The sequence below is a fragment of the Sphingobacterium sp. xlx-130 genome, from assembly GCF_011007405.1.
GTDB classification, from domain to species: domain Bacteria; phylum Bacteroidota; class Bacteroidia; order Sphingobacteriales; family Sphingobacteriaceae; genus Sphingobacterium; species Sphingobacterium luzhongxinii.
Window position 1 is genome coordinate 57,672 of record NZ_WFKN01000013.1, and the last position, 57,671, is coordinate 115,342.

General features: G+C 39.3%; 46 protein-coding genes and 2 tRNA genes (1 of these 48 only partly in view). 23 read left to right on the top strand and 25 right to left on the bottom strand.

Annotated features, from left to right (window positions below):
• The 3 genes from G7B18_RS18210 to G7B18_RS18220 all read left to right on the top strand — a co-directional run.
• Positions 1-2,062 carry the 3' portion of a TonB-dependent receptor gene (locus G7B18_RS18210; RefSeq protein WP_205600365.1) on the top strand. The gene continues 788 nt to the left of window position 1, outside the view, so only the last 2,062 of its 2,850 coding nucleotides appear in the window; its start codon lies off the left edge, out of view; the stop codon is at positions 2,060-2,062.
• Between the two features lie 111 nt (positions 2,063-2,173).
• Entirely contained in the window at positions 2,174-3,340 is a 1,167-nt protein-coding gene (locus tag G7B18_RS18215) for a hypothetical protein (RefSeq protein ID WP_164123688.1), read from the top strand.
• 83 nt (positions 3,341-3,423) lie between these two features.
• Positions 3,424-4,119, top strand: a complete 696-nt coding sequence (locus G7B18_RS18220; protein ID WP_164112930.1) for a hypothetical protein — start codon at positions 3,424-3,426, stop codon at positions 4,117-4,119.
• An 80-nt stretch (positions 4,120-4,199) separates the two neighbouring features.
• Here G7B18_RS18220 and G7B18_RS18225 read toward each other — a convergent pair whose 3' ends face one another.
• Both G7B18_RS18225 and G7B18_RS18230 read right to left on the bottom strand, forming a co-directional pair.
• On the bottom strand, positions 4,200-5,870 hold the full coding sequence (locus G7B18_RS18225) for a S8 family serine peptidase (protein WP_164123690.1): 1,671 nt from the start codon (positions 5,868-5,870) through the stop codon (positions 4,200-4,202).
• A gap of 583 nt (positions 5,871-6,453) precedes the next feature.
• Positions 6,454-7,704, bottom strand: coding sequence for a hypothetical protein (locus G7B18_RS18230; protein ID WP_164123693.1), 1,251 nt, complete (start codon positions 7,702-7,704; stop codon positions 6,454-6,456).
• 977 nt (positions 7,705-8,681) lie between these two features.
• On the opposite strand from G7B18_RS18230, the gene G7B18_RS18235 reads away from it, so the two are divergent.
• Positions 8,682-9,317 (top strand): hypothetical protein, encoded by a 636-nt coding sequence (locus G7B18_RS18235; RefSeq protein ID WP_164112935.1) that lies wholly within the window; start codon positions 8,682-8,684, stop codon positions 9,315-9,317.
• Positions 9,318-9,345: 28 nt separating this feature from the next.
• Here G7B18_RS18235 and G7B18_RS18240 read toward each other — a convergent pair whose 3' ends face one another.
• Positions 9,346-10,539, bottom strand: a complete 1,194-nt coding sequence (locus tag G7B18_RS18240; RefSeq protein WP_164112936.1) for a hypothetical protein — start codon at positions 10,537-10,539, stop codon at positions 9,346-9,348.
• Between the two features lie 166 nt (positions 10,540-10,705).
• On the opposite strand from G7B18_RS18240, the gene G7B18_RS18245 reads away from it, so the two are divergent.
• The 4 genes from G7B18_RS18245 to G7B18_RS18260 all read left to right on the top strand — a co-directional run bounded on the left by G7B18_RS18245 (position 10,706) and on the right by G7B18_RS18260 (position 14,666).
• The gene (locus G7B18_RS18245) at positions 10,706-11,263 is read left to right on the top strand and encodes a hypothetical protein (protein WP_164112937.1); all 558 of its coding nucleotides are present in this window, start codon (positions 10,706-10,708) and stop codon (positions 11,261-11,263) included.
• Between the two features lie 32 nt (positions 11,264-11,295).
• Positions 11,296-13,077: a DNA polymerase III subunit gamma/tau gene (locus tag G7B18_RS18250; RefSeq protein WP_164112938.1), complete on the top strand. Its 1,782-nt coding sequence runs from the start codon at positions 11,296-11,298 to the stop codon at positions 13,075-13,077.
• Between the two features lie 96 nt (positions 13,078-13,173).
• Positions 13,174-13,962 carry a 23S rRNA (guanosine(2251)-2'-O)-methyltransferase RlmB gene (rlmB, locus tag G7B18_RS18255; RefSeq protein WP_164112939.1) on the top strand — a complete coding sequence of 263 codons (789 nt, stop codon included), beginning with the start codon at positions 13,174-13,176 and terminating at the stop codon, positions 13,960-13,962.
• Positions 13,963-14,063: 101 nt separating this feature from the next.
• Entirely contained in the window at positions 14,064-14,666 is a 603-nt protein-coding gene (locus G7B18_RS18260) for an HPP family protein (protein ID WP_164112940.1), read from the top strand.
• A gap of 57 nt (positions 14,667-14,723) precedes the next feature.
• On the opposite strand, the gene G7B18_RS18265 is transcribed toward G7B18_RS18260, so the two are convergent.
• The gene (locus tag G7B18_RS18265; protein ID WP_164123695.1) at positions 14,724-16,589 is read right to left on the bottom strand and encodes a DEAD/DEAH box helicase; all 1,866 of its coding nucleotides are present in this window, start codon (positions 16,587-16,589) and stop codon (positions 14,724-14,726) included.
• Positions 16,590-16,808: 219 nt separating this feature from the next.
• Between G7B18_RS18265 and G7B18_RS18270 the strand changes: the two genes are divergently transcribed.
• A complete protein-coding gene (locus tag G7B18_RS18270; protein WP_164112942.1) occupies positions 16,809-18,317 on the top strand; it encodes an amino acid permease in 1,509 nt (502 codons plus the stop codon).
• A 13-nt stretch (positions 18,318-18,330) separates the two neighbouring features.
• On the opposite strand, the gene G7B18_RS18275 is transcribed toward G7B18_RS18270, so the two are convergent.
• From G7B18_RS18275 to G7B18_RS18285, 3 genes are all read right to left on the bottom strand, one after another.
• A complete protein-coding gene (locus tag G7B18_RS18275) occupies positions 18,331-19,665 on the bottom strand; it encodes an OmpA family protein (protein WP_164112943.1) in 1,335 nt (444 codons plus the stop codon).
• 96 nt (positions 19,666-19,761) lie between these two features.
• Positions 19,762-20,622, bottom strand: coding sequence for a universal stress protein (locus G7B18_RS18280; protein ID WP_164123697.1), 861 nt, complete (start codon positions 20,620-20,622; stop codon positions 19,762-19,764).
• 12 nt (positions 20,623-20,634) lie between these two features.
• On the bottom strand, positions 20,635-21,483 hold the full coding sequence (locus tag G7B18_RS18285) for a universal stress protein (RefSeq protein WP_164112945.1): 849 nt from the start codon (positions 21,481-21,483) through the stop codon (positions 20,635-20,637).
• Positions 21,484-21,845: 362 nt separating this feature from the next.
• Between G7B18_RS18285 and alaS the strand changes: the two genes are divergently transcribed.
• From alaS to G7B18_RS18300, 3 genes are all read left to right on the top strand, one after another.
• Positions 21,846-24,458, top strand: a complete 2,613-nt coding sequence (alaS, locus tag G7B18_RS18290; RefSeq protein WP_164112946.1) for an alanine--tRNA ligase — start codon at positions 21,846-21,848, stop codon at positions 24,456-24,458.
• Between the two features lie 18 nt (positions 24,459-24,476).
• A complete protein-coding gene (locus G7B18_RS18295) occupies positions 24,477-25,580 on the top strand; it encodes a TlpA disulfide reductase family protein (RefSeq protein ID WP_164112947.1) in 1,104 nt (367 codons plus the stop codon).
• 105 nt (positions 25,581-25,685) lie between these two features.
• Positions 25,686-26,375, top strand: a complete 690-nt coding sequence (locus tag G7B18_RS18300; RefSeq protein WP_164112948.1) for a response regulator transcription factor — start codon at positions 25,686-25,688, stop codon at positions 26,373-26,375.
• A gap of 59 nt (positions 26,376-26,434) precedes the next feature.
• Here G7B18_RS18300 and G7B18_RS18305 read toward each other — a convergent pair whose 3' ends face one another.
• Together G7B18_RS18305 and folK are read right to left on the bottom strand one after the other, a co-directional pair.
• Positions 26,435-26,803, bottom strand: a complete 369-nt coding sequence (locus tag G7B18_RS18305; RefSeq protein ID WP_164112949.1) for an Hpt domain-containing protein — start codon at positions 26,801-26,803, stop codon at positions 26,435-26,437.
• 18 nt (positions 26,804-26,821) lie between these two features.
• Complete coding sequence (gene folK, locus G7B18_RS18310; protein WP_164112950.1) at positions 26,822-27,307, bottom strand: 2-amino-4-hydroxy-6-hydroxymethyldihydropteridine diphosphokinase; 486 nt, start codon at positions 27,305-27,307, stop codon at positions 26,822-26,824.
• A 153-nt stretch (positions 27,308-27,460) separates the two neighbouring features.
• Between folK and sppA the strand changes: the two genes are divergently transcribed.
• Both sppA and G7B18_RS18320 read left to right on the top strand, forming a co-directional pair.
• Positions 27,461-29,224, top strand: a complete 1,764-nt coding sequence (sppA, locus tag G7B18_RS18315; protein ID WP_164112951.1) for a signal peptide peptidase SppA — start codon at positions 27,461-27,463, stop codon at positions 29,222-29,224.
• 215 nt (positions 29,225-29,439) lie between these two features.
• Entirely contained in the window at positions 29,440-30,630 is a 1,191-nt protein-coding gene (locus G7B18_RS18320; protein ID WP_164112952.1) for a phosphoglycerate kinase, read from the top strand.
• A gap of 154 nt (positions 30,631-30,784) precedes the next feature.
• Here G7B18_RS18320 and G7B18_RS18325 read toward each other — a convergent pair whose 3' ends face one another.
• Together G7B18_RS18325 and G7B18_RS18330 are read right to left on the bottom strand one after the other, a co-directional pair.
• The gene (locus tag G7B18_RS18325; RefSeq protein WP_164112953.1) at positions 30,785-30,964 is read right to left on the bottom strand and encodes a spore protein; all 180 of its coding nucleotides are present in this window, start codon (positions 30,962-30,964) and stop codon (positions 30,785-30,787) included.
• A gap of 33 nt (positions 30,965-30,997) precedes the next feature.
• A tRNA-Cys gene (locus G7B18_RS18330) sits at positions 30,998-31,068 on the bottom strand.
• 152 nt (positions 31,069-31,220) lie between these two features.
• Here G7B18_RS18330 and G7B18_RS18335 point away from each other — a divergent pair.
• Positions 31,221-31,823: an outer membrane beta-barrel protein gene (locus G7B18_RS18335; RefSeq protein WP_164123699.1), complete on the top strand. Its 603-nt coding sequence runs from the start codon at positions 31,221-31,223 to the stop codon at positions 31,821-31,823.
• A 180-nt stretch (positions 31,824-32,003) separates the two neighbouring features.
• Here the strand turns inward: G7B18_RS18335 and G7B18_RS18340 are convergent, their stop codons facing one another.
• The 3 genes from G7B18_RS18340 to G7B18_RS18350 all read right to left on the bottom strand — a co-directional run bounded on the left by G7B18_RS18340 (position 32,004) and on the right by G7B18_RS18350 (position 34,866).
• A complete protein-coding gene (locus tag G7B18_RS18340; RefSeq protein ID WP_164112955.1) occupies positions 32,004-32,573 on the bottom strand; it encodes a hypothetical protein in 570 nt (189 codons plus the stop codon).
• 56 nt (positions 32,574-32,629) lie between these two features.
• On the bottom strand, positions 32,630-33,199 hold the full coding sequence (locus G7B18_RS18345) for a hypothetical protein (protein ID WP_164112956.1): 570 nt from the start codon (positions 33,197-33,199) through the stop codon (positions 32,630-32,632).
• 203 nt (positions 33,200-33,402) lie between these two features.
• The gene (locus G7B18_RS18350) at positions 33,403-34,866 is read right to left on the bottom strand and encodes a peptidylprolyl isomerase (protein ID WP_164123701.1); all 1,464 of its coding nucleotides are present in this window, start codon (positions 34,864-34,866) and stop codon (positions 33,403-33,405) included.
• 322 nt (positions 34,867-35,188) lie between these two features.
• Between G7B18_RS18350 and lipA the strand changes: the two genes are divergently transcribed.
• The gene (gene lipA, locus G7B18_RS18355; protein WP_164112959.1) at positions 35,189-36,070 is read left to right on the top strand and encodes a lipoyl synthase; all 882 of its coding nucleotides are present in this window, start codon (positions 35,189-35,191) and stop codon (positions 36,068-36,070) included.
• Between the two features lie 43 nt (positions 36,071-36,113).
• Here lipA and G7B18_RS18360 read toward each other — a convergent pair whose 3' ends face one another.
• The 4 genes from G7B18_RS18360 to G7B18_RS18375 all read right to left on the bottom strand — a co-directional run bounded on the left by G7B18_RS18360 (position 36,114) and on the right by G7B18_RS18375 (position 40,406).
• Positions 36,114-37,772: an amidohydrolase gene (locus G7B18_RS18360; protein WP_164112960.1), complete on the bottom strand. Its 1,659-nt coding sequence runs from the start codon at positions 37,770-37,772 to the stop codon at positions 36,114-36,116.
• A gap of 232 nt (positions 37,773-38,004) precedes the next feature.
• A complete protein-coding gene (locus G7B18_RS18365; RefSeq protein WP_164112961.1) occupies positions 38,005-38,559 on the bottom strand; it encodes a NifU family protein in 555 nt (184 codons plus the stop codon).
• Between the two features lie 96 nt (positions 38,560-38,655).
• Positions 38,656-40,005, bottom strand: coding sequence for an adenylosuccinate lyase (gene purB / locus G7B18_RS18370; protein WP_164123703.1), 1,350 nt, complete (start codon positions 40,003-40,005; stop codon positions 38,656-38,658).
• Positions 40,006-40,184: 179 nt separating this feature from the next.
• The gene (locus G7B18_RS18375; RefSeq protein ID WP_164112963.1) at positions 40,185-40,406 is read right to left on the bottom strand and encodes a hypothetical protein; all 222 of its coding nucleotides are present in this window, start codon (positions 40,404-40,406) and stop codon (positions 40,185-40,187) included.
• A gap of 237 nt (positions 40,407-40,643) precedes the next feature.
• On the opposite strand from G7B18_RS18375, the gene G7B18_RS18380 reads away from it, so the two are divergent.
• Complete coding sequence (locus G7B18_RS18380) at positions 40,644-41,993, top strand: acyl-CoA dehydrogenase family protein (protein WP_164112964.1); 1,350 nt, start codon at positions 40,644-40,646, stop codon at positions 41,991-41,993.
• A 51-nt stretch (positions 41,994-42,044) separates the two neighbouring features.
• Here the strand turns inward: G7B18_RS18380 and yidC are convergent, their stop codons facing one another.
• The 5 genes from yidC to rplS form a co-directional block, all read right to left on the bottom strand.
• Positions 42,045-43,847: a membrane protein insertase YidC gene (gene yidC, locus G7B18_RS18385; protein WP_164112965.1), complete on the bottom strand. Its 1,803-nt coding sequence runs from the start codon at positions 43,845-43,847 to the stop codon at positions 42,045-42,047.
• A gap of 64 nt (positions 43,848-43,911) precedes the next feature.
• The gene (locus tag G7B18_RS18390) at positions 43,912-45,528 is read right to left on the bottom strand and encodes a CTP synthase (RefSeq protein ID WP_164112966.1); all 1,617 of its coding nucleotides are present in this window, start codon (positions 45,526-45,528) and stop codon (positions 43,912-43,914) included.
• Between the two features lie 199 nt (positions 45,529-45,727).
• Positions 45,728-46,804: a family 10 glycosylhydrolase gene (locus G7B18_RS18395; RefSeq protein ID WP_164123705.1), complete on the bottom strand. Its 1,077-nt coding sequence runs from the start codon at positions 46,802-46,804 to the stop codon at positions 45,728-45,730.
• Positions 46,805-46,902: 98 nt separating this feature from the next.
• Positions 46,903-48,009, bottom strand: a complete 1,107-nt coding sequence (locus tag G7B18_RS18400; RefSeq protein WP_164123707.1) for a carbohydrate-binding family 9-like protein — start codon at positions 48,007-48,009, stop codon at positions 46,903-46,905.
• A gap of 146 nt (positions 48,010-48,155) precedes the next feature.
• On the bottom strand, positions 48,156-48,509 hold the full coding sequence (gene rplS / locus G7B18_RS18405; RefSeq protein ID WP_164112969.1) for a 50S ribosomal protein L19: 354 nt from the start codon (positions 48,507-48,509) through the stop codon (positions 48,156-48,158).
• 309 nt (positions 48,510-48,818) lie between these two features.
• Here rplS and G7B18_RS18410 point away from each other — a divergent pair.
• The 6 genes from G7B18_RS18410 (at position 48,819) to G7B18_RS18435 (ending at position 56,533) form a co-directional block, all read left to right on the top strand.
• Positions 48,819-48,892 (top strand) — tRNA-Pro (locus G7B18_RS18410).
• Positions 48,893-49,654: 762 nt separating this feature from the next.
• Positions 49,655-51,589, top strand: coding sequence for an amidohydrolase (locus G7B18_RS18415; protein ID WP_164123709.1), 1,935 nt, complete (start codon positions 49,655-49,657; stop codon positions 51,587-51,589).
• A 153-nt stretch (positions 51,590-51,742) separates the two neighbouring features.
• Positions 51,743-52,858 carry a DUF1214 domain-containing protein gene (locus tag G7B18_RS18420; protein ID WP_164123711.1) on the top strand — a complete coding sequence of 372 codons (1,116 nt, stop codon included), beginning with the start codon at positions 51,743-51,745 and terminating at the stop codon, positions 52,856-52,858.
• 31 nt (positions 52,859-52,889) lie between these two features.
• Positions 52,890-53,678, top strand: coding sequence for a hypothetical protein (locus tag G7B18_RS18425; protein WP_164112972.1), 789 nt, complete (start codon positions 52,890-52,892; stop codon positions 53,676-53,678).
• A gap of 96 nt (positions 53,679-53,774) precedes the next feature.
• Positions 53,775-55,463: an amidohydrolase gene (locus tag G7B18_RS18430; RefSeq protein WP_205601728.1), complete on the top strand. Its 1,689-nt coding sequence runs from the start codon at positions 53,775-53,777 to the stop codon at positions 55,461-55,463.
• Positions 55,464-55,651: 188 nt separating this feature from the next.
• Entirely contained in the window at positions 55,652-56,533 is an 882-nt protein-coding gene (locus G7B18_RS18435; protein ID WP_164112974.1) for an alpha/beta fold hydrolase, read from the top strand.
• Positions 56,534-56,750: 217 nt separating this feature from the next.
• Here G7B18_RS18435 and G7B18_RS18440 read toward each other — a convergent pair whose 3' ends face one another.
• Both G7B18_RS18440 and G7B18_RS18445 read right to left on the bottom strand, forming a co-directional pair.
• Positions 56,751-57,119 (bottom strand): ArsC/Spx/MgsR family protein, encoded by a 369-nt coding sequence (locus tag G7B18_RS18440; protein ID WP_164112975.1) that lies wholly within the window; start codon positions 57,117-57,119, stop codon positions 56,751-56,753.
• A 6-nt stretch (positions 57,120-57,125) separates the two neighbouring features.
• A complete protein-coding gene (locus tag G7B18_RS18445; protein WP_164112976.1) occupies positions 57,126-57,584 on the bottom strand; it encodes an Lrp/AsnC family transcriptional regulator in 459 nt (152 codons plus the stop codon).
• Positions 57,585-57,671: the final 87 nt, after the last annotated feature.

Consider the following 57,671-nt stretch of genomic DNA (forward strand, 5'->3'; position numbering starts at 1 on the left):
ATATAACTCAAAAATGACGGGAGATTTTGGAGGGGCTAATGTTGATATAGCTTCTAAAAATTTTCAAGGAGATCGACTGTTCGAACTTTCAATAGGAAGCACGTTAAATACGAATGCGCTTAAGCAATCGGATAATTTCTATTTCGGACAAGGTCCAAATTATTGGGGAATCGCGAATTATGGGGTGCCAAAAGACCCAATCAACAACTTTAACTTTTCTAATGCTATGAACGCAAAGAAAGTTAAAATGATTCCAGCTAATTTCGGTGTTCGTTTTGGAGATTCATATGCTATAGGAACAGAGGGGCGATTAAGTCTTTTTGGAACAGCTAATTTTTCGAATAACTATGAGTTTAGAGAAGGCGAGAACAGGATTGTCGGGGCGCAGGGGTTTGCTAATAAGGACTTATACGAACGGAGATACGATTATAGGACAAATTCGAATGGCATGTTTAATGCAAGCTATATCATAAATAGTAAGCATAAGCTTTCTTATAATTTTCTCTTCACAAATATGTCACAACAATCAAATGAAAATTTTAGAGGCTATTTACAAGATTTGGCTGAAAACGGAGGAGGATTGATCCAAAGGACTACATACGCACAAACTAAAATGTTTGTCAACCAGTTACTGGGAAATCATGACTTGACGGAAAAGTTTGGTGTTAATTGGGGTGTTTCTTATAACACAGTAAAAAGTGAAACACCTGATCGTATACATAATACTTTTAGAGGTATCACAGACGGGTACCAGTTTGTAACAAATACGCCTACTGATAACAACAGATATTTTGATAATTTAAAGGAGAATGAGTTGGCAGCGAATGTCGGCGCAACTTATAAGTTGGATGATGAAGGAAGGGGTAAATTGTCTGTCGGATACAATGGAAGATTTAAAAGACGTGATTTTGAGGCAATTCAGTTTAACTTCACAATAGCTACAGACCAAAGAGGCCTGGCTGTCGACCCTAATAATCTTGATGCATTTTTTAACAAAACTAACTTTAATAACAATTATTTTACTATTGGGGCCTTTGCTGGCGAAATGCCACAGACTTATAGCGGTAAGCAGGATATTCATGCTGCATATGCAAGTTTAGATTATAAGATTACTGATCGACTTACATCGGTAATCGGTATACGTTATGAAAACATTAGACAGTTCATTGATTGGTACACCTCTTTCGGTCGGGATGACAATGAGTTCAAGAAGAATGGTTTATTACCTAATCTGTCTCTGAAATACGAATTGAATAAGAAGCAAAATCTACGTTTGGCTGCTAGTAAAACCTACACATTACCACAATTTAAAGAAAGAGCTTTATTTGTATATGAAGATGTAATGACCAATAAACGAGGAAATCCTTATCTATATCCTTCCGACAATTATAATCTAGATCTGAAATGGGAAATGTTTCCTAAGAGCTCTGAATTATTATCATTTGCAATATTTGGTAAGTATATCAAAAATCCTATCAATGAGATAAATATCGCTTCATCTACTAATGATATATCGTACGTGAACTCGGGAGATTATGGATATGTGTACGGGGCTGAAATAGAGGCAAAGAAAGATGTCTTTGAATGGGGAAACACTAATAAATTATCTGTTGGCTTCAATACCGCTTTAATGAAGACAAATCAAAAGTTTGATGCGGAGAAAGTAAGACTCGAAACCGGCGGGACTTTAAATATAAATACAACCGACCTAGAAGCTGGCTTTACTGGTGCTTCAGACATATTGATTAATGCGGACATAACGTATCATAAGAGTTTCAGAAATGACGCTAATTTAGTGGCGACTGTAGTTTATAATTATTATTCTGACAAATTGTACGCTATAGGTAGTGAGCAAAGAGGTAATCTGGTTGATAATGGAATTAGTGGACTAGACTTTATATTGCGTAGTAAGCTAACCAAACGTATCGGGGTTGATTTGGCAGTTAAAAATATACTGAACCCGAGGTTTGAAAGATGGCAGCATAATATCCCAACTCCTGAACGTGTTCTTTCCTACAAGCGAGGCGTAAATTTTGGTTTGGGATTAAAATACCAGTTTTAACACCATTACTTCTTAACACAAAAATAACCTGGTGTTAATACCAAGGATATATTAAAAAGGAACTTTTGTAATATAAAAAGTGTTTCAGAAAATAAAAAATTATAAAATAAAATGAGAAGCAAGACGAACAAATTTATCGGCATTTCAATGTTAGCTATAGCTTTAGCTTTTACATCATGTTCTGATTCTACACCAGAACCAGATTTAGGGAACAAATTTACTTTAGATAGGAATAACTTAAAGGGGACAGTCGCAAAGGGACAAGAGGTGGTTTTGGAATCTGGTACATATAAATTAACTGGTAAATTAATCGTTGAGGACGGAGCTAAATTAACGGTTAAAGAAGGTGTGAAGATTGAAGCTACAAAATTTTTAGCAGGACAAGAAATTCGTTATATCGCTGTAGCTCAGGGGGGACAGATCTATGTTCAAGGTAGCGCTGCAAAACCTGTTGTGATGACTGCAGAGGTCACTTCACCTCAATCTTGGGGCGGCTTAGTCATCTGTGGTAGAGCTCCTATAAATAAAGGTACTACAGCCACTGCTGAAGTATCAGATTTAACTTATGGAGGTACGGTAGCAAATGATAATTCGGGCTCAGTAAAGTATTTGCGTGTTGAATATTCTGGTTATTCTTATAATAGTGATAAAGAATTTAATGGATTATCAATGTTTGGCGTAGGTAATGGTACTACGATTGAGTATGTTCAGGTACACGAGGGTTCTGATGATGGTTTTGAGTGGTTCGGTGGTACTGTAAATACAAAATATCTTGTGTCTACTTCTAATGAGGATGATTTATTTGACTGGACAGAAGGGTGGAACGGTACAAACGAAAACTGGTACGGTAAGTCGGGTTTAGGTAGAGGTAACAGAGGAATTGAAGCGGATAACAATTCGAATAACCATGTTGCTGGTCCGATCTCTAACCCAACAATCAAGAATTTAACATTAATTGGTTTAGGATCACAAAATGCAGAACCGCAAGCATTGAAATTGCGTGTTGGTACTAAAGGTAAGTTTGATAATTTAGTTTTGTCAAATTGGACCACAGGATTTGATGTAGAAAACGAAGCAACAATCACTTCTGCTCTTGATGGAACATTAAAAGCTACCCGTGTGAAATTTGACAATGTGGGTACTAAAGCTAAAGGGAAGAAAACTGATGGTACTGCAGTTGATGTTTTAGCTGTTTTTACAGAAGATAATACCGCTACAGGTGCTGGTGCCGGAACAGCTACGCCAGAGTGGGCTAAAGGTTGGACTGTTGGTTTGTAATCAATAGTTTCTTAATAAATACAAAAGGTCGATTCATGGAGTCGACCTTTTTGTTTTTATCTTGGCTATAATGAAATCATACCATGAGACATTCATTGAGACTAGTTTTATTGTTTTTGCTTGTTAGTCTACAAGCTGGTAATGCATATGCTCAAGCATTATCTATTTCCAAATACAAAAAGGAACCACTCATCACTGTGCAAAAAGGGTTAGCAATTTTTATGTTGAGTAGTAGGGGGGATCTGCTCTATGTCACCACCAAGGTCGCATCTGATCTTGATTTTTCATACAATTTTGATGGTCATTTATCAAAAGTGGGAGACAAGGATGTCTCTTACAATTTTGATGGACTGTTAGTTCGCTTTGGAGAAATTAGTGTTGACTATAATTTTGAGAGAAAAGTGAGGGAAATCGACGATATACATATCGACTATAATTTAGATGAACAAATAAGAAGTTTTGGAAATGTTGATATAGACTATAATCTAGATAATAAGATACGTCGGATCGGAGAAGTTGAAATAGACTATGACATTCATGATCGCGTTTGGAGATTTGGAAAAGAAGATATAGGGTATAATTTAGATGATAAGGTTCGGCAGTTTGGTGAACAGCATGTGAGTTACGATCTGAATGGACGTATTCGTGAAATCGGAGAGAGTCGTTTTGATTATAATCTTGATGGATCGCTCCGTTCTGTTAAAAAAAGTTCGAGCAACATAGTAGAACAGGATATTATGTGGTATTATAATATGATTCAGCAATTAAATGGGGACTAAGATGAGCGTTGTTTTGGAAATCATTTTGTGTTGATATCATTGATTCTAAAAATTTAGGTAAATCGACTATCTCTTTTTTCTTATTTTTTGTCAACAATCTGTTTTGCTAGGAGCATAGCGTATTGCATATCAGGTATTCCATGCCCATAAGGAAGGATTGGTAAAGAATATCTGTCGGCAGATTTCAGTATCACGTCATACAACTCCCTATTGTTTAATTCTGGGTACGCTTGCCACAAGCAAGCGATCAATCCCGTCATAATTGGAGTACTAAAAGAAGTCCCATAGCGATCGGTAGATATACTTCCATCAGGCTCGACAAGATAAACTGGTGTTCCAAGAGATACCACGTCAGGTTTGATACGCCCGTCTTTTGTCAAACCAAAAGAGGAGAATCCAGCTATTGCGGAGTTATGGCTGACCGCACCCACCGCTAATATAGAGCGTGCATCAGAAGGTGGAGATACCCATCTTGATTTATTTCCGGCCGAGGTGACTATAAATATTCCTTTTTCAAAAGCTATATCTACTGCACGACTAGATATGGCTGTCTTTCCATCCGTATCCTCAAAGGTATATTCCTCGTTAGAACTTTCAAAATAGTCATAACTTAGCGATATATTTACTAGACTGACACCAACGCTATCTGCGTATTCCAATGCATTCACCAAGTAATCCTCTTCCACCCGAAATTCTGTAGCCTTATCATCTGTGCTGAATAGCCAATAATCAGCCTCTGGTGCGGTACCAATATATACAGAAGGCTTGTTAACCGCCATCAAACTTGCTACATTAACACCGTGCTTATCCAATAGGTAGGGATCAGGTTGTTCAAAGATGAATGATTTGACTTCCTTGATCTTGCTGTTTGAAAATAATGGATTTATATCAAGTTTTTCATACCCTCCATCAATAACACCAATGGAGATTTTGTCCCCCTTAAACCCCTTTTGATGTAATACGCCGCCATTATTCAATACAATATTATTCCAGGATGCCATATATTTATCTTGATCAAAAGAATATGATTCCGTATTCTGCTGTATGATAGGTCCCGTAGATGTGTGTACGCTAGTAGGCAAATTCTTCTCGCTATATTGGCTCCAGACCACCTCCACATCCTTCACAAACGTAAGTTTACGGTACCTATCCATCAGGAGGACATCGTTGCAATGGACAACTACGGTGTTCAACCATTTACTTTTCGCTACTACGACACCGCCGATCTGCTCCAGTTGTTTCAAATAGTCTGGCGAAATAGGTAGATCAGTCTCTGTAATTGAAATCCCTTGTCGATCCCTTCGCTCAATCGATCGCTTTGAAAGAAACTCTGTAGGCCGTCCTATATTATAGTTAGATTTTCCTTTGTCTCTGAGCGTTATTCGGAATTTGTAGAGTTTCTTGTCCCATACCGTTACCTTACATCTAGTCTCACCTTTACCATCACGCGATTTGGCTATGACGACCGTTTCTCCTGCCCACAATCCTTTCACCCAACCTTCTTTACTCACGGTAGCGATCCGTTCGTCGACCGAAGACCAATCAAACAACGAGGGGTCGAGGATCTTTCCGTGCTGTGATAGCTGTAACTGTGCTCCCGTAAGATAACTTTGCTGTATACTCAGCTCATTGGGAAGGATTTCTATCGCATCTGGGAGAGGTTCTGATTGTTTTGGAGTATCTTTTTTACAAGATATAGTTAGTGTCAGCAAAATAATATTTGTGACTAGGCCCCATAAAATTCTTTGCATATTTATAATTGAATAACGATAATGTCTAAAGGTATATTTATAAGTATTCGCTTGTAAAAATATTTGATCAATGTGTTGTTATCGTTTTATCAAGGTTATCATATGTTTAAGTTAAACAGTCACTAAAAAAAGAACCTGTCCATCCCGTAATATTGAGGTTTGTCCGATATGAAGATCGCACTTTATATTCGCCGATAGCATTACTTGTCGATATTGATCTGTATTGTTAGTTCACAGTTAGAAATATGCTGACATTTTCCTGTATGACTTCTCTTTTACAACGGTCTTATCCTGTATAGGTATAATATATGTCTTTTAGATATCTTGAGCTACGCTGGATATGGTGACCGCTCAGTTTTCAAGTTTGTATTGGGATAGGGGTAATTTTTAAAAGGAGAATCCGTGTATATGCTTGTTGTTTTTCTTATGGAGATCAACTTTATAGTTTTGGAAAGCTATTAACGAATTACTGTAAATGTAAAGACCGATCAGGTAATTTTATCTGATCGGTCTCTAATTGTTATAACGAATTTTTGTTATCTCAAGGGGTTCCCCCGTTATAATAGGGAGAGATTCCTGATTTCTACATTACAGGGCAGCCTGTTCTTGGAGATGTGTAAAACTGTTTGTAGTCCAGTATAGGTTCAATTACTTTATATATTACGCGCTCTCGTGAGTCTTCTAGTGGATAATTAGGGTCGATGATTTTGTAGTGTATTTCAATAGCAATCTTAGGATAGTTAAATTTTTCATTTTTTATGAACCATGTCTTTGACCAGTCTCCGGCTCCGTAACCGAAATAATAGCTTCCAAATTCAATTCTTACTTCATCATTGTCAAGTGTGTGGAAAAGACTTTTTGGGGTAGTGTGTACGGTATTGAATCCTACTCCGTTGTTTACACTTTCTGGCGTATATTCCAAAAACTTAAATAAATTGTACTTGCGGTATGTATTGTAATCAGGAGCATCACTTACTGTTTGATATCCTTTTTCGGCTATAGTATTATTAACAAGATATGCTTGATAAGTTTGAACCGATATTCTTTGATTTAAGTTGCTGTTGTCATAAATTCCACTAATGAGTTGGTCGTATATAAATTTACTGTTGAAATTAAAAAAGTAAAGCTCTTTTTTATGATGTTGGCTGTTACATTCTGGGTACCAAAAGTCCCAAGCGTTAAGATAAAATTGATCTGTTGCCCCCAATATTCCAATTTTTCCTGAATAAAGTGGTGTATATCTGTTAGCTATTAATGGAGCCTGCGAGTTTTGATGGAATTGTATGCTGTATAGATTATTTGAAATATTTGCAGTCCCGGTCGTATTTACAATTCCGGAGTACTGTATCGTTGTTTGTGTTGCTGTACTTGATTTTTTTCCTCCACTAAAGGATTTGACAAGTCCAATAACGCTTTTTACTACACCAACGGCAGCAGAAACAATTGTTATAACTCCTGAAGCAGCTTTGAATTCTGCTTGAATATTTTGGGAAGGCTGGCTTATTGGGAAGCTATTATTATTTGTCGTAATGCTAGCGGCAGAGCTTGAACTGGTCGTCCCTATTTTATTCTGCAGATTAGAAATAGCGTCTAAAAAACTTTGAGTTGAGCTTGCATACTCATATCCCTTTTGCATCGCTTGAGCAAATCCAGATGTACTACTGCTTGACGCACTTATAGAGGATCTAGCAATGAGAGTTGAAAAATCTGAGCCTAAATTAATTTCAGACTCATTAGTTCCGTACACATTAAGTCGCAGTTCCTTAGGATCGACATCGTGTACCATCGTAAAGTCGAAATTGATCCAACTATCCGACGCATTCTTCTTTGTCATAACAATCTGCTTATTATTAGGGTTGACTCGATCTTTGGTGAATTGGTCAACCGGAGCATAAAATGAGAGTGAAGCATTATAGCTAGAAGTATTGTTAAATCCTAGTTCACCAACGTAGTGTGTTTTGGATGCTTCATTAAGGTTTCTGACCCGATAATTGTAAACAAAAAATCGTATTACTCCAGAATAAATATTATATAATGCGAAAAATGGAGTTTGTGCTGGGCGTTCAGGCGTACCAAAATCTTTGAGATAAAGTACCCAACCTAAATTCGCAGTGTAATCATTATCCTCGTTATTTATAGGGTTTCCAGCAGTGAACCAAGGAAGTAAGGTTTCTGTGCTATTTACAGGTTGGCCATTTATACGTTGTCCAAAGTATATTTTAGCTGTTGTCGTATTGGGATCAGAAAAGTCCCAGTTTGGATCAAGGTTAGGATCATTCGGATCTGTTATAGATAAAACTCCAATGTTATTGGATAATTGATCGTGAGGAGTATTTTTTTTGAGTAAGTTTTTTTGACATGAACTTAGTAAAACAAGGCCTAGAAATAATAGAAATAATACACTTGATATTGCGGGCTCCCATAGTTGAAAGAAAGGAGGGGAAGGATTCTCCTACTGTGTGAAAGTTATTCTTAAAGTGGTGCAAGTTGGCCATGGAGGGTAAACACGATTCGCTTTAAGTAGCCGCTGTATCTGTATGCAGTGAAATTACAAAAATAATCATCGACGCGGCCGTCTTTTGAGACGGCTTTTTTGTTGGTCAATCGAGGGATGTCGTTAAGACCTTGTAGGGATTAGGGTATATATTAAGGTATCAATTAGCTAGTGTTAATATAGGGTTTGCATAGCCTTTACATAGCCAATAGCTATATTAAAACTATATTAACACTAATTAAAAAACATTTTAAGACATAACTTGTTATCAATAGTATACTAACTTGTTTTAAATCTGTAAACAACAAAATGACACTATGGCAATTCTAAATGATGGCCCCAACGGGACTATTCGAGGTAAGTTTGGTAGCGTATTCGCTTATATGTTGAACGGACAAAATGTAGTTCGTGGCGCTCGTAAGCCCCGGAAGACTCCTCCGAGTCAGGCCGAATTACTGAACCAAAAGAAGACTAAGGTCACCAATGATTTTCTGACTTATCTGTTTCCGATCGTGAAGTATGGATATAAGAATTTGCTGAAAGATCACCCCACAAAAAATGCGGCTAACCTAGCGCAATCCCATGTGAGGAGAGATTGCATAGCTATCGATGCCAATAATGAGCCTTATGTGAGAGCGGAATTGTTTAAACCATTCAGAGGGACGCTATTCATGCCCGAGAATGCACAGATGGAGTTGATGGATGATCATCTCCATATCACTTGGACACCAGTAAAAGACCTACAGGATTGGGTCAAATTGAATGTGGTGGTAGTGAATGTGGAAGAGTCGGCCGATATGCGGGGTACAATTGTACCTGCCTGTCTAGGAGAGTATCGCCTACAATCAGAATTACTTAACTGGCGTGGCGAGGGGCTGCATGTCTATATAGGCTTTGAAAATAGCTATACCGGCGAGCTGTCCGATTCGGTATATCTCGGGAAGTTAGATTAAAAGTAAATAGCGTGCTGGTAGAGAAAACTTATCTTGGTTTGTAATGATACACGATCTCGTATTTCTCGTGCTTATACTTATCTGCTACTTCACCAATATTTAGGTTCTGTCCTTGAGGGGTAGGTTCGCAGATGGAAAAATACTGTCCTTCGTATTTGATAGCAGTCCCTATCTTCTGTTCAAACTGTACTGCCATGGTAATGTGGGTAGGATACAGTATGGCGACCATAGGAAGGTTGTATAGCTCTTTTACCAAAAAGAAAAATAGCGCAGCTCTATCGTCACAATCACTGTAGTTGTTCAAGAGTGTCTGTTCTGGAGATAGTCGTTTTTCTTTACCGAAGTTGATATCGTCATTCTCGTACAAAAATGCGTATCGTGTAAAACGCATTAGGTAATCGACCCCGTCTTTCGTATTCATTCCTTTTACATTTTCTTTCAGTACCGGTATCAGCGATTGATAAGTTACTTGGGTGAGGGGAATATTGAAATACGTTTCGAAGTCCACGCCTGGATAGTTTTTGAAAATACTCGCTATATTGTCATTCACTTTGATATCAAACTCGTATACTTTGTCCTTGTACTGAAAATTTACATTCTTGACAGCATAAGAATCATCTTTAAATTCGGGCATAGCGGCTATCTTGTAGCTAAAGTCTTTGGTAGCACCTGGTATGAAGATCGATACAGGGCTATATGCGTCAGATTGCCGGAAAAGCTTACCATAATCGTGATAATTGAGACAGGTAAACTGTTGTCCATCTACCAGAAAGAAAGGGATGTCTGATATGTCTTCTTTGTTTTTAATGTAGAAAATAATCTGATCATTGCCTACGGCCAATCTTGCATCGTAGCCCGACTTGTTCATCAGATACCATTTGTATAAAGTATATCGGTGATAGTTGTCCGCTTTTGGACTGATCGACTCTGATACTTTTCGTACGAGCTGGTAGTATAGCCAGTCGTTTAAGCGTTTTTCGGTTTTAAAAGCTTCCAATTGACTGATGAGCCGGGTATAGGGGCCTGAATCAATCGCGTTGTAAAAATCCAGAATAGATTTTTCGGTTGTCTTTCCTTGAATCTGAATCTGCGGCGTTTCTGATTTGTCAAAAACAAATGGTTCTTTGAAGAAATCTATCGTATCTAGTTGTTGTGCCCACAGCACATTGCTATAGGTAAGACCTATGCAGAGTAACAGGATATAGCGAACCGTAGATTTCATTTGTTAACATTTGCTTAATATAAAGTTAATAAAAAAATAATATTATTTTTCACTCCGTTAAGACAAATAATACCGTGCCTTGATTTTAGAAGACAGAAACTCGGAAAAGTATCTTATATTGCGGTAGTAGCTATTTAAACAAGTGGTAAAGGCCACGTTATTTTTTATGAAGAAGGGGATCTTATTTCTGCTGATAAGCATAACAATGAGCTGGGCCAACGCACAGACTTCGAATTCTAAAGCTTTTATGGAAGCTTTTAAGCCACATCTTGGTAAATACTATGAAGGAGTTATTGTAGCAGGAGGGAAGGATGGAGATGGATTTACCGGGCAACGCTTGCTGATGCAAGTAATGAGTTGTGAGGATAGAGAAGTGAAAGTGCCTTTTTTCGTCGGGGAAGATAAATCCCGTACCTGGATATTTTCATGGAGTAATAATCGTGTCGAGTTGAAGCATGACCATAGAATGTCCGATGGTACACCGGATAAAGTCACTTATTATGGAGGTACTGCCCCTAACGAAGGACAGGCAGGTATGCAAATGTTTCCTGCAGATGCCGAGACGGCACAGCTTATCGATTATGCGGCGTATAATGTGTGGTGGGTGACTATTGATGCTAAGAAATTTACGTACAATTTGAGGCGCATAGGTTCGGATCGCTTATTTTCGGTGGAGTTTGATTTGACGAAGCCGGTCGCGTCGAATTTCAAACCTTGGAGATAGATTTTCAATTCTAATTCCATATCTTTGCAGTAATGGATAATTTCATTGTTTCAGCCCGTAAATATCGCCCAGTTACCTTCGACTCTGTAGTAGGACAATTGCATATTACAAATACGCTAAAGAATGCGATTCATAGTAATCAGCTGGCTCAGGCGTTTTTGTTTTGTGGTCCTAGAGGAGTAGGAAAGACGACCTGTGCACGTATATTAGCTAAAACAATAAACTGTGAAAATATCTCCTCCAATACAGAAGCATGTGGTGAATGTGAAAGCTGTAAGTCCTTTGCAGGAGGTACTTCTTTTAGCATCCACGAACTGGATGCCGCTTCTAATAATTCGGTAGATGATATCCGTAACCTGATCGATCAGGTACGTATACCGCCACAGACGGGAAAATACAAGATTTACATCATTGATGAGGTTCATATGTTATCACAGGCGGCATTTAATGCTTTCTTGAAAACATTAGAAGAACCTCCTTCGTATGCTATTTTTATATTGGCTACGACAGAGAAGCATAAGATACTTCCTACGATTCTGTCTCGTTGTCAGATTTTTGACTTTAATAGAATCCGTGTCGATGATATGGCAAGCCATCTGGGGTCAATAGCGACAAAGGAAGATATTACTTTTGAAATAGACGGTCTTCATGTTATTGCTCAAAAGGCGGATGGAGGGTTGCGTGATGCGCTATCCATGTTTGATCAGATTGTTAGTTTTTCAAACCGTAATCTGACTTATCAAGCGGTCATAGAGAATTTAAATATTCTAGACTACGATTATTATTTTAATATCGTCGATGCAATAGCTAAAGAGGACGCCGCTGAAACGCTATTGATCTTGGATAATGTGTTAAACCGTGGATTTGACGGTGGACATTTTATCGCAGGGTTATCAGGACATTTTAGGAATTTATTGATCACAAAAGAACCTAAGACATTAAAATTGTTGGAGGTAAGCGATAATATTAAAAAGAAATACCTTGAACAGTCTTCTTCGCTTAGTTCGGGACTGCTGTTGTCTGCATTGAACATAGCCAATCAATGTGAGATCAGTTATAAAAGCAGTAAAAACCAACGACTGCAGGTAGAATTGGCCCTGTTGAAGATGTGCCACCTAGCCGCCGCTATACAGCTCGGAATAAATGGTGTATCGACTCAGGTCGATCAAAAAAAAAAACAACCTGAGTCCGTAACTGCTCCAGTACAGCAGGTGGCCAATGTGGCTAGTCCTCCCATTGCTGTAACGGTAAATACAGCACCGCCTGTGGAGGCTCCCAAACCATCTATTCCGGTAACTAAGCCTGTCGTTGAGGAAAAGAAAAGTTTTGCCTCAGGAAAGGGTTGGGGAAATTTTAAATCTGCTGTAGAGGTGCCCAACTTAAATACGGTCTTTGAGGAGAAGGTTGTTGACGAGCAGCAGGAGAATGATCTTGTGCAGGGAACGGAATTTAGGGAGGTACATTTTAATACGTTCATTGGAAAATGGAATGAATTGGCTGAAAGAATGAAGACCAACAATCGCATTACAATCTATACACTGATGACGTCGACACCTCCGAGATTGAAGGGAAACATTATTGAGATCGATGTGGAGAATGCGATTCAAAGTGATCAACTTCGTGAAGGTAAGATTGATATGTTGAATTATCTGCGTCCAGAGCTTCAAAACTTCTCGTTGGATATTGTGACCATTCAATTGGAGCAGTCCGTAATTCGTAAAGCTTACACTGCTCAAGAAAAATATCAAGTAATGGCTGCCAAAAATCCAGCCTTGGAGGTCTTGAGGAAGACTTTTAATCTGGGACTTAGTTAAGTAATATTCTTGCCATTCGATATGAATGTTTTTTTAGTTTTTAATTTTTGTTTTTTAACCGAGCTTTTGCGAGTTCATCTTCAGATAATTTAAAACATGCAAAATAATTTCCAACGTCACGATAGGGGCGAAAAAAGAGAGACGAACCAAATGGTTTTTGGTATCCGTGCGGTAATCGAAGCGATTGACAGTGGAAAGGAAATAGAATCTCTTTTTGTACAACGCGGAATCAGCGGAAGCCTCTTTCTCGAATTGAAATCCATACTGAAAGAGCATGGGTTAGGTTACCAACAGGTTCCTATCGAGAAGTTGAACAGAATTACTAGAAAGAACCATCAAGGGGTGATCGCTGTTATCTCGCCGATAGTATATCATAATATTGAAGATTTATTGCCGCAGATTTACGAAAGAGGAGAGACACCCTTATTATTGATGTTGGATGGTGTGACGGATGTTCGTAACATGGGCGCTATTGCCCGGACAGCAGAATGTGCCGGTGTACATGCTATTATTGTACCCAAAAAAGGGTCAGCTGAAATCAATCCTGATGCGATTAAGACATCTGCCGGAGCGTTATACAAAATACCGGTCTGTAGACAAGAATCTTTAGGTAAGACCGGACGTTTTTTGATTGAATCAGGCATACAGTTGGTAGTCAGTACGGAGAAAACCAAAGACTCGGTGTATGATGTTGATTACAGTGTGCCAACCTGTATTATTATGGGAGCTGAAGATGTTGGCGTTTCGGACGAATTAATCCGGATCTCAGATAAGCTTGCTAAGATCCCAATGTTTGGGGAGATTGGCTCGTTGAATGTTTCGGTCTCAGCGGCAATAGTTATTTATGAAGCAATACGGCAGAGGGAGTTAGGAACTAGGGGTTAGAGACTAGGAATGAAGAGTTAGAACTGAAATCGTTAAGTAGTTAAAGCGTTTATTTTTTTTAACCTTTTAACCTTTCAACCATCTAACATTGAGTTTTTTTTATGTTGAAAAGGAAGATAGAGCGGCAGTTTAGAAAATATCGATATGTCATGTATCGGGAAACACTGATCGACCGTCGTGAACATTTCTGGTCGTTTGTAGGCGCTTTTGTAGGGATCGGAATTATTTCATATATTCAATCGTTGCATCTTTCTTCATTGGAGAATGTTTTTTTAATCGGTTCTTTTGGCGCATCCAGTGTGCTGGTGTATGGAGCGATCCAAAGTCCATTGGCCCAGCCAAGGAATTTGATAGGAGGGCATGTCGTATCAGCGCTAGTTGGAGTTACGGTGGCTACATTGGTTCCCAATATTATTTGGCTGACGGCACCACTGGCTGTAGCTTTTTCTATAGTCTTCATGCAGATTACCCGTACATTGCATCCTCCCGGAGGAGCGACGGCATTAATTGCCGTTTCAGGAGGTACAAAAATAACTTCTCTAGGATATTGGTATGTGTTGTGTCCGGTATTTGCTGGGGCTTTAGTACTTTTCTTGGTTGCGCTACTGTTTAATAATATTACTAAAAATAGGCACTATCCAGTAAAAGGGTCTCGTCTAAGGAGGTCTCGTAGAGAACATTTAAAAAGACGTTTTAGTCGTTAATAAAAAAAGCCTCATCCATTTGGACGAGGCTTTTTTTATTAACGATAATCTTGAAGATTAGTATTTTCCTTTTGATTCACGACGTTTGCCTGAGAAGTCACGGAATCCTCCACCGCTGTTTCCTCCACGATCACCTCTTCCACTTCCGCCAGCATATCCGCCACTGCGACGTTCACCGCCACCGTAACCTCCGCGCTCTCTGCGTTCGCCACCACCGTAGCTACTGCCACTATTGCGACGATCTCCACCTCTTGAACGGCCACCTCTATCCGATTGGCTATCCCCAGAAACTTCGATACGGACTTGACGCCCATTGAAATCAACAGCTTTGAATCCTTCAAACACCTTATTTACCTCTTCATCCTGAACTTCGAAGAATGTAAATACGCCCTTCATATCAATCTTGCCGATTGATTTTCCAGATATCTTGGCGTTGTTACAGATAAATCCTAACATGTCTCCACGAGAGAACTCGTCAACAGCACCTAAGTTCATAAATAAACGGGTGTATCCTTTTGATCCTGTACGAGAACCACGATCTCCACGGTCACCACGTTCACCACGGTCACGATCTCTTCCATCTCTACTCTCACGAGCATCGATGTTTAGATCAGGTGCATTGTTGTAGTATTCAAGGAATCGATTAAACTCTAATGAAGCAAATCTTTTTACGATATCTTCTTTTGATAACGATTCAAAACCTTCCATAATAGCAGGTAAGAATTGATTGATTTGAGCTTCATTTACTTCAACATTCTGTACTTTATTGATGATCGTCAAAAGTTGTTTTTCAACAACTTCAGGCCCTTGAGGTACCTGTTTACGTTCAAAAGTTTTTCCGATCACTTTCTCAAGTTGACGGATTTTACTTTGTTCTTTGATGTTAATCAAAGAGATTGAAATACCTGTCTTTCCTGCACGAGCTGTACGACCTGAACGGTGTGTATAGTTTTCTATTTCGTCAGGTAAAGAGAAGTTGATAACGTGAGTGATGTTGTTTACATCAATACCACGAGCAGCAACATCCGTCGCGATCAATAACTGCAAGCTGCGGTCGCGGTAACGTTTCATCACCTTGTCACGTTGTTGTTGAGATAAATCTCCGTGTAGTGAATCCGCATTGTAACCATCTTTGATCAAAGCTTCAGCGATTTCTTGCGTCTCGATTTTAGTACGACAGAAAACAATACCGAAGATTTCAGGATTGGAGTCTACGATACGCTTGAAAGCGGCGTATTTATCTTTTGCTCTAATCAGGTAGTAATGATGCTCAATGTTTGCATTACCTGTGTTCTTCGTTCCGACAGTCATTTCTACCGGATCGGTCATATAGTTTTGAGCTATGCGACGCACTTCTTTTGGCATGGTTGCTGAAAATAACCATGTTTTTTTGTCATCTGGTGTCTCCGACAAAATGTTGTTAATGTCTTCTTTGAAGCCCATATTCAACATCTCATCCGCTTCATCCAATACAACATATTTTACTTGTGAAAAATCAATTGCATTTCTGCCAATGATATCCAACATACGACCAGGGGTCGCTACTACAATCTGCACACCACGTCTGATCTGACGTAATTGGTCAGAGATGTTTGCTCCTCCGTATACAGCTACAACATGTACATTGTCGATGTATTTTGCAAATTTTTCTAAATCTTTAGAGATTTGTAAACAGAGCTCACGCGTTGGACAAAGTACCAAGGCTTGCGGTTGTTTTTGAGAAAAGTCTAATTGCTCTAATAATGGAAGACCAAATGCCGCTGTCTTACCTGTGCCGGTTTGGGCTAATCCGACAAAATCGTCGTTGCCAGTCAATAATACAGGAATGGCTTTTTCCTGAATTTCAGAAGGTTTTTCGAAACCTAATTCTGAGATGGCATTAACAACTTCCTCACGGATTCCCAGTTCTAAAAATGGGTTCATGAAATAAATTATACAATAGGCACTATTGCCTAAGGCGCTGCAAAGGTACAATTAATATTTGATAATTCCTAGTGTGTAATGGGTTGTATTTTAATGAACTGCCCTTTTTTGTGTCAATAAAAGAGAATCTTCCTGTTGAATTTAAAATAATGAAGGTGTATTGGAAATAGCCATTTTTTTTTTAGGTTTGGGTTAACATTTAAACTAACTTACTAAATTATGTGGTACAAAAAATCAATAGACAAGCTGGTCGCGGAATCCGAGCAGAGCGGGGAAGGAACGTTAAAAAGAACACTATCCAGTTCGGGACTCGTCGCTTTGGGGGTTGGCGCGATAATAGGAGCAGGTTTATTCTCGCTGACCGGAATTGCTGCTGCAGAAAATGCAGGACCAGCGGTCATGCTTTCTTTTATTATCGCTGCTGTTGGTTGTGCCTTTGCTGGACTATGCTACGCTGAGTTTGCTTCTATGATTCCGGTAGCAGGAAGTGCTTATACTTATTCCTATGCGACGATGGGAGAGTTTATGGCTTGGATTATCGGTTGGGATCTTGTGCTGGAATATGCGTTGGCTGGAGCTACAGTTGCCGCCAGTTGGTCTCAGTATTTTAATGAATTGCTTAAGATATTTGGCATGGCGCTGCCCAATGAATTGTTGTATTCTCCTTGGGTAGAACATCACTTGGCGGACGGAACTGTGTTTTCTGGCGGTATTGTTAATTTGCCAGCAATAATCATCGTATGTCTTTTGTCTTTGCTTTTGATTCGGGGTACACAAGAGTCTTCTTTTGTAAATAATATTCTGGTGGTATTGAAAGTAGCGGTGGTTGTGTTGTTTATAGCATTAGGATGGCAATTTATAGATCCAGCAAATCATACACCTTTTATTCCTGTGAATGAAGGAGAAGAGCTATTAAAAGAAGGAAAGATAGGAGTTTTTGATTTTTTTAAAGAAGGCTATTTTGGCCATTTCGGGATATCAGGGGTATTGCGTGCGGCTGGAGTTTTATTTTTTGCGTTTGTTGGTTTTGATGCGGTGAGTACGGCTGCGCAGGAAGCAATAAATCCCAAAAAAGGAATGCCCATCGGGATTATTGGATCGCTATTGATTTGTACATTATTATATGTCCTGTTTTCTTATGTAATGACGGGTTTGGCACATTATACAGATTTTAAAGGAGATGCAAAACCTGTAGCAACGGCTTTCGCCAAAACAGGGTATACATTTTTAAATACAGCAATGATTGTGACCATTATTGCTGGATATACATCCGTTATTCTTGTGATGTTATTAGGACAGAGTAGGGTGTTTTATTCTATGAGTAAAGATGGGTTATTGCCAAAGGCGTTTTCAGACCTTTCCAAACGTCAAACGCCCTGGAAAACAAACCTTATTTTTATGGTTTTTGTTAGTCTATTTGCGGGTTTTGTCCCTGTAGCTGAATTAGGGCATATGGTGAGTATCGGAACCTTGTTCGCTTTTACCCTTGTATGTATAGGTGTTATCGTGATGCGTAAACGTAATCCAGATGTGGAGCGACCGTTCAAAACACCATTGGTGCCTTTGATCCCAGTTTTAGGTATAATCGTATGTGTGTTGATGATGGCTTCATTGCCGTTAGAAAGTTGGGAGCGCTTGGGTATCTGGATGTTGATTGGCGTCGCTGTGTACTTTTTATACGGTAAGAAGCATTCTGTTTTACGGAAAGAAATAGAAAAGGGGGCCTAAGCCCCTTTTTCTATTAGAATAACGTGAACTCTACACGGCGGTTTTGTTGACGACCTTCGGCTGTAGCATTGGTTGCTATCGGTTGGTTAGGACCGTAGCCAACAGCTTCAATACGTGAGGCATTTGCGCCTTTAGAAACCAAGTAGGCTTTTACTGATTCTGCACGTTCTTTGGACAGACGTAAATTGGTCTGTAAAGAACCGGTATTGTCGGTATGACCGGCTAATTTTAAACTGAAGTTCTTCTCAATTAATAAAGAAGCTACGCGATTTAACGAAGCATGTGATGTAGAACGTATAGTAGCTTTACCTAAGTCAAACTCTAGGTTTTTGATGGCTTCATCAACGACCTTTCTGTCTTCTTCGGTTACGATGATTTTCTCGATTACCTTAGTTTCATTTTTCATCTCAGGCAATGTACAGCCTGCACCATCAACTTTTACACCTGTAGGTGTGTTCGGACATTTGTCAAATTTATTAGCTACACCATCACCATCATCATCTCTTAGATCGGCAGCAAGTTCATCTAATTGTAGTTTTAGCTGTGCATTTGAAGCTGCTAAAGCGTCTTTTTCTGCCTTTAAAGCGTCGTATTTTTTGTTTGTATCATTCACTAGTGTTGCCACAGGGTTACTCTGCGCTAAAAATGGTTTTTCTTTTCCGCCAAGAGCGATTTCGATACCTGCATGCATGTAAGTGAACAGATCCTCTTTAATAGCCCCTGAAACGATACCGTTAAAATCTTTGTTAGCCCAGTTGATTTGATAACCAAGGTCTAGATTAATTCCTTTGGCGACCGCAAATTTCAAACCTGCATCTATAGGCACGTATAGTTTTGTCTTCGAATCGGAAATATAGGTTGCATTGCTGGCTATATTAGTGGTTTCATAATTTAAGGCACCCAAACCAATTGCCGCATAGGGTTTGATAACATTGTTTAAGAACATCCAGTCTGTGTTGGCCATGGTCCACTCCGCAGATAATGCTCCAGACCAAGGTGTCTTTGTCTCAAACTTAGAGAATTGGTTGCCTGAAGCATTCTCATTGGTACCACCTAATTTACCACCTAAGTATTGGGCTTTTAAGCCAAAGGATGGGGAAATATGTTTCTTAATGTAAACGCTGTATCCTACATTGTTGTCCATTTTATCAAAGCCTTCGCGGTTGAAGTGAAATAAGTTCGTCTGGTTTAAAAGACCTGCATTTACTCCTATTGACCATGTTTTGTAGGTGGATGAACCTGCGAACGGAGTCGAGCTGGCGTTGTTTAAAGTTTGTCCGTAAGATGTGCTACTGATTAATCCAGCTGCGATAACCCATGATAAATTGCGTAAATTTTTATTTTCCATATTTAATTTTTTAAAGATGATCGGGTAAAACTACTGCTTTGCCATAGACAAAGAACAAGTGGCTCACTTTAAAATAGCGACCTTGTGGATTGAAATCTACAAGGCAGTGGAGCGCGCGAAGAATTTTGGGATTTGAATCTGATAGGCCATCCGTTTAACAATGTTTTCTTCAACTATTTTTCTTAAAAATCCTTTTTTACTCTTGGTGACAAGTAAAACATCCAATAACTCGTCTGCGATTACAGAATCTATTGCCGATGAAATGTCTTCCTTATATTGGATAAAGAATGCTTGAGCTTTGATGATATAGGAGATATTGTCAATACCTGTTTCAGCAATGATGCGATCGATAAATTGACCGAACTTGCTATCAAGATTTTTGATGCTATCATCAGAAGTATTGATATGTATTAATACCAATTCGAAATTTGTCCCGTAAAGTGCTGTTGCTTGTTTCAGAACTGCGATTTCACCATCTTTGAAATTGCACAATAGTCCTATTTTTTCAGTTTTGTATTTCTTTTCCTGAAATGGGATGGCTAGTACAGGTGTGTTTGTGTTGAGGAATACGTCAAACATGTTGGAGCCGATTAACATTGCGTCCAGGCCAGAAGAGCCTTTGGTCCCCATGATGATGGCATCGTAGGTTTCGGGGGAGACTATTTTTCCTATTTCTTCATAAAGGTTTCCGTTCGTAAAGATACTGCTCACCAAGACATCTGGTGCGTTCTCATTTAATTCAGCGATTAGTTTTTCCATCGCTCGCTTTGCAGAGCCTACTCTTGGGTCGACAAGGTTTATGTCCTCTGTCGAATTATGATATACATTACTGTGGTCTGTAAAAACATGAATCAACACGAAATCGTGTTTTGTTATTTTAGAAAGCTGAAGCGCGTATTCAACGGCTTTATTTGAATATTCTGAAAAGTCTACTGGGATAAGTATTTTTTTTACCATGGTATTTGAGTGTTAATTATTGTCAAAAAAAGTAGGACGTTCTAAATCAAGCACAATTTCTTTCGAGACCGATGTTCTGAAAAGTCGTTCAAAGAATGATTTTCGTGTTTTTGTAACAACAAGCATATCATAGTTGTTTTCTTTAATGATATGATTGATAACCTCGGGGATGCTGTCTAGATTTTCATCGTCGATGTGTATAGGTTGAGCCAGACTCCTTACATTTTCAGTGCCATCTAAATTTTTGATGTTAAAAGACCATGTGTCTAGATGTTGCTCAATTTCGTTGCTGTCTTTTGAATCTCTAAAAACGTGGATGATGTCAAGGTTTTCTATTGGGCCTACTAAGGTTAAGTATTCTTTTAAAGTATCTAATTCCTCTACCTTGAAATTAGTGAGCATTCCTACATGCTGTAAAGCGAAGCTATCTGTGTTATTGGGTATGGCTATCACCGGAACCTTTGCTTTGGTGGTAATACTACTTGTATTACTGCCCCATACGATAGATTTTCCTTTTCCAGTGCCGGTGGTACCCATAACGATTAATGCGTATTGAGGGGCCACAGCAATGGTTGGCAGGACTTCCGCTATAAGGCCGCTGGTGCAGGTGGTTTCAAAGTTAACCAAGGGGTATTCTTTTTGTAAAAGCTCTTTGAGCTCCAATATCAATATATCTGCCTTTAATAAAGGTATATTGGTTTCATTGTTTTCCTTTTCTTCTTCAAACAGAGCAGAGTTAGAAGTGTAACAATGGAAAAGGTGAACGGCATAATTGTTTTGAACGGCGAGCTTACACGCGTATTTTGTGGCGCTTAAAGCGTTGTCTGAAAAGTCTGTAGGGACTATTATTTTCTTTATCATATTTCTGCTAACTATCTACATCGTAAGAAAGAATAAATTTACTAATATAAATTGACTTTTTAGTGATTAGGGTTAGCTTTAAAAGAGATATTAATCACATTCGCTAAGATGTAAATGTATTGAGGTAAGATCGATCCGTGATAGATGTTTGCTATTTCTAATAGGGGGCTGGAAATATTTTGTTGTTTTGATGTAAAGCGATATAGGAGCTGAAAAAATCAATTGTAATAGCGCTCTATTTTGAGTAAATTTGGCGTCTTATAAAATAAAGTTACAATGGTGACAGAGGTTACGACGGTTATGAAAGACACCTTCATCACTTACATCACTTTTATAACTACTATAACTTTAAAATAAATTTCATGACCAGTAGAGAAATACGCGAGGCGTTTTTAGAATTTTTCAAAAATAGATCCCATCATATCGTTCCATCAGCACCTGTAGTGGTGAAAAATGACCCGACATTAATGTTTACCAACGCTGGAATGAATCAGTTTAAAGATTTGTTTTTAGGTGAGGCTGTTGTTAAATATTCGCGAATAGCGGATACACAGCGCTGTTTGCGGGTATCTGGCAAGCACAATGATTTGGAGGAAGTAGGTATCGATACCTACCACCACACCTTATTTGAGATGTTGGGGAATTGGTCTTTTGGGGATTATTTTAAGAAAGACGCGATTGCATGGGCTTGGGAGTTGTTTACCTCGGTGTATAAACTTGATAAAGATAGATTGTATGTGACGATTTTTGAAGGAGATGATTCAGAGGGGTTGGTCCGTGATCAAGAAGCCTATGATTTTTGGAAAGAATTTATTGCTGAAGATCGTATTTTATTGGGGAATAAAAAGGATAATTTTTGGGAAATGGGGGATATGGGGCCTTGTGGACCGTGTTCTGAAATCCACTATGATATGCGGACGGATGAAGAGCGTACTAACCAAAAGGGACAGGAACTCGTTAATGCAGACCACCCACAGGTAATTGAGGTCTGGAACCTGGTTTTTATGCAGTTCAACCGTTTAAAAAACGGAACGTTGGAACCACTCCCTGCAAAGCACGTAGATACTGGTATGGGATTCGAACGATTGGTACGCGCTATTCAGGGCAAAACTTCGAACTATGATACCGATGTATTTCAACCTTTAATCTCTTTTATTGCAGAGAAATCAGGAATAGCGTATGGTGCGGATGAAAAATCGGACGTTGCTATGCGGGTGTTGTCTGACCATATTCGTGCCGTTAGTTTTGCAATCGCCGATGGACAACTGCCTTCAAATAATAAAGCAGGATATGTTATCCGTAGAATCCTGAGAAGGGCGGTACGTTATGCGTATACCTTCCTTAACTTTAAACAACCATTTTTCCATGAACTGGTGCCTGTTTTGGCGGGACAATTCAAAGGTGTCTTTGATGAGTTGTACCAACAGCAGGACTTCGTCGAAAAAGTAGTGCTAGAGGAAGAAATTTCATTTTTGCGGACTTTGACAACAGGCATACAGCGTTTTGAAAATTATACTGAAGGACATCAGGTCATTGATGGTGAGTTTGCCTTCGAGCTATTTGATACTTATGGTTTTCCAATCGATCTGACGGAGCTTCTAGCACGCGAAAAGGGCTTAGCTGTCGATATGGAAGCATTTGACCGTGCTTTGCAAATTCAAAAAGAAAGATCAAGAGCGGCTACCGTGATCGATACGGGCGATTGGATTGTGGTCAATGAAGAAGATGATATTGAATTTGTTGGGTATGACAGTCTGCAGGCGAATACGGAAATATTGAAGTATCGTAAGGTCAGCGCCAAAGGTAAGGATCAGTTTCAGTTGGTGTTGTCTGTTACACCATTTTATGCAGAAGGAGGAGGTCAGGTCGGAGATTCAGGACTCTTAATTTCAGCGCGTGGTGAGAAAATAAAAGTAACCGACACCAAGAAAGAGAATGGACTTATCGTACATTTTGTAGATCAGCTTCCCGAGGAAATAGACACAACCTTCGAAGCTCAAGTTGATGTAGCTAAGCGTATCGATACAGCTAGTAACCACTCGGCCACCCATTTGCTACATGCTGCATTGAAAGAAGTATTGGGTGAGCACGTAAATCAAAAAGGATCATTAGTATCTGCGGATATTTTGCGGTTTGATATTTCGCATTTTGCGAAAATAACTTACGAAGAGATAAAAGCAGTTGAAGATATCGTAAATGCTAAAATTCGTGCTAATATTCCGTTGAAGGAAGAAAGACAAGTGCCGTATCAAGAAGCTGTTAATTCGGGTGTCACAGCTCTTTTTGGAGAAAAGTATGGCGATTATGTGCGCGTTATAACTTTTGATGATCAATATTCCAAAGAACTTTGTGGGGGAACGCACGTTAAGGCAACAGGTCAGATTGGTTTCTTTAAAATTGTTTCTGAGTCTGCGGTAGCCGCAGGTGTTAGGAGGATAGAGGCAATAACAGGAACAAAGGCTGCAGCTGTTATCCGCGAACATTTTGAGCTTTTCCAGCATATGAAGGAAATATTAAACAATCCGAAAGATTTTGTTTCAGCTGTAACCAAGATTATGGAGGAGAATGGATCGTTGAAAAAGGAAATTGATAATTTCTTAAAGGAGCGTTCGCTGTCTCTCAAAAATGAATTGAACGAAAAGCTAGAGGTTATTAATGGTATTAACTTTTTGGCAACACAGGTAGACCTACCAACTGCTGATGCGGTTAAGACATTAGCCTACGCATTGAAGGGGGCTATGAACAACCTCTTCGTAGTTTTGGGAGCGAGTATTGATGGTAAACCTAGTCTGACTGTTGTAGTCTCTGAAGAATTGGTGAAAGAGCGCGGGTTGAATGCAGGTGCTATCGTACGTGATCTGGCAAAAGATATCCAAGGTGGTGGGGGCGGACAACCTTTCTTCGCAACTGCAGGAGGCAAGGATATAAGTGGTTTAGCAAAGGCAATAGGACGTGCTAAGGATTTTATCGTTTAGTGTTTTATAATATATTGTATGAACAAGTTTTGCATTTTTCTATTTTCCATTGTAGGGATTGGCCTATGGGGATGCTCTAATAAGGAAACCATAGCCATTTCTGGCGAAATATTGAATCCAGGGAATGTTAAAGTTGTAGCATTTTATGAAGGTGATCGTAAGCTGGATTCTGTTTTTTTGAGCGATCAAAATAAATTTAAATTTGAACGGACAGCAACACAACCTCGTCTATTGACATTAGAAGTGGGAAAAAATAGATATCCGGTTATTATCTCTCCGGGGGAAAGCCTGATTTTTAGATCTGATCTTCAAAATAGCCCTGAAACTTATCAGGTGGATGGTTCGGAGCTTTCGGCAGTATTGCGGGATTTTGCTCCAATAAAGCAGCGGAAGGAGTTTTTGGAAGATTCATTACAAGGGGATTTTGTAAAGCGGATGGTCAACAAGACCGAAGTAGAAATTGAAAGCTTACGTGCAGATTATATGGCGCAGTATCGCAATGAAATGGCTTCTTTCACACAACAGGCAACGGCTTTTGCTAAAGCGAATAAGGATAATTTAGCTGGTTTTTACGCTATGAGTAGCCTTGATCCAGATGTCGCAGAAAATGAGTTAATCGCTTATGTGGATGAGTTGGGCGATCTTTTTTCGGATAATGGAACAGTGACTCAATTTAAAGAAGAAGTAGCTAAATTGCGTAAGCTAGCAATAGGTCAGCCTGCTCCGGAAATTGTGGCCTACACCCCTGATAACAAAACCGTCAAACTTTCCGATTTTAAAGGAAAGTATGTGCTCGTAGATTTTTGGGCATCCTGGTGCGTACCTTGTCGTAAGGAAAATCCAAATATTGTACGGGTGTACAACAGCTATAAGGATAAGAACTTTACAGTTCTTGGAGTCTCTCTGGACAACAACCCGGGCTCTTGGATGCGCGCAGTAGAGGAGGATAAATTAACATGGACCAATATCTCAGATCTTAAGGCTTGGAGTTCTGATCTCGTGATAAATTATCGGATAAAAGCGATTCCAGCTTCCGTTATTGTGGATCCGGCCGGTAATATCGTAGGGAAAAATTTGAGAGGGACCGATTTGGAAGCATTCTTAGAGCAGACTTTGAATTAGACGAAGTTTATTAATTTATTAAGTTATTTTTAATGGTTAATAATTTCATAACATTTGATTAACTTTATCTTACCATAAAGTACATACTTTAGCAAAAAAACTAATATGAGCGCCAAGCAAAAAATACTTGTGGTGGATGATGAGCACGATATCTTAGATCTCATTTCCTACAACTTAAATAAGGAAGGCTACCAGGTCTACACGGCATCGAATGGTAAACTAGCAATTGATAAAGCAAAAGAGGTTAGTCCTGACCTGATCATTTTGGATGTTATGATGCCAGTGATGGATGGTATAGAGGCATGTAGAATCATGCGTTCGTTGCCCGAATTCAAACATACGTTTATGGTGTTTTTGACTGCCAGAAGTGAAGAGTATTCTGAAATAGCTGGTTTTCATGTTGGAGCGGATGATTATATTGCAAAACCGATCAAACCTAGAGCCTTAATGTCCAGAATCAATGCGATCTTAAGACGAAATTCACAAGAATCTGTCGACGAACCATCGGATAAATTGGAGATAGCAGACTTAGTCATCGATCGGGATTCTTTTTTAGTATATCGAGGCGAAGATAAAATCGTACTCGCAAAAAAGGAATTCGAATTACTTTATCTATTGGCTTCTAAGCCAAATAAAGTGTATACGCGTGAACAGATATTAAAGGCTATCTGGGAAGATTCTGTAGTAGTCACCAATAGAACTATCGATGTTCATATCCGAAAGCTCCGGGAAAAAATAGGTGACAATTATGTGTCAACGGTAAAAGGTGTAGGATACAAGTTTGACCTTAGTTAGCTGTGCTTAACTAAATATATGGGAAGGGTAAAATTATAAGAGATTTATAATTTTACCCTTTATTTTTTTATCGGGTCGCTAATTTCTTTCGAAAAAGACTTTAATTCTTCTATCATCAATTGAAAAACAGGTTTTATCTCTTCAAATTTTTCCTGTATCAATTCGATTTTTAGATCGGATTTACTCATGTTTTCTAAATCTTGAAAAGCTACCCGAAGAGAAGATGCACCAATGTATTCCATCGTGGGTTTGATATGATGCGCGTTGTCACCTATCGCCTGTTTGTCACTTGCCGTTAAGCTCAACTCGAGTGTTTGAAAATCGATAGGGCTTTGTTCCAGATAAATAGCAATAAACTGTTTTATCATTTCAGGGTTTCCCATCATTGATTTCTGGATAGTCTCTGGTTTTATGATTTTATAGTTCATGATACAGTCGTTTTTATGCTATTGTTTTACTCTATGGACAGGTAGCTTGTCTTTAGATGTCGCTAGTAACTGTCCTGTAGTCTTCAACAGGACGGGGTGTAGGTAATTTTCAGCAATCTCGCAAAGAGGAATCAGTACGAAATTCCTGAATTGTAAAAGAGGATGTGGGATGCGGAGATTTTCGGACTCATATACCTCTTCATTGAAGTATATGATATCAATATCTATCAGTCTGGCTCCCCACTTGACTAGACGCACCCGTCCCAATTCTATTTCTATTTCTTGGCAAACCCTAAGACACTCATGCTTGTCAAGGTTCGTTTGGATGATCAAAGCTTGATTGTAGAACAAAGGCTGGTCTTCGACCCCCCATCCTTGTGATTCATAGACAGAAGATTGCGTAATTACCGGGCCAATTTTATCCTTCAAAAGGACGGATGCTTTTGCGAGTTGAGCGATAGGATCTCCTAAATTGGCACCCAATAAAATATAGATTTTATTCATGCGCTACTAAAATACGATATTGGTGCTTTATATTCTGCAAAATCAAATTAATACAGTAAATTTAGTCTGTAAAAAGATAATTTATGAAATGCGCCTGTATTAAGCACAGATATATCAATAAGCATTCCATACGGGCTTTAAAAGACAAAATATATGAATTTTATTAAACAAGTGCTAGCTACTATCACGGGGATACTAATTACGAGTGTCATCTTATTCTTTCTGTTTTTGGTATTCATTGGTGTGTTGGTTCAACAATCTTCCGAGCCCACCACAACGGTCGCTCCCGCCAAATCGGTCTTGTATCTTTCTTTCGATTATGATATTGTGGAGAAGACGGAGAGTAATCCCTTTGGAGATTTAAATCTTCCATTGTATAATATAGAGAGGTCAATCGGTCTAAATGATATAGTTGCACGGATAAAGGCCGCAAAAACAGACGTTAACATAAAAGGAATATATCTAAATCCAGCCTCGGTAGGAGTGGGCTTTGCGAGCTTAAAGGCTATAAGAGATGCATTGTTGGATTTCAAAGAGTCTAAAAAGTTTATTGTAGCTTACAGTGAGGGGTATTCTCAAAAGGCGTATTACCTATCTACAGTTGCGGACAGTATTTATATTAATCCACAAGGGGCGTTGGATTTTCGAGGGCTCAGTTCATCGGTAGTATTTATGAAAGAAGCGATGGATAAGCTGGGGGTAGAGATGCAAGTGATTAAAGTTGGGACATATAAATCTGCTGTCGAACCTTTTATGCTTAATGAAATGAGTCCTGCAAATAGAGAACAGGTCACTTCATATTTAGGAAGTATTTATGATTCTTTTTTAACGGACATTGCGCAGTCGAGAAAGCAATCTGTGGATTCGTTAAAGCGTATTGCAGACGATTACCTGATCCGAAATGCAGATGACGCCATTCGATATAAGTTTGTTGATGGGAAATTATATAAAGATGAACTGCTTAGTGCATTGAAGAAAAGACTAGATATCGCTGAAGATAAAGATATTTCATCGGTCTCTATATTGAAGTATAGCGGTAGTTCGAAAGGGAATTCTGCTGCGGCTAAGATAGCTGTGCTATATGCTTATGGAGATATTGTCGATGGTGAAGGTACTATCGGACAGATTGGTGGCGATAAATTATCTCGGCAGATACGCAAATTACGTCGGGACAAAGATATTAAAGCGGTGGTGTTACGTGTCAATTCTGGAGGAGGATCTGCTTTGGCTTCAGATATCATATGGAGAGAGGTCGAGCTTACTAAAAAAGAGAAGCCTGTTATCGTATCTATGGGGGATTATGCGGCTTCCGGAGGCTATTATATTGCTGCAGCAGCAGATTCTATCTTTGCAGAGTCAAATACATTAACGGGTTCTATCGGTGTTTTCGGTCTGATTCCTAACTTTAAAGGTCTATTAAATAATAAGCTTGGTATCCACATTGACGAAGTCAATACGGGTAAATTCTCCAGTCTAATGTCTAATCCAGATAAACCGCTATCAGCGGAGGAACGTTCGATAATACAAATGGAAGTGAATAGGACTTATGCTACGTTTATGGAACGGGTTGCGAATGGTAGGAAGATGGCCTTTGCGGAGGTGGATAGTATTGGTCAGGGGCGGGTCTGGACCGGCAAGCAGGCGCTTGAGTTGGGTTTGGTGGACGCAATCGGTAATTTACAGCGTGCCATTGGCGCTGCTGCTGCTAAAGCTAAACTGGAGGATTATCAAATTATAGAACTCCCGGAAAAAGAAGACCCTTTTGCCAGTATATTATCCTCTTCGAAGGACAAGGTTAAAATGTGGTTGTTTGGCGAGGAATTGGGTGAATATCAGAAATATTTATTGGATGTGAGCAAGGTGTTAAAAAATACCGGTATACAGGCGCGCTTGCCGTACAGTATAGAAATTTATTAATCTGTTTTTTTTTATGGCGTACTGGTGAATGCAATACATTTTTTCTAAGTTTACGTCTTAAATCAACTTAATTCTGAAATATATTCGAATGAAATACTCCTGTTTAGCGAAGCACAGAGACCAGGAGTATTCCATATGACCATTAAAAAACAATTCGAGTGAAACGAGCTCATTTATACAGATGAAAACAAGCACGCATAAATAATTATACACATATGAAAACAATTGACGATTTAAATTTTTCTGGTAAGAAGGCATTAATCCGCGTTGACTTTAATGTTCCTTTGGATGAAAATTTTAATATTACGGACGATAATAGAATACAGGGCGCTACGCCAACGATTAAGAAAATTCTTAACGATGGGGGAGCTGTGGTATTGATGTCTCATTTAGGTAGACCAAAGGATGGCCCGACTGAAAAATATTCACTGAAGCATATTGTGTCTCATCTTTCTAAAGTGTTGGGGGTAGAGGTGCAATTTGCGAATGATTGTATCGGAGCAGAAGCTGTTGAGAAGGCTTCCAGTCTGAAAGCAGGAGAGGTTTTGTTATTGGAGAATCTCCGCTTCCATAAAGAAGAAGAAAAGGGAGACACAGCATTTGCTGAAAAGCTCGCGCAATTAGGAGATGTATACGTAAATGATGCATTCGGTACGGCACATCGTGCGCATGCATCTACAGCAATCATAGCACAGTTTTTTCCAGAAGCGAAGTATTTTGGGTATCTAATGGCTGGAGAATTGAATAATGCAGAGAAAGTTCTTAATCATCCAAATAGACCGTTTACAGCAATCATGGGTGGAGCTAAGGTTTCTGATAAAATACAATTGATTGAAGCACTTTTGGATAAGGTGGATAATCTTATCATCGGCGGCGGGATGGCTTATACATTTGTTAAAGCTAGAGGCGGTGAGATCGGGAAGTCTTTAGTGGAACTGGATAAATTAGATCTAGCTAATGAGTTGGTTAAAAAGGCGGAGGAGAAAGGTGTCAATTTAGTTCTGCCCACAGACGCGCAGATTGCCGATGGTTTCTCTAATGACGCTAATACATATGACGGTCCAAATGATCAGATTCCTGCCGATCGTGAGGGATTGGATATCGGTGCCGAATCATCTAGACATTTTGCAGAAGTAATTTCAGCATCCAATACCTTATTGTGGAATGGGCCGATGGGGGTTTTTGAGTTTGACACCTTCGCTAAAGGTACAAAAGCTGTTGCCGATGCGGTGGTAGCTGCGACAGAACGAGGTGCTTTTTCTTTGATTGGTGGTGGAGATTCTGCTGCTGCGGTAGCAAAATTTGGGATGACTGAACATGTCAGTTATGTGAGTACAGGTGGCGGTGCTTTGCTGGAATACATGGAAGGTAAGGAACTTCCTGGAGTTGCTGCAATTAACAAATAAGCAAATAAATAGATAGCAATCTTAAGGTCATTTCGATTGAACTTCGGAACAATCGAAATGACTTTTTTTATGCAGTTTTTCGTTCGGAGGAGGTATAAAAGAAAAGGGATATATCAATGTGATATATCCCTTTTCTTTTATCTTTAAATTGAGCTTATTTAGCCTCAGCAGCTAATTTATTTAAGATCTCGTCATTTTTAGTAATTTGGCTATGCTTAGGCATTTTTGAACGTGAACCTAGTTCAATGTTACGACCTAAACTTAGAAACTGAACTTCAACACGTGAAACAGTTTTGTTTCTTCTGTCTTTTCTTTTTAAACGTGTAACTCCCATTTTATTATAATATTTTATTGTACGTTGAAAACGAGGTCGGAAGCGGATTCGAACCGCTGTAGGAGGTTTTGCAGACCTCAGCCTAGCCACTCGGCCATCCGACCCTTTACCCTTACTGGGCATGCAAAAGTAAACTTAAAATTTGAAAAAGCAAAATTAAATATAAAAACATTTTTTGGTATCAAATTTGAATAGATAGATCCGTAGAGTTGTCTGTTCAACTCATTATTTATAATTGAATTTTAAAAAAATGGTTATGAAAAAAGTTTTACTAACATTAGGAGTTGCATTATTGACAGCAGTTGGAGCTCAGGCCCAAATTGGTTACGGCGTGAAAGCAGGAGTCAATTTTCCTAAATTAAATTATTCAGGAGGAAATGTGAGCTATAATACGAGTACGTCTACGAATTTTTATCTTTCTGGATATGCTAATATCCCTGCTGCATCTAATTTTGTTGTTCAACCAGGGGTGTCTTTGCAGGGAAAAGGAGGGAAGTACGAGACAGGTAATATAGAATCTAAAACGGATCTAATGTCGATTGAAATTCCTGTTAATGCCGTGTATTATATCCCTACTGGTGCTTCAGGTTCTGTTTTCATTGGTGCTGGGCCGTATGTAGGATTTAATGTGTCAGGTAAAAATAAAGTCGGAGATGTAAAGACTGATATTAAATTTGGATCGAATGCAGATGAGACGAAAGTTGTTGACTACGGCGCTAACTTCCAGTTGGGATATAAATTGTCCAATGGCTTTTTAATTAATGGCGGTTATGGTCTGGGCTTAGGTAATATGTCAAATGTTGACGGTTTGAAAGTTAAAAACAATGTCTTCTCAGTAGGTATTGGTTTTGAAATCTAGGAAGTTTTACTAGTTTTTTAATGAAAGCCTCTTGGACTAAATCCAAGGGGCTTTTTGTTTTAAAGCGAATAGGATATAAGACTAACAAATCTTGTCTGTTAGATTAAGCGATTTTTTTTTTCATCTTTCGAAAAATTTAGCCAAATATTCAAAAAAACTTAATCCTGCTTTTCATCGGCTTTATTTAAAAGTTATACTTTCCAGTAAAGTATCGATCAGATTATGCGCTTTTTGATGATCCAGGCTATAAACTGTTCCAAAGACTTTATACCGATTCTGATTATCCTGAATTTGAAAATTTTTTTCAAAAGACTTTGTTCTGTAGTAATGGATCAACACTTCGAAATTGTTGATATTTTTCACGTCATCAAAATGATCATCGTAATAAGTCCTTTTTTTGGGGTGTCCTACCATGGTAGAAATATCCGGCCGCATGGAGTATCTTTTTTTACCTAGATCATCTGCCTTATAGGTCGGTGTTAGCTTCCTGCTTATCAACTGAACCAGCATCCCGTCGATCCACCAGAATTCACCTGCCATTTCTGCGGCATTTTTTGGGTAGGCTTTAATACCTAGCGAGTCCAATTTTGCAAATGCCATATCCATATCTAATCTATTGGACTCAGGGAATAGCTGGCTGTTTGCAATACTGTTAAAGGGAATTACATTTAGCCCTTGTAAAAATATCTGTGCATTTGCGGACAGGCCTAGAGCGAGTATGATGGTCAGTGTCAAAATTATTTTTTTCATCTTTCGAAAAATTTAGCCAAATATTCAAAAAAACTTAATCCTGCTTTTCATCGGCTTTATTTAAAAGTTATACTTTCCAGTAAAGTATCGATCAGATTATGTGCTTTTTGATGGTCCAGGCTATAAACTGTTCCAAACACTTTATACCGATTCTGATTATCCTGAATTTGAAAATTTTTTTCAAAGGACTTTGTTCTGTAGTAATGGATCAACACTTCGAAATTGTTAATATCTTTCACCTCATCGAAATAATCATCATAGTTCGTTCTGTTTTTGGGGTATCCTACCATGTTAGACATTTCCGGCCGCATGGCGTATCTTATTTTACTTAGATCATCCGCTTTATAGGTCGGTGTCAGCTTCCTGCTTACCAACTGCACCAGCATCCCGTCGATCCACCAGAATTCACCCGCCATTTCTCCTGCATTTTTTGGATAGGTTTTAATACCTAGCGAGTCCAATTTTGCAAATGCCATATCCATATCTAATCTATTGGACTCAGGGAATAGCTGGCTGTTTGCAATACTGTTAAAGGGAATTACCGCTTGCCCTTGTAAAAATATCTGTGCATTTGCGGACAGGCCTAGAGCGAGTATGATGGTCAGTGTCAAAATTATTTTTTTCATGATTTTGTTTTTTAAATTAAATACAGAAATTATAAGTTGGTATCCCATTCGGGTCCAGCTTCAGGTTTTTAAAATCGGTGTTTTGATTGGCATCTGTACTTCTATTGGTTTTGTATAGGTTTATCAGATCACCATACATTGTTAGAAGTGCCTTTTCCTGTGCTTCGGTGTGGGGTAATAGCAAATTTTTTTATAGCCGTCAGTCAGGATTTTATACTCCTCTTTTTTGTCTCGATCAAAGTACTTGCTGCCGCCCATTGATTAGGATCTTTGATCGTAATGACATATACATGTTCGGGAGTAATTAAGGTAGAGGTAAAATAGCGCAGGAACGTACTTTTCATAGTCGCTGTCATCGCATTTGGGCCAGTTGTTAAATAACCATTGGCCCCCATAAAGATATCCTGCGGCGAAGGGGCACTCGAAAAAGGATGGGTATGTATAAAGCCTACCGTCAGCATGTTTAGTTTTGAATCCCAAATCATATTGTGCTCCACCCAGTCACGTACAGTATCTGTCCTGCATTCCGATGTTTTAATTTGCTTTGTGACCCAATGCATGTCTAGCCGGTAGAAATGTTCATAGTCTGTGCTCAAATCAAACAACGTTTTATTTTGCTTTCTCACCTGCTCCAAATTCATCCTTTCATTTACAGCTGCCTTACCGGCACAGGGGTCTGTTGAAGGTGATTTTGTCAGTTTATTCGTGACTTGCTGACCCGCTCCCCCAGGTTCAGTACCACCAGACAAGCCGCCATCATAATCCGTATTTAATACAAAATAGGGGTTAAAACTATAATTATTGGAACTCCAGTTATACAAAGAATACCTGCTGATGACTACTTCTTCAATTACAATCCCCGGATTTAGAATAGGTTCATTATTTTCATCCAGTATGATGTCATTGTTGTCATCAAGCATAGGTTCGTATAATGGCCGCAATTCGTAGGTAAAACCTTCTTCTCCTTCGTACCAGATCTGCCAGTATGCTGGGGAGACATCTATGTTAAATTGACCGAATTCTTGATCAAAATAGAAGAGCCCACCGTTAGTATATTGAAATATGAGACTTGGATCAAAAGAGCTATGTTGGGTGCAATGCTTACAAGCTTTTGCTTCCAGGTCAAAGTAATTCTGTGTTTCTTGACATACCAACTGTTGTGCAAATAGGACATTCTTGTACATATACATGGAAGGTGTCCCCATGAGAAGCTTATCTTTTAAGTTTGCAAAGGGGCTTTGTTTTGGTGGTATTAATTTACCTTTAAAGTCATAGGCTATATATCCCCCCTGCCCATTGAACACTCCCTTTATCCGGTATTTGATCATTCCCGATATCTGATTGTTCATATCTTTGCTGAAGTATAGTTCATAATGACCTACCAATTTAGAACCTTGGTTATTGCCCGAACCGGATTTTATTTTGGTGGTAACCCGTAGATCTCCTTTCTCTGTGTACATAAAATCGGACCAGTCAACCACGAGATTGTTTAGCTGAAAGATAAAGTTATCTCCCCCCTTCTGATTTGGAAATTGGATTAACTGGGATTCATAAAAGGTTTTTGCTTCCGCAAGAGTGAGTTTGTACGGTATGGATGGTTCCTCTTTTCGACATCCATGAAACAGTATCAATAGGTATGTTAGAGATAATATTGGTTTACATTTCATAGGTAAATAAGTTAATGGTCAGATGTATTCATTAAGTTATGGTTTTACAAAGTAATAGGAAACAATACTACCTATATGATGTAAAAATAAAATAGATTCCATAAAATATTTAAATTCAGTTATGCTAATCGATTCTGCAATACTGTTCCCCATGTGTCAAACCGGATTGTTTAAATTGATTTTTCACCGGGGATATCGCACTTTTTTTGGTTCCTGACAGGTTCTTGCAGCTATAACGGGTACATAAAGGGGGAATCAGAAATGATATTGGGATAACAATTTCTTTCCTTAAGATTAAGCGAATAATATTTATCTTTGTACTATGATAGAATTACCTGTTATACCCGTGAATCCAACGCAGCGTAAACCCGATTGGTTACGTGTGAAACTTCCAGTAGGGAAAGAGTACAGACATGTGCGTAGCTTAGTCGATGAGCATAAGCTTCATACGATTTGTGAAAGTGGGAACTGTCCGAATATGGGGGAGTGTTGGGGGGCTGGTACGGCGACTTTCATGATTTTGGGTAATATCTGCACACGCTCTTGCTCGTTTTGTGCGGTAGCAACTGGAAGACCTCTTCCGGTAGATGTAGACGAACCAAATAGGGTGGCTACTTCAGTGAAGCTGATGGGGGTCAAACACTGTGTTATTACTTCGGTGGATCGTGATGATCTGAAAGATGGTGGTTCGACAATTTGGGCAGAGACAATACAAGCTATCCGTAAAGAGAGCCCTGAGACGACGTTGGAGACTTTATTACCGGATTTTAAAGGGCAGTGGGATAATTTAGATCGCGTTATTGCCGTAAGGCCTGAAGTCGTGTCGCACAACCTGGAAACTGTTCGTCGCCTGACTCGGGAAGTACGTATCCAAGCAAAATATGACCGTTCGTTGGAATGTCTCCGTCGTATTTCAGAAGCTGGCTTGCGAACGAAATCGGGGATTATGTTAGGCTTAGGCGAAACGGAGGAAGATGTTATTGAAGCGATGCAGGATTTGTATAATGTGGGCGTGCATATTTTGACATTGGGTCAGTATCTGCAACCTACAAAAGCACATCATCCTGTTGTTGATTGGATCACACCTGCCCAATTTGAGAAATATAAAGAAATAGGCCTGAAAATGGGCTTCAAATATGTGGAGTCTGGACCATTAGTCCGTTCATCCTATCATGCTGAAAAGCATTTGTTTGACATGCAATAATAGTTAATAAAAAGAACACAAAAAAATGGGGATAACCGTATAGTTATCTCCATTTTTTTGTGTTAGATATATTGGTAAATACAGTCTCTCCTGCGATAACAGTGCGTAAAGTCTTTACCTCTCTTAGCTCTTGTTCTGGGATTGCCATAATGTCTTTTTCAAGGATCACAAAGTCAGCATCCTTACCTTTCTCTATGGAGCCTCTCTTTTTTTCCTGAAAACAAGAATAAGCCGCCCATATAGTCATACCCCGTAGTGCTTCTTCCCGTGATAAAGCATTTTTCATTTGAAATCCACCCGTAGGAAAACCAGTCTTATCTACACGAGCTACAGCCGCGTGAAATCCATAAAGCGGGTTGAAGTGTTCTATTGGAAAGTCAGAACCTATTGCCACCTTTCCATATTGTTTTAAAAGATCCCGATAGGCATAGGCTCCTTTGATCCGTTCATCACCCAATCTTTGGGTAGCCCAGTACATATCCGAGGTCGCATGCGTGGGTTGGATAGATGGTATAATCTTAAACTTATTAAATTTGATGAAATCTTCAGCGGCGATGATCTGTGCATGTTCAATACGCCATCTTCGTGTTTTGTTATCCGTAAGGTATTTGCCATATACATCTAGAATAAACCGGTTGGCCGAGTCGCCGATAGCATGGGTGCTGACTTGATAATTGCTGTTTGCTAGCTTTTTGATCGCATCGTCGAATTCCTGAGGTGGATGCAACAGAAATCCCTTAGTCGCCGCATCCTGATAATTTTCCAGTAGACATGCCCCCCTGGATCCTAAAGCCCCATCTGCCAATAGCTTTATCGATTTTATTGTTAGCCTCTCACTGTCAAAGGTGTCTTCTTTGATATAGTGGTCGACCTGAGCGGGCTCTGCAAGAACCATTGCATAATCTCTAATTTTAAGCAAGTTTTTTGAATAAAAGGTCTTTAAGAAATCGATTTGTTCATCCGTAAGGCCGGCATCGACAATACTTGTCAATCCAACAGAGACAAGAGAGTCTTGTGCCTGTTGGAGAAATTTTAGTGTATTGGCTTCATCGTGTTTCGGCAGGTATTTACTGACTAAGGTCATCGCATTATCGATCAGCAATCCGTCAGGTTTGCCGTTTATGGCTTTGGAAATAAGCCCTCCTTGCACCTCATAGACGGAGTCTACACGAGCGATCCGTAATGCCGCCGAATTAACTAGGGCGGCGTGATAATCAACACGTAAGAGATAAATCGGGATGTCTGGAAAATATTTGTCCAAGCTGTCCTTTGTTGGGAAGGCCTTGTTTGTCCAGAGGTTTTGATCCCATCCTCCTCCTATGATCCACTTTTTGTCGGGATGGGTATACCTGTACTTCTTTAATCTATCGATCACCTCATCCATAGATTTGGCGCCATTAAGGTCAACTTCCTGAAATAGATTCGCAAGATCGAAATAGTGGGCATGTGCATCGTAAAAACCCGGGTAGACAGGCGATTGATTGGCGTCTATTGTTTCTTTTGCCTTGTAACGTCGTAGGATATCTTTTGATGAACCTATATCTATAAAAATGCCATTTTTTACGGCAACAGCTTCTTGTATACTGAACGTCGAGTCTACGCTATATATCTTGGCATTATAGACAATAAGATCTACTTCTGTATTACTGGTACAACGTGTCAATAAAAGGGCCGTTAAGAGAATAAAAAAGGTGTATTTCATATGTCGGATAGTTTGATTTTCAACTGTCATATGGAATATCCAAACTAAACTCATTTATGATTGTACAGCCTGTGCTACATGGATATTTCATAACTGGTTATTTTTAAGTACTTTCTCTTAAAAATAGTCTTTTTTTGTGATAATTAAAATTGATTACCGGTAAAGGCGTTTAAAAGCAAAGAGCTCAATGTTTGTGTCATTGAGCTCTTTAGTATCTTGTATTGGATGTAGATTATAATGCTTCCGCAACAACTTCCTGTACTTCTGGTACCATACGTTTAAGAAGTCCTTCTATTCCGGCTTTCAGGGTGATCGTCGATGAAGGACAACCACTACAAGAACCTCTTAACTCGACGGTGACAATACCTTCCTGAAAAGATTTGTAAGCGATAGCACCTCCGTCTTGTTCTACAGCAGGACGGACATAGTCATGAAGGACCTGTTGGATTTTTATTTCCGTTTCAGTTCCCTCAAATGACGTGTTTTCGTCACTGATAACTTCCTGTACCTTAAGTTCAGATTCTACAGCACCTTTAACAAAGTCCTTCAAAAGAGCTTCGATATCTTCCCATTCTGCATCTTCTGATTTTGTGATCGTCACAAAATTACTAGCGAAAAAAACACCATTTACAAAGTTGAATTTGAATAACTCTCTAGCAAATGGAGATTCCTGAGCTTTTTCTCTATCCGGATAATCTACACTCCCATTGATAAGTAATTTGTTGACCAAAAACTTCATGGTTGCTGGATTCGGGGTACTTTCAGTATATACGTTTATTGTAGCCATTGTTTCTATTTTATTGCGTCAAAGATAGTGTATAACTGCTTGATACGCGTCATTATTTCGTAAAACCTAAACAGCTTTATAGTACACTATACCCAATTATAAGGAGACTCCTGTATAATTGGATGGGCTTATATTCTTAATTTCTTGCTTAACTTCTTCGGACACATTAAGACTGTCGACAAATGCGGCAATAGTATCTTGTGATACCTGTGTGTTTGTTCGAGTAAGGTCTTTTAAAGCCTCATAAGGCTTCGGATATCCTTCGCGACGCAAGATGGTTTGAATTGCCTCGGCTACTACAGCCCAGTTATTTTCTAAATCTTTCTGAAGAGCAGCCTCGTTTAAGATTAGTTTACCCAAACCTCTTAAGGTAGATTTGATTGCTATTAAGGTATGGGCCATCGGAACGCCGATATTGCGAAGTACAGTAGAATCTGTGAGGTCACGTTGCAATCTGGAGATCGGCAATTTTGCTGCTAGATGCTCGAACAATGCATTCGCAAGGCCAAGGTTTCCCTCTGCGTTTTCAAAATCTATTGGATTGACTTTATGGGGCATGGCCGAAGAGCCGATCTGCCCTGCTGTGATCTTTTGTTTGAAATAATCCATCGATATATAGGTCCAGATATCACGGCATAGGTCAATAAGAATGTTGTTGATACGCTTTAAAGCATCACAACTGGCGGCAAAGTTGTCGTAATGTTCGATTTGAGTCGTTGTTTGCGAACGGTCTAAACCAAGCTGGTCGTTTACAAAGCTGTTTCCAAAGGCAACCCAGTCATGTGTTGGATATGCTACAACATGTGCATTAAAATTACCCGTTGCTCCACCGAATTTGGCAGAATGAGGTACTGATTTTAAGTTGTTGATCTGCTTTTCTATTCTTTCTATGAAAACTTTAATCTCCTTACCTAAGCGCGTTGGCGAAGCCGGTTGTCCATGTGTGCGGGCTAGCATTGGGATGTCTTTCCATTGTTCAGCAAGACTACGTAATTCACGGACTACATTTTCAATACCCGGTAGATAGACCTGATTCAAGGCCTCTTTCCAGGAGTAGGGGATAGCCGTATTATTGATATCTTGCGATGTTAATCCAAAGTGGATGAATTCTAATGAGTCATGTAGACCTAATTTTTCAAACTCATTTTTTAAAAAATATTCTACTGCTTTGACGTCGTGATTTGTTACTTTTTCGGTGTCTTTGATCCATTGGGCATCTTCAAGGGTAAACTCTTCATAAATTTTACGAAGCTTTTCGTTAAGAGATCCGTCGAAGTGTGCCAATTGGGGAATTCCCGATTGGGTAAGGGCAATAAAATACTCTACTTCAACCAATACGCGGTATTTGATTAATGCAAATTCGGAAAAATAATTCGAAAGTTCCTGGGTGCTATTGTGGTACCGTCCGTCAATAGGACTGACGGCTGTTAGTGCTGATAATATCATTGTATGTGAAAATTAAAAAAGTCAACTATATTTCAAAGATGATCCCTCAGTTGTTGGATCTTATAAAACTGGTGCAAAAATACAAAAAGAAGAAGTTTTTTTAGAATTATAGCTTAATAAAAAAGCCTGTGTCATTAAGAACACAGGCTTTTGTAGGAGTATTTTAACTCTTTTTCGGATTATTGAGCGTTTTTAGTAGAATCGATAACTTGTGCAGTTGAATCGATTGCTTTGTTAGCTGAATCAGCAACATTGTTGATTGAATCAGTAAGAGCGCCAGCTGTTGAATCAACGATTCCTTTTAAAGAATCAGCATTTTCTTCAGTTTTAGAAGCGTTGTTACCACATGAAGCTACTGTTAAAGCTAATGCTAAAAATCCGAATGCGAATAAATTTTTCATCTTTTTAATTTTCTATTTAATTGAAACAAATATTGTTTTTATATCCTTTAATACCGGTATCCTAAAAAGGTAACCCAAAAAATAAAAATTTTTTATTTTAATATTAACATTCTGATTTACAGGAGTTAAAAATCTTTAAATTTTTATTTCGGATGCAAATATAGTATTGTTTTGTTGAAATGCAACAATAAAAAACTATTTTAATTTAAAAATGTTGTTATTCTAGAAATAGAGCTTATGCTAGGAAAGATTAAAAATATACTTAAACTCATAAAAACGATTGATTTTGAGCAGATTGAAAAGATCTCAAGGAAAGTGGATCTGTCGGAGGTAATGAATGCCGTTTCGAAAATGGATGAAAAGCAACTTCAGATGGCGATGAAACTGTTGACCGGAAGTAAGAAAAAGAAAGAACCCCCACCTATCGATGCCGATTTTTATGATATATCGGAAAAGCTATCTCTTAAGGATCGTGCCCTTCAGTTACGAATTCGTTCCTTCTTGGAAGCAGAAATAAAGCCTATAGTAAACAAATATTGGCTGCATGATGAGTTCCCGTTCGAAATAATACCCAAGTTAGCCGAGCTAAATGTGTGTGGGTACGTATACCAAGGATATGGATGTGCAGGAGGTACTTCGCTGATGGATGGTGTCATTGCCAGTGAATTTGGTCGTATCGATCCTTCTATAGCAACTTTTTTAGGCGTTCAAAGTGGGCTGGCTATGGGATCGATATATATGTGCGGATCGGACGCGCAAAAGGAGGAATGGTTGCCGAAAATGCAGCAACTAAAAATTATTGGTGCATTTGGCCTTACAGAGCCAGAAGTAGGTTCAGGAACTGCTGGCGGGTTGACAACAACCTGTAGACGTACTGCTAACGGTTGGGTATTGAACGGACAAAAGAAATGGATCGGCAATTCGACGTTCTCTGATATCACCATTATCTGGGCTAAAGATGTAGAAGATAATCAGGTAAAAGGATTTATTGTAAGAAAGGATAATCCCGGCTTTTCTGTTGAAAAAATAAAAGGGAAGATGGCCTTGCGGATTGTACAAAATGGACTGATTACTATGACCGAATGCCTTGTTCAAGAGGCAGACAGGCTTCCGCATGCACAATCTTTTAGGGATACCGCAAAAGTGTTGCAGATGACCCGTGCGGGGGTCGCATGGATGGCTGTCGGTTGTGCTCGAGGAGCCTATGAGAATGCACTGGCCTACACCCTTGAAAGGGAACAATTTGGTAGACCTATTGCATCTTTTCAATTGATTCAAAATCATCTGGTAGAGATGTTGTCCAATTTAACGGCTATGCAGACCTTGGTTTTTCGTCTTTCGGAGCTTCAGGACGAAGGAAAGCTGAAAGATGAACACGCTTCCTTGGCAAAGGTGTTCTGTACGCTGCGTACGCGTGATATTGTGTCTCGAGCTAGAGAAGTAATGGGAGGTAATGGGATTCTTTTAGAATATAATGTTGCCCGCTTTCTGGCGGATGCGGAAGCTATTTATTCTTATGAAGGTACAAAGGAGATTAACTCTTTAATTGTCGGGCGAAGTATTACCGGGCATAGTGCTTTCGTGTAAAAAGTGGGATAAATAAAAGAAAGGCATCTAATTTAGATGCCTTTCTTTTATTTATTTTTTCTTAGCTTGTTGAGCGGCCTGTTGTTGCCTCATCATTTCCTCCATTTTTGTCTGAAAAGATGATTTTTTAGCTACTTTAGGGTTTTTCTGATTCTCTTCTAGCTTCGCTAATATCTTGTCATCATCGATAGACTGACGAATGATGAATTGCGTTAAGAAGGTGAAAACAGCTCCTAAGAAATAGTAGTAGTTTAATCCTGAAGGGAAGCTATTCAACATAAAGAAGAATAATAACGGCATGATATAGCCTATATACTTCATTTGTGCGCCCATTCCGGAAGTTGCTCCCGAAGTCGCATTGTTATACCAAGTTGTCAGTAGTGTTACCGCTGTCATCAAAACACACATTAATGAAATGTGATTGATTCCGAAAATAGGGTTAAAGGTGATGAATGTATCGTACGTAGATAAATCTTTCATCCACAGAAAACTTTGTCCTCTCAATTCGAATAGATTCGGGAAGAAGAAGAAGAAAGCGAGGGTAAAAGGCATCTGTAATAGCATCGGTAGACAGCCTCCTAATGGATTAACACCAGCCTGCTTATACAGTTTCATTTGCTCCTGCTGCAATAGCATAGGGTTATCCTCTCCAACTTTTTCTTTAATCTGGTCCAATTGTGGTTTCAAAACACGCATCTTAGCCATAGAAAGATAAGACTTACGTGTTAATGGGAACATGGCTCCTTTTAAAAGTAAGGTTAAGATTAAGATCACGATACCATAGCTCATATGGTAGCCATCTAAGAAATCAAACAACGGCACAGTAATGAATCTATTGATCCAGCCCATAGGTCCCCAACCCATATTGATAATCTTCTCGTAGTTGTTGCCTTCTGCTTTTAACGTTTTATATTGGTTAGGCCCGAAAAAGAAGCTGAATTCAAAATGATTGTTAGACTGTGTATTAAAAGCTAACTCAGCTGTTGTTTTATAATTTTTAACAATATTTTCTTGATCTGAAAAAGTAACCTTAAGATTGGTGTTCTCAAAAGCTTGCTTTGAGGAAAGGATTGAAGAAAAGAAGTGTTGTTTGAATGCAACCCATTCCACTTTTGTTTTCTCTACTTTTTCTTCTTCATCACTTGTTTCTGATAGATGATCTATAGTACCTTCTGTATCCTTGAAAAAGATCGTGGATTTTTCACGTTCAGATTTAATGTTTTGCTCTTTTTGAAGTAGATTGGTCTCCCAATCCAAAAGAATTGTTTTTTGTTTGACATCAATTAAGTTCTGGATACCGACAGCATTTACCTGTAAAGCTAAGTTGTATCCATTTTGTAATGAATAGTTATATTCCAGGTATTGGTTGTCATTATATTTTAAACGGAATGATGCCGTATTTGGAGAAGCTGCTTTAGGAGCAAAGTACAGGTCATTTGTGTTGATGTTTTGACCACTTGCATTAAAAAGAAAACCAAAATTATTATTATCGCCTTCGAGAAGATTAAGTGGGGTGCCATCGAAATTCTTTTCGCCTTTCAGTTGTACGGATTTTACTTTACCACCTTTAGAAGATAATTGAACGATTAATTGTTCATTTTCTAAAGTGATTAGTTGCTCTTGTCCGATTTTAGCTGTCCCAAAAGGTTTACTTAACGCTGCTGAATCAAGTAGCTCGTTTGTTTTAGAAAAAGCTAAAGTGTCGGTCGGCACTATGCCATTTTCGGCATTTTTTCGGGAATCCTGTAATTTTTGCTCGTTTTTGAGTTCTTGTTCTGTAGGTTTTAAAAAATAAAATGAACCTGCAAAAATTGCAAAAATCAGCACTAGTCCTATAATGTTATTTCTATCCATCTATTATAAATTATTCCATTTCTATTTTTCTCTTTCTTACTTTTGTCAACCGGGATGAAGAAGATTACTTCGTAACCACTTTCTTGTTTGCTAAAGAAGCGGCTACAAAACTAACAAAAAGTGGGTGAGGATTTGCAACAGTTGACTTTAATTCTGGATGAAATTGTCCTGCAACAAAGAAAGGGTGATCTTTAAGTTCAACTATTTCTACCAATCCTGTTTCTGGGTTGAAGCCAGAAGCAATCATTCCGGCCTTTTCGTAGTCTTTTAGATAAGCATTGTTGAATTCATAGCGGTGGCGGTGACGTTCTGAAATCTTTGTCTTACCGTAGATGGCAAAAGCTTTTGTGCCCTTTTTGATATCACAGTCGTATGCTCCCAAACGCATAGTTCCTCCCATGTTTGTAATGTTCTTTTGTTCTTCCATTAAATTAATGACAGGGTGTGGTGTGTTCTCGTCCATTTCGAAGCTGTTCGCTCCTGTTAACCCCAACACATTACGGCCAAATTCGATTACGGCACATTGCATACCTAAGCAGATGCCGAAGAAAGGAATTTTATTCTCCCTAACATATTTAATAGTGGTTAGTTTTCCTTCTAATCCACGTTCACCAAATCCTGGAGCTACCAATACACCATCCAGACCTTTTAATTTGTCTACCACATTTTCAGGAGAAACGCTTTCTGCGGCTATGTACTTTACTTTTACCTTCGTTTCATTTGCAGATCCGGCATGGATAAATCCTTCTACAATTGATTTATAAGCATCAGGGAGTTCAACATATTTACCTACTAACCCAATATTGACCTCTGTAGTCGGGTTTTTAAGACGGCCAAGGAACGCTTTCCAGTTGTCCAAATTGGGTTCATTCTTAGTTGAAAGCTTTAGCTTAGTCAATACCGTTTTGTCCAATTGTTCTTTAAGCATTAATAGAGGGACATCATAAATAGTGGATGCATCGATCGATTCCACGACAGCATTGATGTTTACATTGCAAAATAGAGCCAGTTTTTTACGGATTTCTGGAGTTAGTTTATGTTCTGTGCGGCATACTAAAATATCTGGTTGTACACCATATTCTAATAAGGTCTTTACAGAATGTTGGGTAGGTTTAGTTTTTAATTCGCCAGCCGCCGCAAGATAAGGTACCAATGTTAAGTGGATGACCAGAGAATCATTATTACCTAATTCCCAACGAAGTTGACGCACAGCCTCTATAAATGGCAGAGACTCGATATCACCAACTGTGCCTCCTAATTCTGTAATGATAATGTCGTATTCGCCATTTTGGCCTAAAAGCTGCATACGACGTTTTATCTCATCTGTAATATGGGGGATTACCTGGACGGTCTTTCCAAGGTAAGCACCCTCTCTTTCTTTTTCTATAACGTGCTTGTAGATACGACCTGTAGTAACATTGTTTGCTTGGGACGTAGGGACATTTAAAAAACGTTCGTAGTGACCTAAATCCAAGTCTGTTTCAGCACCATCTTCTGTAACATAGCACTCACCATGTTCATAGGGATTAAGCGTTCCTGGATCGATGTTGATGTAAGGGTCGAACTTTTGAATGGTTACTTTAAAGCCACGTGCTTGTAAAAGTTTAGCAAGGGAAGCTGCAATAATACCTTTCCCTAACGACGAGGTTACGCCGCCCGTAACAAAGATGTATTTAGTCATAGCAATTAATGGAATTTTCTACGAAAGATGAATGAATTGTGTCTCCAAACATCTGCCTTATGTACGGGGTACAAAGATACTATATTTTTCGGAATTGGTGTTATTAAAAAAATAATCTTAAAATTTATTAATGCTATATGTTCTAACAATGGACCGTGTATTGGGACAAAGCCAATACACAGGGGTATAAAGAAGTGTCTTAACGAATAGATTGTAACAAAGCTATCGTTTGAGCATCAAAGTCCGTCTCGCCAAAAAGAGAGATGCCTGCCGCCCCGTTTTCTTTAGCTAGAAGGATGCCTTGTTTGAGTTCGTTTAAGTTTTTAAAATCAGGTAGATATAGGCCTGCATAAAGGGGAAACTTGCCATGTAGCCCTTCTACGCCTTCAGCGACCGCTGTACCGATCCAGTGTATAGGCTCTTTGTAGAAGCCATGGTAGATCATCGGGAATACACCGGATAAGTTCCAGTTTGTCCAGTCTTGTCTTACAATGCGACGAGCTAGATCCGGTGTGGGGAATACCGCTGCCGTAACCGGCTTCTTATAGTCTTTAGCTGCTTCACAAATTCTGTTTACAACTTTGTTGATTTGCCTGTATCGGAATGACCTCCAAGAAAGGCTCTGTTCGGGACGTTCGACTTTATCGATATCTATACCCGTTTCTTTCAGGAAAGCCTCTTTGCTGAATTTGCTATAACAGAAATCATAATCTGCTAGTTCAGTATATTGATCTAGATTGTAGTTGTCCCAGAGGTTGACCGGAAGTACCACATCCGGATAACGGATGTAGTCAAGGTGTAGCCCATCTACATCTTCTTGCTCGAGCTGTTCTCTAGCCTTCTCTTCGAGGTATTTTGGTACATCAGGATGAGATGGGCACAAAAAGCGGTAGTAATCTACGTATGGAGGGTTAGTGGCACAGGATTTACCAGATCTACTAACGGCATAGTATTCCGGATGAGCATTTAGTAGTTCTCTTTCACCTCTATTCATGGTCCACATCCAGCGATGCGTTTCTAGGCCATATTGCTTTGCCAATTGAAAATGTTTGGGAATATAGCTTTCGAAAAAAATCCCTCGCACACCAGCATCTTTGTAACTTTGATATCTTTTTTTTAATACGGATTCCGATTCCGAGGCATTAGGGCGTGCCCATAACCAGAAGTCAAATAACAATGGTACCGAAGGCCGCTGTGCCAGTAGCTGCTGCGGTGTCAGGTGTAGTGAAGCCAATCCCAAACTGGCGGCTTTAATGAAATTTCTTCTGCTATTCATGTGTAAATAATTATTTCATGAGCTCGCAAGCTCGGTTTGTTTTTTAAAGGCCGTATGGAATATCCAATGTGTTTTTATCTGTTTTTTTGTAGGTTTTGCTACAGGGATGTTTCATGAGATATGTTATAATTGCCAAAGTTGTCGATGGTAACTTTGAGGTGATTGATTGTATCGGTTAACTCTATTTTGTAAAGTGTTTTACTTTTATTGATGGTTAAAGCATGTTTAATCCCTGCCATCTTGTTTTTCAGAACACTGTCGAAGCCCGGTAACAACTCTAATTTATCACTATATTTTGCTTGGGTACGTTCGGCATATAATTGTTGAAGATAATAAAAGTCCCAGGCGATCTGTTCGATTCGATGTGATTTTGGAAGTTCATTGGTTTCTATATCGTCTGTAAACTGAATGTATCCCCATTTTTCCGGGTAATGCATATTGATTATTCCTATAGGAGTCCACACCCAGTTATCTTCTGTTAGTCGTTTTCTGTTTTCTACTTTTCGTTTGTATTGTCCATTTTCAATCGAGTGCTGCCATTGTACCCTTGAAAAGTTAATGTGCCAAAAATCATTAACCTTTGGCGTAGAGGCCCTGCCGAACGAGCTTATGGAGGCAAAAGGTATAGCCATCTCGACACTCCAGTATTGGTCTATGTCATTAGGGGTGTTCAATGTGCCCTCGATATGTACGGCAGATTTTAGGTTTTTGACGTCCCAATGCATAATAGCTTCGCCCCCTAGTCGGTAGGGTTTGGCCATCATGAGGTCCATGATAGTGTTTAGGGCATTAACTTCAATCTCATAGTATAACGACTGATGTTGGCTCGGTTTTAAGAATACCTCAAAGTCATTATCATGGTAGATAATAGCATCATGCTCTGTTAAGGTGCTCCATATGTGTGGTTCCTCTAATTGTGCGTATAAATATAGGTACGTGTCGTCCCACAGCATTTTTACTTTGGTGTTGAATCTTGGTTTAGGTTTAACATTCCCTTCAATATCGATAAAGTCATCTGACCAAAGAGCGTCTTTCCAGGTAGCTTCATCAGCTATGCCATCAATGAGTATAGGTTCTTTTGTTTTTTTTGCTGCATATATCTTCGGAGGAGATTGCATGTTTAAGATTTGCGCAAGATTTTGCTGGCCATAGGTGTATGCTCCGATGGTTAAAAAAGTGATGAGTGTGTAAAAAGGTTTTAGCATAATCAATATGAATATACATAATAAACCTGTTTTAAAAATTAAAATATAAAATTAATTTAATCGAACGTTGGAGGGGGCATCAAATAAAAAAAGGATGCAAACATTGTTTGCATCCTTTTTTTATTTGACTATCCCGTAAATCTAAACTATTTAGCGATACGCTTAGATTTGATACGAGCAGCTTTACCAGTAAGTCCACGTAAGTAGAATAACTTAGCGCGACGAACTTTACCGTGGCTGTTTATTTCAATTTTATCAATGTTCGGAGAGTTTGCAGGGAAAATACGTTCTACCCCAATACCGTTAGAGATTTTACGAACGGTAAAAGTAGCGTTAACACCTACGCTGTTTAATTGAATGACTACACCTTGGTACACCTGAACACGCTCTTTGTTTCCTTCGCGAATTTTATAATGCACGCTGATGGTATCTCCTGCCTTGAAAGCGGGAATCTCATTCTTTACGACCGCTTGTTCTTCTACAAATTTTACTAAATCCATGATTTTGAGTAATTATAAACGATTTATATCCTGTAAAAATCGGAATGCAATATTACAGCTTTTTTATTTAATTTAAAAATCTTTTTTTTAAAACTTCTGCCACTATTTCTAGAAGCGAGTGCAAAGGTATAAAAAAAAAATAAAGTAGACGATAAAGCGCTTTGATTATTTTCCACATCTGCGCATATGTTGTTTGTAAAAATATCTTGCATCAAATCAGTGTGTTAGTTTGTTCTTGAAAAAAAGTCCTTGTTTTAATTGTAAAACGATGTATATTTGCATCACTGAAAACAAAAGGTGATACCTTTTCGGGGTGTAGCGTAGCCCGGTATCGCGCCACATTTGGGATGTGGAGGTCGTAGGTTCGAATCCTGCCACCCCGACAGAAAATAAAAGCTCGACGAAAGTCGAGCTTTTATTTTTTTGGGTGTGTCAGATTCGAACAGGGGTTCGATCCGAAGGAGACTCAGGGGTGCGCTGGGGGTCATTGGTACTGAGGCAATCCTGCCACCCCTACAGAAAAGAGTTCTAACGAGAGTTAGGACTCTTTTTTAGTTTATAGGGGAAAGCGGGATGAGGACCCTGGTTCGATCCGAAGCAGCTTTAGGGGCAGCTAATTTTGCGACATGCCATAATTAGTAAATAAAATAATAACAAAGCCATGGTAGCGGGATGATTATCAGGTTTTTTTGCGTTTTAAGTATACGGGAATACATGCTTCAGTATTCTTTTTTCGATCGAAATAGACCCTGACTAAACAAAAAGGACTAGCACGGATTTGTTTGTTAGGAGTCTTTTGTTAGGAGTCTATAAATGATAGTCAGGTAGAATTCCTTAAGCCAAATGTAGTTGTTTCGAAGTGTGATATTGCCAAATGCAGGTTTAAAGTTGTTACATAAGAAGCGGAGTAGTGGAATGACATTGGACAAAAACGTTGATCTATGTAAGAGAAAAAGCCTGACATTAACAATGAATATGAAATTGGAAGAAAGGGTTTTTGAAAGTGAAAAAACATTCTTATTTTTAAGTGTCAAAGTATTGAAATACAATTGATTTAATTCCCCGGTTGCTGCATGTGATCCTATGGTTAATAAAGTATGATAGATTGAAAAAAGCAATTGATATTCACAATAATGATTGAAATCATGAAATCAAAACTAACATTTCTGCCCATTTTAGTAGGGCTCATTTTCATTTCTCACAATGCCTGGAGCCAGGGTTTTACTCTTCAAGAAGTTATTAAGGAGACCGCTCCTTTGCAACAGGTAAGAATTTACACTGCCAAAGAAATCATTACGTTGAATCCCGAAAAACCCTACGCAAATGCTGTTGCTGTTGTAGGAGACAGGGTGCTTGCCGTAGGGTCGCTCGATGAGTTAAAAGGTGCTGTAGGAGACCAAAAGTATACCGTCGACAATACTTTTAGTGATAAAGTGATTGTTCCCGGTTTTATTGCGCAACACGACCATCCGCTGTTAAGTAGCTTGGCCATGATCTCTGAAATTATAGCCATTGAAGATTGGGTATTGCCCAATAAAACGTCCCCCGCTGCCAATAACCAGAAAGAGTATCGCCAACGTTTGCTGGAGGCCAACAATAGCTTAAGAACAAAAAAAGAGGAGTTACTCTTTACCTGGGGCTATCATCCATCTTTTCACGGTTCGCTAACCCGGGCAGATCTGGATAAGGTAAGTGCAACGCGCCCCATTATTGTATGGCATCGCTCTTGTCATGAATTTACGTTGAATTCTGTTGCCCTGAAACTGCTGGGCATAGATCAAGTTTTTATAAATAAATTTTCGGAATCGGCGAAAAAACAGTCCAATTTTGCGGAAGGGCATTTTTGGGAACAAGGCATGTTTGGCATCATCTCCAAAATAATACCCTATATAGCTACCCCCGAACAACTTCAGAAAGGATTGGAGCTTACCCAGCAATTCTATCATTCAAGTGGAGTTACTTTAGCCTGTGAGCCCGGCGGATTGTACTCTAGGCAATTGCAGGAATCAGAAAATGCCGTTCTATCCAAATCATCCAGCCCTTTCCGGTTCTATTTTATCCCCGATGGGAAATCTATTTACTCGCTTTACCCCGATAATGCGATCAGTGAAACAGAAAAAACGCTCGATTGGTGCCATGGCATGACAACCATGCTCCCCAAAAAGGTGAAGTTATTTGCAGATGGTGCAATCTATTCATTGGCGATGAAGCTACGTGACCCTTATATCAACGGTAACTTCAAAGGCGAATGGATTATGGATCCCGATCTCTTTGCAAAGGCTTTCAAACTATATTGGGACGCCGGCTATCAGATTCATGTACATGTAAATGGCGATGCCGGCCTAGATATGCTGCTGAATAATTTGGAAGCCAATATGCGAAGAAAACCGCGCTATGACCACCGTATGGTTGTTATACATTTTGCTGTATCGGAGAAAGATCAGGTAGACCGGATTAAACGTTTAGGAGCTATTGTTAGCGCAAATCCCTACTATATTACCGCATTGGCCGACATGTATAGTATTAATGGACTGGGGCCTGAAAGAGCAGACAATATGGTGCGTATGGCAGATGTCGAAAAGGCGCATATTCCTTTCTCTTACCACTCTGATATGCCCATGGCACCTGGACAACCCCTGTTTCTGATGGATTGTGGTGTTAACCGGACAACAAAATCAGGCCGTGTTGCCGGTGCCGATCAACGCGTGAGTCGCCAAGGAGCGTTGCGAGCCGTTACCATCGAAGCTGCCTATTCACTGGGGCTGGAGAAAGAAGTAGGTAGCATTGAAAGTGGTAAACTGGCCAATTTCACCATTTTGGGGGATAACCCGGTTACCTGTAAAGCTTCCGAAATTAAGAACATCGCTGTCTGGGGGACGATTCATGAGGGGCGTATGCTGCCGCTTGGAAAGTCTACGAATTTAACTGGAAGAACAGGCCCGATTCTAAACAAGAATTCGTATGCTGCAATGGACGAAATGGACGAAGAACACGACCACGACCACGACCATGTCGGAGCGAGTTGTGTGTGTACACTAAGCCGTCTTTTCTCCAGTGCATTGGCGAATCAACTGAAATGATCCTCGAACGTGCATGCCATGAATAGGTGTTGACTCAATAACGAACCGAAGGTCTTGCTTCAGATAGAGCATTGTTTAAACAAAGTCTCGGATAATCTGACAGAAGGCACTTTTTTTATAAGTAGATATAATACCAACTAAAAGATATTTGAGATGAAAATTAGATTATGCATTTTAACACTCTTGATTCTATTGAGTTCCGCTGTATACAGCCAGGAGCGTAAGAATCAGAAAGAGATGATTGACCCAACGATCAATACGTTTTGTAAACCGGTCAATGAGCGAGGTGAAAAACTGTTTGAAGAGATAACGCTTCCCAATGGCAAACAGAAGGTAACCATTGACAATTTTGTGCGTGCTGAAACAGACAACTATTTTAAAATCAGAACAGAGGATGGTTGTTTTGGCAAGTTATGCCACAACAGTGGCCCGGCAGATGTGAATCATCAGTCCATCATTCGTACCAATCGGGATACGAGGTATTCCTACGGGATTTTTGACCTAACCTCCCCGGTGACGATTACAATGCCCGATACCAAAGGACGCTTTCAGTCCATGATGGTTATCAACGAAGACTCTTACATTCGAGTATTTTATGAACCTGGTTCCTATACCTTTACAAAAGAGAATGTAGGCACCCGGTTCATTCATATTACCATCCGGACGCTGGCAGATCCCAATAGTGCAGAAGACAATAAAATTGTAACTGCAATTCAAAAATCTATTGGTGTCCAACAAGCAAATGTCGGTAAATTGGAAATCCCCGATTGGGATCCGGAGAGTTTGACCAAGACCCGTAATTTACTCTTAGCATTGGCCAAAGATCTACCCAACAGCAAAGCGGCTTTTGGTACCGAGTGGGAAGTAACTCAGGTGCGCCAGCTTTTAGGTACGGCCGGTGGTTATGGCGGCAATCCGGAAAAAGATGCTATTTATTTCAATTTCAATCCACCCAATGCTGATGGTGTAACTCCTTATACACTCACGCTGAAGGATGTGCCTGTTGATGCATTTTGGTCAGTTTCACTGTACAATGAAAAAGGGTATTATGAGGTGAATAAATACAACAGCTATAATTTCAACTCTATTACATCCAAGAAGAACGCAGACGGCAGTGTAACCATCCATTTTGGAGGCGATCCTAAAAACCCCAACTTTTTATACATTACGAAAGGGTGGAACTATATGATACGCCTCTATAGACCTCGTCGGGAAGTTTTGGATGGAACTTGGAAATGCCCTGAACTGGTAGAAGTGAAAAAGAAATAAGGTGCATTTAAATAATTAAATCATATACGAAATGAAAATAAATTATTTTTTTGTTTTCCTGTTGATGGCTTTTTCAACAAAACTATCCGCACAGGACGATGCTGCAGAGTTAGCCAAGAAACTCTCCAACCCGGTTGGGGCATTGATCAGTGTTCCCCTGCAGAATAACTTGGAGCATGGTATAGGTGTACACAAAGGAAGTCGTTATACCCTCAATGTTCAGCCGGTGATCCCCTTCGTGATCACTGAAAATCTTAACTTGATAACAAGAACCATCATACCGGTTGTGTCGCAGTATAATGTTACTGGCGCTTCCACAGCAGAATCGGGACTGTCCGACATTGTAGCAAGTGCTTTTTTATCGCCCCGAAATGCAAAAGGCCTTATTTGGGGAGCCGGACCGGTGTTTTTGATTCCCAGTGGTAGCCATGAATATCTGACAGGTAAAAAAATCGGTGTAGGGCCAACGGCTATCTTACTCAAACAAGCGAACGGATGGACTTACGGAACATTGATCAACCAGATCTGGAGTGTGGCAGGTTCGTCATCCCGTAACGATATCAGTAGGATGTACATGAATCCTTTTATTAGTCATAACTGGAAAAGTGGGGCGGGTATGAATCTAAATGTCGATTGGACTCAGGACTGGAAAGACAATACCGGAAATGTATCACTCACAACGATGTTCACGGGAGTCACCTCTTTTGGTAATCAAAGAGTGAGTTTAGGCGTTGGCCCTCGCTTTAATCTATATGCACCTGAGGCTGTTAAATCACGGTTTGGAATACGTGCCAATCTTGTATTCATTTTCCCCAAATAAATGGAGGATACGCCAAACGAAATATTATGTAAAAAGGATAAAAAATTAAAATGAAGTATTATGAAAAGAAAGGATTTGTTATTAGCTGTGCTCTTTTTGACGAGTCTCATCGGCTGCCAACAGAAAGCGAGTAAAGAAACCGCTGCCGATGCCATTTATACGAATGGCGATATTATCACCATGGAGGGAGATAGTGCGAACTATGCTGAAGCAGTTGCACTCAAAGAGGGAAAAATTGTGTTTGTTGGCTCTAAGACGGAAGCTGAGAAGTTGAAAGGCGACAGTACAAAATTAATTGATCTACAAGGTAAAACTCTGCTGCCGGCATTTTTAGATGGTCATGGGCATTTCTATAATGTTGGCTTTGCAGCTTCTTGTGCCAATATATTGCCTCCCCCAGATGGCGCCGGTAAGGATTTCGCATCCATCATTGCTGAACTGAACCGGTATAAAGATACAGAAGATGGCAAGTTGATGATCCAGAAGTTCGGATGGATCATCGGAAATGGGTATGATGATTCACAATTAACCGAGAAAGATCACCCCAAGGCAACCGATCTGGATAAGGTCAGCACCGATGTTCCGGTTGTTATTATTCACCAGTCGGGCCATTTATCGGCAATCAACACCAAAGCGATGAATCTGCTAGGGTATACCAAAAATACGAAAGATCCCAAAGGTGGAACATTTAGAAGGGATGCCTCTGGTACACCCAACGGGGTACTCGAAGAGAATGCTGCCTTTGCCGTTTTATTTACTATTTTGGCAAAAACTGATGCAGAAATGTCGGATAAATTCATACAACGAGGACAGGAAGAATATGCCAAAAAAGGGTATTTAACAGCCCAAGACGGGCGGACAACCGTGGAGCAAATGGCAGCCTTAAAGTCGGCCGCCGACAGAGGGCTGTTTTACCTTGATGTAGTCTCCTATCCGGACATAGCCCTGGGCACAGAATGTATGAACGATGGCTACTATAACCACGAGCATGTATATAAAAACAAGTACCGGATTGGGGGGGTAAAATTGACACTCGATGGTTCTCCTCAAGGCAAAACAGCTTGGTTGACACAATGCTACCATGTTAATCCTGTCGGTCAGAAAGGTTGTTACAAAGGTTATCCGGTAATGAATGATGCAAAAGCCGATGAATACGTTGAAATGGCTTTTAAAAATAAATGGCAGATACTTTGTCACACCAACGGTGATGCAGCTATTGATCAATATTTAAGAGCGGTAGCAGGTGCCGAGGCAAAATATGCTTACGACGACCACCGTACGGTGATTATCCATGCCCAGACTTTGAGAAAAGATCAAATCCCAACACTGGTTAAGTTAAAAATACTGCCTTCTCTTTTCCCGATGCATACCTATTACTGGGGCGATTGGCATGCCGAATCGGTTTTGGGTGAACCAAGAGCCGACTATATTTCGCCTTGTAGAGACGTGATAGATGCCGGGCTCACAATCACTTCACATCACGATGCGCCGGTGACCTTTCCTAATTCGATGCGTGTGATGGATGCTACTGTAAACCGGGTTACCCGCAGTGGCAAAATACTAGGTGCCGATCAGCGCATTACCCCTTACGAAGCGCTCGAATCGTTAACTAGCTGGGCTGCATATCAGTATTTTGAAGAAAAATCAAAAGGTACGCTCACCGTTGGAAAGTTAGGCGATTTAGTTGTTTTGGATAAAAATCCGTTGAAAATTGATCCGTTGAAGATTCATACTATTCAAGTTTTGGAGTCCATAAAAGAGGGGAAAACAGTTTATAAAAAATAATAGGGAATATCTTGTGTTAAGATTTATCGTTCAATATATCAAGTTAATGAAATTAGATAACTCTTCCTGATTCTATTAACTTGTTAATATTCATAATATATTCGAGTATTTTTAAAATGCAAGATCTCTTTTTAAATTCTATTTGAGATGAAGAAGCATCAAACAATTTGTGACTAAATATCAACATTATGAAAAAAGGATTCATTGCTTCATTGTTGCTCATTTTTATAGCCTCTCTCACCTTTGCGCAGCATATAAAACCTAAGAGACAACTTATTAAAAACGGAAATGATCAAATAGAAGTTTTTGTTTATGGTCAGGGTGATGTAAGTTTAATTTTGGCAGCTGGAAATGGACGTCCTGCAGCACAATTAGAGGAATTGGCTACGGCTATCGCAGCAAATGGTATTCAGGTAATTACTTATAACTACCGCACTTTAGGCGCAAGTACCGGAGTTATTGAAAATATTACGCTGCATGATTACGCAAACGACTTAATGGCTATTGTAACTAATTTAAAGCTAACCAATGTCTATTTGGGCGGAAAAACCTATGGAAATCGGGTTGTTAGAACTTTCTCTCAAGATTATCCCGATATAGTGAAAGGGATCATATTGATTGGTGCAGGTGGCGAAGTTAGTCCCTCGAAAGAGACAATCGAATTATACCAGCGATACATGGATCCCAACATAAGCAAAGAAGAGTGGATGAGGTTACAAGGGGTGCTGATGTATGCTCCTGGGAATGAATATTTGGCAAAAATAGATGCTGAACAAGGTGAATTTCCTATTTTGGCCGGCGAGCAAGCGAAGGCTAGTGATAGAACCCCCAAAGCCGAATGGTCGATGGGAGGGGTTGCGCCAATGTTGATTCTTACTTGTTTGGAAGATAGGGTTGCGTTGCCCGAAAGTGCTTTAAGTATTGCTAAAAAAAGACCAAAAACCTGGCTCATTGGCTTGCCGAATTGTGGGCATAATATGCTGAATGAGCGTGGTGATGATATCAAAGAATTGGTTGTGAATTTTCTCAAGAAGACGCCTTCTGAGGAGGTGAGGGCAGCAAAACCATGAAAAAGTAAGGGTTAGATATTGTTTTTGGTAATGTGGTAAAACCTGTTTTGCCACATTACCTTTTTTAATAATCTTTCTATAATCTAAGTTATGCCGTTGTCTTATTTTACCGGTTTTAGTTGTATCTAATTGTAAGGACTAACTTAAAACCACCTAAAAAAATCTATTAATAAAGTTTGTAAATACGATGTGATTATTGGTGTCCTTTTTTGCTTTTTCAAGGTGTTTTTTCGAGGAAATTAATCAATTTTTCGATAGGTCGACCAATTATTGCTTGATTGCCTCTGATGATAATGGGGCGTTCAATAAGTATGGGGTGTTGTAACATGATTTCAATCCATTGTTCATCTGTTCTTACCAAGCCTTTGTAGCGTTCCTGAAATAGTGATTCTTTTGTGCGTATGAGTTCAATGGGTTTTAATTGGAGCAGGGTCAATATGTTCTTCAATCCTGGCTTATCTAACGTCCCGTCCAGATAAGACAGGATTCTCGTCTCTATACCACTTTTGTCCAGAAGTGTTAATGCGGCGCAGCTTTTGCTGCACATTTCATTATGGTATATCTTGATAGTCGTTTTTGATTTCATGTGTTGCTAGAAAGAGTAAGCCGTTTCACTCTTGGTTTCTGAGAGCACGAAGTAGGTTTGTACGGTGCTGACATGAGGTAGTACCGCTAGTTTATGTCTTAAAAATAAGTGGTAAGCATCCATATCCTTGGTGGCTATGCGTAACATAAAGTCGTATGAGCCAGCCATTTGGTAGCACTCCATGACTTCCGGGAATTTGGCTACTTCTCGTTCGAACTCATTAAGCACTTCATAAGTGTGTGCTTTTAAAAATACCTGCGAGAAAGAAATTAGCCCAATTCCAATTTTGTGTCGGTCTAGTATAGCGACAGTTTTTCGTATATAACCTGCTGCTTTAAGTTTTTTTACTCTTTCATGTATGGCGGCTATAGATTTATGTAGCTTTAGCGATAATTCCTTGTTGCTAAAGGTTGCATCCTCTTGAAGTAACTTAAGGAGTTTCATATCTGTTTGATCTAATTCCATAACGTATTTTTTTTGGTGACGCTGCAAAATTACTATTTTAATCTGTATTTTTTATTGGTTTTGTTTTCGTATTCGATAAAAATTATC

Excerpts from the sequence above, each read along its gene's own strand:
- G7B18_RS18215 (WP_164123688.1), top strand. The coding sequence starts at position 2,174 with ATGAGAAGCAAGACGAACAAATTTATCGGCATTTCAATGTTAGCTATA.
- G7B18_RS18220 (WP_164112930.1), top strand. The coding sequence starts at position 3,424 with ATGAGACATTCATTGAGACTAGTTTTATTGTTTTTGCTTGTTAGTCTA.
- G7B18_RS18225 (WP_164123690.1), bottom strand. The coding sequence starts at position 5,870 with ATGCAAAGAATTTTATGGGGCCTAGTCACAAATATTATTTTGCTGACA.
- G7B18_RS18230 (WP_164123693.1), bottom strand. The coding sequence starts at position 7,704 with ATGACAAAGAAGAATGCGTCGGATAGTTGGATCAATTTCGACTTTACG.
- G7B18_RS18235 (WP_164112935.1), top strand. The coding sequence starts at position 8,682 with ATGGCAATTCTAAATGATGGCCCCAACGGGACTATTCGAGGTAAGTTT.
- G7B18_RS18240 (WP_164112936.1), bottom strand. The coding sequence starts at position 10,539 with ATGAAATCTACGGTTCGCTATATCCTGTTACTCTGCATAGGTCTTACC.
- G7B18_RS18245 (WP_164112937.1), top strand. The coding sequence starts at position 10,706 with ATGAAGAAGGGGATCTTATTTCTGCTGATAAGCATAACAATGAGCTGG.
- G7B18_RS18250 (WP_164112938.1), top strand. The coding sequence starts at position 11,296 with ATGGATAATTTCATTGTTTCAGCCCGTAAATATCGCCCAGTTACCTTC.
- rlmB (WP_164112939.1), top strand. The coding sequence starts at position 13,174 with ATGCAAAATAATTTCCAACGTCACGATAGGGGCGAAAAAAGAGAGACG.
- G7B18_RS18260 (WP_164112940.1), top strand. The coding sequence starts at position 14,064 with ATGTTGAAAAGGAAGATAGAGCGGCAGTTTAGAAAATATCGATATGTC.
- G7B18_RS18265 (WP_164123695.1), bottom strand. The coding sequence starts at position 16,589 with ATGAACCCATTTTTAGAACTGGGAATCCGTGAGGAAGTTGTTAATGCC.
- G7B18_RS18270 (WP_164112942.1), top strand. The coding sequence starts at position 16,809 with ATGTGGTACAAAAAATCAATAGACAAGCTGGTCGCGGAATCCGAGCAG.
- G7B18_RS18275 (WP_164112943.1), bottom strand. The coding sequence starts at position 19,665 with ATGGAAAATAAAAATTTACGCAATTTATCATGGGTTATCGCAGCTGGA.
- G7B18_RS18280 (WP_164123697.1), bottom strand. The coding sequence starts at position 20,622 with ATGGTAAAAAAAATACTTATCCCAGTAGACTTTTCAGAATATTCAAAT.
- G7B18_RS18285 (WP_164112945.1), bottom strand. The coding sequence starts at position 21,483 with ATGATAAAGAAAATAATAGTCCCTACAGACTTTTCAGACAACGCTTTA.
- alaS (WP_164112946.1), top strand. The coding sequence starts at position 21,846 with ATGACCAGTAGAGAAATACGCGAGGCGTTTTTAGAATTTTTCAAAAAT.
- G7B18_RS18295 (WP_164112947.1), top strand. The coding sequence starts at position 24,477 with ATGAACAAGTTTTGCATTTTTCTATTTTCCATTGTAGGGATTGGCCTA.
- G7B18_RS18300 (WP_164112948.1), top strand. The coding sequence starts at position 25,686 with ATGAGCGCCAAGCAAAAAATACTTGTGGTGGATGATGAGCACGATATC.
- G7B18_RS18305 (WP_164112949.1), bottom strand. The coding sequence starts at position 26,803 with ATGAACTATAAAATCATAAAACCAGAGACTATCCAGAAATCAATGATG.
- folK (WP_164112950.1), bottom strand. The coding sequence starts at position 27,307 with ATGAATAAAATCTATATTTTATTGGGTGCCAATTTAGGAGATCCTATC.
- sppA (WP_164112951.1), top strand. The coding sequence starts at position 27,461 with ATGAATTTTATTAAACAAGTGCTAGCTACTATCACGGGGATACTAATT.
- G7B18_RS18320 (WP_164112952.1), top strand. The coding sequence starts at position 29,440 with ATGAAAACAATTGACGATTTAAATTTTTCTGGTAAGAAGGCATTAATC.
- G7B18_RS18325 (WP_164112953.1), bottom strand. The coding sequence starts at position 30,964 with ATGGGAGTTACACGTTTAAAAAGAAAAGACAGAAGAAACAAAACTGTT.
- G7B18_RS18335 (WP_164123699.1), top strand. The coding sequence starts at position 31,221 with ATGAAAAAAGTTTTACTAACATTAGGAGTTGCATTATTGACAGCAGTT.
- G7B18_RS18340 (WP_164112955.1), bottom strand. The coding sequence starts at position 32,573 with ATGAAAAAAATAATTTTGACACTGACCATCATACTCGCTCTAGGCCTG.
- G7B18_RS18345 (WP_164112956.1), bottom strand. The coding sequence starts at position 33,199 with ATGAAAAAAATAATTTTGACACTGACCATCATACTCGCTCTAGGCCTG.
- G7B18_RS18350 (WP_164123701.1), bottom strand. The coding sequence starts at position 34,866 with ATGAAATGTAAACCAATATTATCTCTAACATACCTATTGATACTGTTT.
- lipA (WP_164112959.1), top strand. The coding sequence starts at position 35,189 with ATGATAGAATTACCTGTTATACCCGTGAATCCAACGCAGCGTAAACCC.
- G7B18_RS18360 (WP_164112960.1), bottom strand. The coding sequence starts at position 37,772 with ATGAAATACACCTTTTTTATTCTCTTAACGGCCCTTTTATTGACACGT.
- G7B18_RS18365 (WP_164112961.1), bottom strand. The coding sequence starts at position 38,559 with ATGGCTACAATAAACGTATATACTGAAAGTACCCCGAATCCAGCAACC.
- purB (WP_164123703.1), bottom strand. The coding sequence starts at position 40,005 with ATGATATTATCAGCACTAACAGCCGTCAGTCCTATTGACGGACGGTAC.
- G7B18_RS18375 (WP_164112963.1), bottom strand. The coding sequence starts at position 40,406 with ATGAAAAATTTATTCGCATTCGGATTTTTAGCATTAGCTTTAACAGTA.
- G7B18_RS18380 (WP_164112964.1), top strand. The coding sequence starts at position 40,644 with ATGCTAGGAAAGATTAAAAATATACTTAAACTCATAAAAACGATTGAT.
- yidC (WP_164112965.1), bottom strand. The coding sequence starts at position 43,847 with ATGGATAGAAATAACATTATAGGACTAGTGCTGATTTTTGCAATTTTT.
- G7B18_RS18390 (WP_164112966.1), bottom strand. The coding sequence starts at position 45,528 with ATGACTAAATACATCTTTGTTACGGGCGGCGTAACCTCGTCGTTAGGG.
- G7B18_RS18395 (WP_164123705.1), bottom strand. The coding sequence starts at position 46,804 with ATGAATAGCAGAAGAAATTTCATTAAAGCCGCCAGTTTGGGATTGGCT.
- G7B18_RS18400 (WP_164123707.1), bottom strand. The coding sequence starts at position 48,009 with ATGCTAAAACCTTTTTACACACTCATCACTTTTTTAACCATCGGAGCA.
- rplS (WP_164112969.1), bottom strand. The coding sequence starts at position 48,509 with ATGGATTTAGTAAAATTTGTAGAAGAACAAGCGGTCGTAAAGAATGAG.
- G7B18_RS18415 (WP_164123709.1), top strand. The coding sequence starts at position 49,655 with ATGAAATCAAAACTAACATTTCTGCCCATTTTAGTAGGGCTCATTTTC.
- G7B18_RS18420 (WP_164123711.1), top strand. The coding sequence starts at position 51,743 with ATGAAAATTAGATTATGCATTTTAACACTCTTGATTCTATTGAGTTCC.
- G7B18_RS18425 (WP_164112972.1), top strand. The coding sequence starts at position 52,890 with ATGAAAATAAATTATTTTTTTGTTTTCCTGTTGATGGCTTTTTCAACA.
- G7B18_RS18435 (WP_164112974.1), top strand. The coding sequence starts at position 55,652 with ATGAAAAAAGGATTCATTGCTTCATTGTTGCTCATTTTTATAGCCTCT.
- G7B18_RS18440 (WP_164112975.1), bottom strand. The coding sequence starts at position 57,119 with ATGAAATCAAAAACGACTATCAAGATATACCATAATGAAATGTGCAGC.
- G7B18_RS18445 (WP_164112976.1), bottom strand. The coding sequence starts at position 57,584 with ATGGAATTAGATCAAACAGATATGAAACTCCTTAAGTTACTTCAAGAG.